Annotated in this window: 47 protein-coding genes, 5 tRNA genes and 1 pseudogene; 42 read left to right on the forward strand and 11 right to left on the reverse strand. The window is 73.0% G+C overall.

Features of this window, described 5'->3' with window-relative positions:
* Positions 1–68: pseudogene (locus tag IE332_RS32325) on the reverse strand (roadblock/LC7 domain-containing protein); the annotation flags it as partial.
* Position 69: 1 nt separating this feature from the next.
* Positions 70–3,912: a sensor histidine kinase gene (locus IE332_RS42065; RefSeq protein WP_268256654.1), complete on the reverse strand. Its 3,843-nt coding sequence runs from the start codon at positions 3,910–3,912 to the stop codon at positions 70–72.
* Positions 3,913–4,552: 640 nt separating this feature from the next.
* On the opposite strand from IE332_RS42065, the gene IE332_RS32335 reads away from it, so the two are divergent.
* The 8 genes from IE332_RS32335 (at position 4,553) to IE332_RS32370 (ending at position 8,071) form a co-directional block, all read left to right on the forward strand.
* Complete coding sequence (locus IE332_RS32335) at positions 4,553–4,771, forward strand: hypothetical protein (protein WP_189923461.1); 219 nt, start codon at positions 4,553–4,555, stop codon at positions 4,769–4,771.
* A 234-nt stretch (positions 4,772–5,005) separates the two neighbouring features.
* Positions 5,006–5,806, forward strand: coding sequence for a fumarylacetoacetate hydrolase family protein (locus IE332_RS32340; RefSeq protein WP_189923463.1), 801 nt, complete (start codon positions 5,006–5,008; stop codon positions 5,804–5,806).
* A complete protein-coding gene (gene gltX, locus IE332_RS32345) occupies positions 5,799–7,298 on the forward strand; it encodes a glutamate--tRNA ligase (protein WP_189923465.1) in 1,500 nt (499 codons plus the stop codon). Before IE332_RS32340 ends, gltX begins: the two co-directional genes overlap by 8 nt.
* A 239-nt stretch (positions 7,299–7,537) precedes the next feature.
* A tRNA-Gln gene (locus tag IE332_RS32350) sits at positions 7,538–7,609 on the forward strand.
* Positions 7,610–7,654: 45 nt separating this feature from the next.
* Positions 7,655–7,727, forward strand: a tRNA-Glu gene (locus IE332_RS32355).
* 48 nt (positions 7,728–7,775) lie between these two features.
* Positions 7,776–7,848, forward strand: a tRNA-Glu gene (locus tag IE332_RS32360).
* 26 nt (positions 7,849–7,874) lie between these two features.
* Positions 7,875–7,947: transfer RNA gene (locus tag IE332_RS32365), tRNA-Glu, on the forward strand.
* A gap of 49 nt (positions 7,948–7,996) precedes the next feature.
* A tRNA-Gln gene (locus tag IE332_RS32370) sits at positions 7,997–8,071 on the forward strand.
* Positions 8,072–8,243: 172 nt separating this feature from the next.
* Here IE332_RS32370 and IE332_RS32375 read toward each other — a convergent pair.
* Positions 8,244–8,957, reverse strand: a complete 714-nt coding sequence (locus IE332_RS32375; RefSeq protein WP_030246527.1) for an IclR family transcriptional regulator — start codon at positions 8,955–8,957, stop codon at positions 8,244–8,246.
* 232 nt (positions 8,958–9,189) lie between these two features.
* Between IE332_RS32375 and leuC the strand changes: the two genes are divergently transcribed.
* From leuC to IE332_RS32395, 4 genes are all read left to right on the forward strand, one after another.
* The gene (gene leuC / locus IE332_RS32380; RefSeq protein WP_189923467.1) at positions 9,190–10,629 is read left to right on the forward strand and encodes a 3-isopropylmalate dehydratase large subunit; all 1,440 of its coding nucleotides are present in this window, start codon (positions 9,190–9,192) and stop codon (positions 10,627–10,629) included.
* A gap of 3 nt (positions 10,630–10,632) precedes the next feature.
* Complete coding sequence (leuD, locus tag IE332_RS32385) at positions 10,633–11,229, forward strand: 3-isopropylmalate dehydratase small subunit (RefSeq protein WP_189923469.1); 597 nt, start codon at positions 10,633–10,635, stop codon at positions 11,227–11,229.
* Between the two features lie 182 nt (positions 11,230–11,411).
* On the forward strand, positions 11,412–11,759 hold the full coding sequence (locus IE332_RS42500; RefSeq protein WP_373313895.1) for an SCO5555 family protein: 348 nt from the start codon (positions 11,412–11,414) through the stop codon (positions 11,757–11,759).
* Positions 11,760–11,892: 133 nt separating this feature from the next.
* Positions 11,893–12,630, forward strand: coding sequence for an HU family DNA-binding protein (locus IE332_RS32395; RefSeq protein ID WP_189923471.1), 738 nt, complete (start codon positions 11,893–11,895; stop codon positions 12,628–12,630).
* A 182-nt stretch (positions 12,631–12,812) separates the two neighbouring features.
* Here IE332_RS32395 and IE332_RS32400 read toward each other — a convergent pair whose 3' ends face one another.
* Positions 12,813–13,034, reverse strand: coding sequence for a hypothetical protein (locus IE332_RS32400; RefSeq protein WP_189923473.1), 222 nt, complete (start codon positions 13,032–13,034; stop codon positions 12,813–12,815).
* A 104-nt stretch (positions 13,035–13,138) separates the two neighbouring features.
* Complete coding sequence (gene cofC / locus IE332_RS32405) at positions 13,139–13,822, reverse strand: 2-phospho-L-lactate guanylyltransferase (RefSeq protein ID WP_189923475.1); 684 nt, start codon at positions 13,820–13,822, stop codon at positions 13,139–13,141.
* A 231-nt stretch (positions 13,823–14,053) separates the two neighbouring features.
* Here cofC and IE332_RS32410 point away from each other — a divergent pair, with 231 nt between their 5' ends.
* The 3 genes from IE332_RS32410 to IE332_RS32420 all read left to right on the forward strand — a co-directional run bounded on the left by IE332_RS32410 (position 14,054) and on the right by IE332_RS32420 (position 17,116).
* The gene (locus IE332_RS32410; RefSeq protein ID WP_189923477.1) at positions 14,054–14,884 is read left to right on the forward strand and encodes a lysophospholipid acyltransferase family protein; all 831 of its coding nucleotides are present in this window, start codon (positions 14,054–14,056) and stop codon (positions 14,882–14,884) included.
* Complete coding sequence (locus tag IE332_RS32415) at positions 14,881–15,885, forward strand: NAD(P)H-dependent glycerol-3-phosphate dehydrogenase (protein WP_268256655.1); 1,005 nt, start codon at positions 14,881–14,883, stop codon at positions 15,883–15,885. The genes IE332_RS32410 and IE332_RS32415 overlap by 4 nt, the downstream gene beginning before the upstream one ends.
* A gap of 85 nt (positions 15,886–15,970) precedes the next feature.
* Positions 15,971–17,116: a D-alanine--D-alanine ligase family protein gene (locus IE332_RS32420; RefSeq protein WP_189923479.1), complete on the forward strand. Its 1,146-nt coding sequence runs from the start codon at positions 15,971–15,973 to the stop codon at positions 17,114–17,116.
* Positions 17,117–17,195: 79 nt separating this feature from the next.
* On the opposite strand, the gene IE332_RS32425 is transcribed toward IE332_RS32420, so the two are convergent.
* Both IE332_RS32425 and IE332_RS32430 read right to left on the reverse strand, forming a co-directional pair.
* On the reverse strand, positions 17,196–17,714 hold the full coding sequence (locus tag IE332_RS32425) for a DUF3515 family protein (protein ID WP_189923481.1): 519 nt from the start codon (positions 17,712–17,714) through the stop codon (positions 17,196–17,198).
* A gap of 20 nt (positions 17,715–17,734) precedes the next feature.
* Positions 17,735–17,968, reverse strand: a complete 234-nt coding sequence (locus IE332_RS32430; protein WP_189923483.1) for an Lrp/AsnC family transcriptional regulator — start codon at positions 17,966–17,968, stop codon at positions 17,735–17,737.
* Positions 17,969–18,183: 215 nt separating this feature from the next.
* Between IE332_RS32430 and IE332_RS32435 the strand changes: the two genes are divergently transcribed.
* From IE332_RS32435 to thiD, 3 genes are all read left to right on the forward strand, one after another.
* Positions 18,184–19,149 carry a thiamine-phosphate kinase gene (locus IE332_RS32435; RefSeq protein WP_189923486.1) on the forward strand — a complete coding sequence of 322 codons (966 nt, stop codon included), beginning with the start codon at positions 18,184–18,186 and terminating at the stop codon, positions 19,147–19,149.
* A 423-nt stretch (positions 19,150–19,572) separates the two neighbouring features.
* The gene (locus IE332_RS32440) at positions 19,573–20,598 is read left to right on the forward strand and encodes an ATP-dependent 6-phosphofructokinase (protein ID WP_189923488.1); all 1,026 of its coding nucleotides are present in this window, start codon (positions 19,573–19,575) and stop codon (positions 20,596–20,598) included.
* A 23-nt stretch (positions 20,599–20,621) separates the two neighbouring features.
* The gene (gene thiD / locus IE332_RS32445) at positions 20,622–21,419 is read left to right on the forward strand and encodes a bifunctional hydroxymethylpyrimidine kinase/phosphomethylpyrimidine kinase (RefSeq protein ID WP_189923490.1); all 798 of its coding nucleotides are present in this window, start codon (positions 20,622–20,624) and stop codon (positions 21,417–21,419) included.
* Positions 21,420–21,588: 169 nt separating this feature from the next.
* On the opposite strand, the gene rpmB is transcribed toward thiD, so the two are convergent.
* Positions 21,589–21,774, reverse strand: a complete 186-nt coding sequence (rpmB, locus tag IE332_RS32450; protein WP_014138233.1) for a 50S ribosomal protein L28 — start codon at positions 21,772–21,774, stop codon at positions 21,589–21,591.
* A gap of 298 nt (positions 21,775–22,072) precedes the next feature.
* Between rpmB and fakA the strand changes: the two genes are divergently transcribed.
* The 10 genes from fakA to mutM all read left to right on the forward strand — a co-directional run bounded on the left by fakA (position 22,073) and on the right by mutM (position 32,162).
* The gene (gene fakA / locus IE332_RS32455) at positions 22,073–23,704 is read left to right on the forward strand and encodes a DAK2 domain-containing protein (RefSeq protein WP_189923492.1); all 1,632 of its coding nucleotides are present in this window, start codon (positions 22,073–22,075) and stop codon (positions 23,702–23,704) included.
* 66 nt (positions 23,705–23,770) lie between these two features.
* Positions 23,771–25,996, forward strand: a complete 2,226-nt coding sequence (gene recG / locus IE332_RS32460; protein ID WP_189923494.1) for an ATP-dependent DNA helicase RecG — start codon at positions 23,771–23,773, stop codon at positions 25,994–25,996.
* A gap of 105 nt (positions 25,997–26,101) precedes the next feature.
* On the forward strand, positions 26,102–26,635 hold the full coding sequence (locus IE332_RS32465) for a hypothetical protein (RefSeq protein WP_189923496.1): 534 nt from the start codon (positions 26,102–26,104) through the stop codon (positions 26,633–26,635).
* Positions 26,636–26,874: 239 nt separating this feature from the next.
* Positions 26,875–27,459, forward strand: coding sequence for a 16S rRNA (guanine(966)-N(2))-methyltransferase RsmD (gene rsmD / locus IE332_RS32470; RefSeq protein WP_189923498.1), 585 nt, complete (start codon positions 26,875–26,877; stop codon positions 27,457–27,459).
* A 51-nt stretch (positions 27,460–27,510) separates the two neighbouring features.
* Complete coding sequence (gene coaD / locus IE332_RS32475; RefSeq protein ID WP_189923500.1) at positions 27,511–28,002, forward strand: pantetheine-phosphate adenylyltransferase; 492 nt, start codon at positions 27,511–27,513, stop codon at positions 28,000–28,002.
* A gap of 219 nt (positions 28,003–28,221) precedes the next feature.
* The gene (locus IE332_RS32480) at positions 28,222–29,394 is read left to right on the forward strand and encodes a F0F1 ATP synthase subunit B (protein ID WP_189923502.1); all 1,173 of its coding nucleotides are present in this window, start codon (positions 28,222–28,224) and stop codon (positions 29,392–29,394) included.
* Between the two features lie 166 nt (positions 29,395–29,560).
* A complete protein-coding gene (locus IE332_RS32485) occupies positions 29,561–30,205 on the forward strand; it encodes a YceD family protein (protein WP_373313896.1) in 645 nt (214 codons plus the stop codon).
* A 2-nt stretch (positions 30,206–30,207) separates the two neighbouring features.
* Positions 30,208–30,381: a 50S ribosomal protein L32 gene (gene rpmF, locus IE332_RS32490; protein WP_030056747.1), complete on the forward strand. Its 174-nt coding sequence runs from the start codon at positions 30,208–30,210 to the stop codon at positions 30,379–30,381.
* Between the two features lie 20 nt (positions 30,382–30,401).
* Complete coding sequence (rnc, locus tag IE332_RS32495; protein ID WP_189923506.1) at positions 30,402–31,193, forward strand: ribonuclease III; 792 nt, start codon at positions 30,402–30,404, stop codon at positions 31,191–31,193.
* Between the two features lie 90 nt (positions 31,194–31,283).
* Positions 31,284–32,162: a bifunctional DNA-formamidopyrimidine glycosylase/DNA-(apurinic or apyrimidinic site) lyase gene (mutM, locus tag IE332_RS32500; RefSeq protein ID WP_189923508.1), complete on the forward strand. Its 879-nt coding sequence runs from the start codon at positions 31,284–31,286 to the stop codon at positions 32,160–32,162.
* Positions 32,163–32,190: 28 nt separating this feature from the next.
* On the opposite strand, the gene IE332_RS32505 is transcribed toward mutM, so the two are convergent.
* Positions 32,191–33,114, reverse strand: coding sequence for a DMT family protein (locus tag IE332_RS32505; RefSeq protein WP_189923510.1), 924 nt, complete (start codon positions 33,112–33,114; stop codon positions 32,191–32,193).
* A 320-nt stretch (positions 33,115–33,434) separates the two neighbouring features.
* On the opposite strand from IE332_RS32505, the gene IE332_RS32510 reads away from it, so the two are divergent.
* The 5 genes from IE332_RS32510 (at position 33,435) to ftsY (ending at position 40,891) form a co-directional block, all read left to right on the forward strand.
* Positions 33,435–34,781 (forward strand): hypothetical protein, encoded by a 1,347-nt coding sequence (locus IE332_RS32510; RefSeq protein ID WP_189923512.1) that lies wholly within the window; start codon positions 33,435–33,437, stop codon positions 34,779–34,781.
* Between the two features lie 100 nt (positions 34,782–34,881).
* Entirely contained in the window at positions 34,882–35,181 is a 300-nt protein-coding gene (locus IE332_RS32515) for an acylphosphatase (protein WP_189923514.1), read from the forward strand.
* A gap of 435 nt (positions 35,182–35,616) precedes the next feature.
* Positions 35,617–35,820 carry a hypothetical protein gene (locus IE332_RS32520; RefSeq protein WP_030243474.1) on the forward strand — a complete coding sequence of 68 codons (204 nt, stop codon included), beginning with the start codon at positions 35,617–35,619 and terminating at the stop codon, positions 35,818–35,820.
* A gap of 161 nt (positions 35,821–35,981) precedes the next feature.
* A complete protein-coding gene (smc, locus tag IE332_RS32525; protein ID WP_189923516.1) occupies positions 35,982–39,617 on the forward strand; it encodes a chromosome segregation protein SMC in 3,636 nt (1,211 codons plus the stop codon).
* Between the two features lie 47 nt (positions 39,618–39,664).
* A complete protein-coding gene (gene ftsY / locus IE332_RS32530) occupies positions 39,665–40,891 on the forward strand; it encodes a signal recognition particle-docking protein FtsY (protein ID WP_189923518.1) in 1,227 nt (408 codons plus the stop codon).
* A gap of 177 nt (positions 40,892–41,068) precedes the next feature.
* On the opposite strand, the gene IE332_RS32535 is transcribed toward ftsY, so the two are convergent.
* Positions 41,069–41,776, reverse strand: coding sequence for a bifunctional DNA primase/polymerase (locus IE332_RS32535; RefSeq protein WP_189923520.1), 708 nt, complete (start codon positions 41,774–41,776; stop codon positions 41,069–41,071).
* Between the two features lie 616 nt (positions 41,777–42,392).
* Between IE332_RS32535 and nsdA the strand changes: the two genes are divergently transcribed.
* The 7 genes from nsdA (at position 42,393) to ftsH (ending at position 52,995) form a co-directional block, all read left to right on the forward strand.
* The gene (gene nsdA, locus IE332_RS32540) at positions 42,393–43,847 is read left to right on the forward strand and encodes a transcriptional repressor NsdA (RefSeq protein WP_189923523.1); all 1,455 of its coding nucleotides are present in this window, start codon (positions 42,393–42,395) and stop codon (positions 43,845–43,847) included.
* A gap of 330 nt (positions 43,848–44,177) precedes the next feature.
* Positions 44,178–45,551 (forward strand): ammonium transporter, encoded by a 1,374-nt coding sequence (locus tag IE332_RS32545; protein ID WP_189923525.1) that lies wholly within the window; start codon positions 44,178–44,180, stop codon positions 45,549–45,551.
* The gene (locus IE332_RS32550) at positions 45,551–45,889 is read left to right on the forward strand and encodes a P-II family nitrogen regulator (protein ID WP_045700226.1); all 339 of its coding nucleotides are present in this window, start codon (positions 45,551–45,553) and stop codon (positions 45,887–45,889) included. Before IE332_RS32545 ends, IE332_RS32550 begins: the two co-directional genes overlap by 1 nt.
* Before the next feature lie 158 nt (positions 45,890–46,047).
* Positions 46,048–48,507, forward strand: a complete 2,460-nt coding sequence (locus IE332_RS32555; RefSeq protein ID WP_189923527.1) for a [protein-PII] uridylyltransferase — start codon at positions 46,048–46,050, stop codon at positions 48,505–48,507.
* A 113-nt stretch (positions 48,508–48,620) separates the two neighbouring features.
* Positions 48,621–50,186 (forward strand): signal recognition particle protein, encoded by a 1,566-nt coding sequence (ffh, locus tag IE332_RS32560; RefSeq protein WP_189923529.1) that lies wholly within the window; start codon positions 48,621–48,623, stop codon positions 50,184–50,186.
* 131 nt (positions 50,187–50,317) lie between these two features.
* The gene (locus IE332_RS32565; protein WP_189923531.1) at positions 50,318–50,842 is read left to right on the forward strand and encodes a GNAT family N-acetyltransferase; all 525 of its coding nucleotides are present in this window, start codon (positions 50,318–50,320) and stop codon (positions 50,840–50,842) included.
* 116 nt (positions 50,843–50,958) lie between these two features.
* Positions 50,959–52,995: an ATP-dependent zinc metalloprotease FtsH gene (gene ftsH / locus IE332_RS32570; protein ID WP_189923533.1), complete on the forward strand. Its 2,037-nt coding sequence runs from the start codon at positions 50,959–50,961 to the stop codon at positions 52,993–52,995.
* A gap of 122 nt (positions 52,996–53,117) precedes the next feature.
* Here ftsH and IE332_RS32575 read toward each other — a convergent pair whose 3' ends face one another.
* Positions 53,118–53,831 carry a class I SAM-dependent methyltransferase gene (locus tag IE332_RS32575; protein ID WP_229929090.1) on the reverse strand — a complete coding sequence of 238 codons (714 nt, stop codon included), beginning with the start codon at positions 53,829–53,831 and terminating at the stop codon, positions 53,118–53,120.
* Positions 53,832–54,242: 411 nt separating this feature from the next.
* On the opposite strand from IE332_RS32575, the gene proS reads away from it, so the two are divergent.
* A complete protein-coding gene (proS, locus tag IE332_RS32580) occupies positions 54,243–55,655 on the forward strand; it encodes a proline--tRNA ligase (protein ID WP_189923537.1) in 1,413 nt (470 codons plus the stop codon).
* Positions 55,656–56,209: 554 nt separating this feature from the next.
* A complete protein-coding gene (locus tag IE332_RS32585) occupies positions 56,210–56,788 on the forward strand; it encodes a hypothetical protein (RefSeq protein WP_189923538.1) in 579 nt (192 codons plus the stop codon).
* Positions 56,789–57,289 lie beyond the last annotated feature (501 nt).

The raw sequence follows: 57,289 nt of genomic DNA on the forward strand, positions 1-57,289 counted from the left end.
GGGGTGTTGTCCACGAAATTGGTGATCAGCCAGTTCAGGTTCTGTGCGGCCTGGCTCATCTGGTTCAACTCAACGCTCCTGGTGATCTGCGCCGTTGCCGTCGCTGCGGCCACCGAAACTATCGAATCCGGGCTGCTGGGCACCATGCTGGGAGCCCGGCTGGTTGGAGGCCTGCTCGGCCCCGGCCCGGCGGCCCTGCTGGATGCCGCGGCGCAGGTTGGTCAGCCGGCCGCGGACCTCCTCGGGGGCCCGGGAGACCTGGGGACCGGTCAGCGGCGAGGCCTCGGCGGTGCCGGAGACCAGGTTCGCCTGCGGCGTCCGCCGGGGCAGGCCCGACATGGTGACGCCGTTGGTCGAGGGCTCGCGGACCTGCTCGGCACGGCGCCAGCGCTCGTCGTTGGCGGACGGGCGCCAGGGCGCGTCACCCTCGCCGGGCATCGGCTGCTGCGGACCCTGCGGGTGCGGCTGCTGCTGGGCCTGCTGGGGCTGGTGCTGCTGGCCCGGCTGCGGCTGCTGGTGCTGCTGCGGGGCCTGCTGACGGCCCGGCTGCTGGGGCCGGCCCTGCTGGAACTCCGGCGCGGAGGTGCCGGGGCGACGCGGCTGGTACGACTGCTGCCGCGCCTGCTGCTCGGCCTCGGCCTGCGCGTACCAGGACTGCTGGTCGGCGGGCTGCTGACCGGCGGCCGGCAGCGCCATCGGCTCCTGGTACGGCAGCGGCTGCGGCTGCTGCTGCGGGGCCTGCTCCTGGCGCACCGGCTCCGGGCGCGCCGGGTTCGGCACGTTCGGCAGCACCGGCTCGACCAGGCCGAGGCCCAGCGGGTCGCGCGGGTCGATCTGGCTGGCCTCGAAGCGCGGACGGGCGAACTGCTGGGTGCTCTCCACCGGCGCCGGCTCGGCCGACGGCAGCGGCTGGGGCTGCTGCTGGGCCTGCGGCGGCAGCTGGGGCTGGCGGTCGCGCTGCGGCGCCTCCGGGCCCGGGCGCTGCGGACGGCGCGGACCCTGGGCACCGGGACGGCCGGGGGCACCCTGGGCGCCCGGGCCCTGACGGCCGGGGGCGCGCTGCGGCAGGCCGTCCTGCGGACGGTTGCCCGGGCGGGCACCCTGCTGCGGGGCGCCGGGACCGCCGGGGCGGCCGTGCTGGGGCTGTTCGCCGGTCCGGGGACCCGGACCGCCGTCGGGCGCGCCGGCGGGGCGCGGCCGCTCCTGGCCGGGCCGGGGCTGACCGGGCTGCGGCCGGCCCTGCTGGCCCTGGCCGGGCTGCTGCGGGGCCTGCGGCTGGCGGTCGCGGCGGGGCAGGCCGTTCGGTCCCGCCTGCGGCGGGCCCTGGTGGCCGGGGGTGCGCTGCGGCAGGCCGCCCTGCGGCGACTGCTGCGACTGCTGCGGCTGCTGCTGGGCCTGCGGCGACTGCTGCGACTGCTGCGGCTGCTGCTGGGCCTGCGGCGACTGCTGGGGCTGCTGGGCCTGCTGCGGCTGGGGGGCGGGCTGTCGGCCCTGGCCAGCCGGCGGGACGACGGGGTTCTCCCGCAGCGACTTGCCGACCTGGCGGGTCGGCAGACCGCCGGGGCGACCGCCGGGCGCACCCGGACCGCCCTGCCCACCCGGGCCGGCCTGTCCGCCGGGACCGCCCTGTCCGCCGGGACCGGCCGGAGCGGCCGGGCCGCCCTGGCCGCCCTGGCCGAGCTGCGGGCGCCCGCCCTGCGGAGCACCGCCGCCCGGGCCCTGGCCGAGCGCGGCCGGACCGTTCTGACGGCCGGGCTGCATCTGGCGCTGCTGGCGCGGCGTCGGGGCGACCCCGCGCTGCTGCTGCTTGGCCTGCGCGGCGCCGCCGCGGCCGGTGGGGCGGCGGTCGCCGGAGTTGGTGACGTCCACCGGGAGCATGACCAGCGCGGTGGTGCCGCCGGAGTCGCTGGGGCGCAGCTGGATGCGGATGCCGTGGCGCAGCGACAGGCGGCCGACCACGAAGAGGCCCATGCGGCGGGAGACGGAGACGTCCACCGTCGGCGGGTTGGCGAGGCGCTCGTTGATCTCGGCGAGGTCGTCGGGGCTCAGGCCGATGCCGGTGTCGTGGATCTCGACCAGCACGCGGCCGTCCGGCAGCGCGTGGCCGGTGACCCGGACGCGGGTCTGCGGGCTGGAGAACGAGGTGGCGTTCTCGAGCAGCTCGGCGAGCAGGTGGACGAGGTCGTTGACGACGCGGCCGGCGACCTCGGCCGACGGTACGGCGGCGAGCTCGATGCGCTCGTACTGCTCCACCTCGGACGCGGCGGCGCGGAGCACGTCGACCAGCGGGACGGGGCGGGTCCAACGGCGGCCCGGGTCCTCACCGGCGAGGACGAGGAGGTTTTCGCCGTTGCGGCGCATGCGGGTCGCGAGGTGGTCCAGCTTGAAGAGGTTGGCCAGCTGGTCCGGGTCCGCCTCGCGGCTCTCCAGCTCGGAGATGAGCGACAGCTGGCGCTGGATGAGGCCCTGGCTGCGGCGGGAGAGGTTGGTGAACATCGCGTTGATGTTGCCGCGGAGGAGGGCCTGCTCGGCGGCGAGGCGGACGGCCTCGCTGTGCACCATGTCGAAGGCGTGCGCCACGTGGCCGATCTCGTCGGCGGAGTCGACGGCGACCGGCTCCACCGTGGTGTCGACGTCGTGCGGGTCGCTCTCGGAGAGGGTCTTGACCAGCTCGGGCAGGCGGCGCTCGGCGACGTCCTCGGCCGCGGCCTGCAGACGGGTCAGCGAGCGCACCATCGAGCGGGCGATCAGACCGGCGCCACCGAGGGCGACGAGCAGCACCAGGGCGATGGCGACACCGATGATCAGGGCGTCCGTGTCGGCCTGGGACTGCAGGTCCTGGGCCTTGCCGTCCAGGTTCTCGATGAGCTTGGACTCGATCCGGCGCTCGGCGGAGATCTTGGCGCTGGACTTCTCGTACCAGTCCTTGTAGCTGACCGGCTCGGTCTGGTGGATGCCGCCCTGGGTGAGGATCGTCTGGGCGTAGCGGTCGGCGTCGGCGACGACGCCGTTGTAGCTCAGCTGGCTGCGCAGGTTGTCCAGGTCGTGCGCGGTGTAGATGTTGTTGAAGCTGGCGATCGCGTTGTCGTACGACAGGCGCAGGCGGATACCGAAGGACTCGTCGCTCAGGCTGAGGTCGGGGGCCTTGGGGTTGGCGAGCGCGGCGCTGATCAGGGCCCGCTGCTGCGAGGTGGCGTTCTTGGCGAGCGAGAACTGCTGCAGCGCGCGGGTGGAGACGACCAGGTCCTTGTTGTTGGACGCGAGCGCGATGTCCTGGGTGATGGACAGCAGGTCGCGGATGATCACGTCGTAGGCGGTGATCGTCGACTGGATGTTCTGGTTGTTCTGGTACGGCAGGCTGCGGGTGTCCGCGATCGAGTTGAGGTCCTTGCGGATCTGCAGCAGCAGCGCCTTTCCGCCGGACAGTTCGAGGTTCTCGAACTTGTCGGAGGAGGCGGTGAAGGTGCGGCTCAGGTCGTCGGTGGCCTTGCGGGCGGCGACGATGTCGTCGTCCAGCTGGGCGCTCGGCTTGTCCGTGATCGGGCCGGCGCTGATGTCGCGCTCGGTCTGCAGCGCGTCCGCGAGGTTGGTCGCCTTCTTGGCCAGGTCGGACAGGTTGGCCATCTGGGCGAGTTGCTGCGAGTTCTCCATCGAGGTCTGGATACGCAGGCCACCGAGGACCAGCGCGACCATGACGGGGAGGGCGAGCAGGGCGATCAGTCGGGTGCGGATGCGCCAGTTGCGCATCGCGAGCCGGTTCAGACCGGTGGCCCGGCGCCGGGTCAGGGAGGTCCGGAGCTTGTCCCGTGCGGACTTGCGCTCCTGACCGTCGTCCTCCGGTCGGCCGACGGCCTCGGGCGGCACCGGCCCGGTCGGGCCGCCGGGCGCCGCCGCCTGTTGGGGGGCTGCCACAGGCTCACGCGACTCCGGGTTACCCGCGGCGCCGCTACCCCTTTTGAAACGTCCCTGCACTGGCGTCGCAACCTCTGGACCGGGCGTCCCGCCGCGTCGCCACGGCCTGGACGGTGTCGAGTTTCCATCCGCCTCCCGGCCGGTCCGGGAGAGCGGGTCACCGGGGTGGACCACTCCCTACCCACGGTCCGTCGCATTCCAGCACAGCCGGGGAATCCCAACAAGGGCCGCAGGAACCCGGCGCCCGGCGCTACCGAACGCTTGCGGCATCTCACTGACTGTGCGGTAACCGGACCGGAATACCGCCTTTTTCGGACACTCGCCGGATACATGCCAAGCAGACCGTAGATCGAAAAGAGTCACAGACCTTCCGGAATGCCCGATATCGGCTGAATGTCGGAATATTCCGGTGCGGCGATATGTCGGATATTTTCGCTTTGCTCAGCATTTTGTGAGCAAAATCACAGTCTAATGTGTAGCTTTGGTCACGGTCTCTATGGAAAGAGATCTCGTAATCTGGCTGTCTCCGGAGCACGGCCGCGTTCAGCCTGCCCAGAACCCCTCCGAATCAATCGGAATCACTCAGGCCGGCGCCGATCCGCCGCGGATCCGCCCGGCCGCGAACACCGAGGTGCTGTCGATGTCCCAGACGAAGAAGGCCACCACGTCCACGCTGTCCAGCCGCCCCACGGCGAACCCGCGCCGGACGACGCTGGCCTCGGTCGAGGACTTCAGCAAGATCCCGGGCGCCCGCAAGCCCGAGGACGTCGTGACCTACGGCACCGAGCTGCCGGCCAGCACCGCCAACCCGCGGCGCGTCCAGCTGATGGTCGCCCCGGTCGTCGTCGTCCAGGACTGACGCCGGAACGCGTTCGTACGAGGGCACCCCGCCGCACCGCGGCCGGGTGCCCTCGCGCGTACCGGCCCCGCGGCCGATCCGTCCCAACCGCGCTGAACAGGGGCAAAGCGGTCAGCCGGGGCCCCACGCGATAGCCTGGAGGCCGATTGACGGGGCCGCGCCCACCCGTGGGCGGCGGCCCACCAGCGCCCGGGCGCGCCCCGGGCGGCCGACGAAGCGAGGGGTAGCCCAGCCGTGCGCATTGCCAGGTTTTCCGTCCGGGAAGGGAGTCCTGCCGCCGGCAGCGTCTCCTTCGGCGTGGTGGAGGGCGACCCTTCCCAGCCCGACTCGCTGGTCGTCCACGCGCTGGCCGGCCACCCGTTCGGCCAGCCCCAGCCCACCGGCGAGAGCTACCGCTTCCAGGACGTCCGGCTGCTCAGCCCGATGCTCCCGAACAAGATCGTGGCGGTCGGCCGGAACTACGCGGCGCACGCCGAGGAGCTGGGCAACCGGGTCCCGGACGTCCCGCTGACCTTCTTCAAGCCGTCCACGGCGGTGATCGGCCCGACCGAGAGCATCGCGTACCCGCCGTTCTCCTCGGACGTCCAGCACGAGGCCGAACTGGCCGTGGTGATCGGCCGGATGTGCCGCGAGGTGCCGCTGGAGCGGGTGCCCGAGGTGATCCTCGGCTACACCTGCGCCAACGACGTCACCGCCCGGGACGTCCAGCAGCGCGAGGGCCAGTGGGCCCGGGCCAAGGGCTTCGACACCTCCTGCCCGCTGGGCCCGTGGATCGAGACCGACCTGGACCCGAGCGACCTGGCCGTCACCTGCACGGTCAACGGCGAGCTCCGCCAGGCCGGCCGCACCTCCCTGATGGTCCGCTCGGTCGCCGAGCTGATCGTCCACATCTCCGAGGCCATGACGCTGCTGCCCGGCGACGTCATCCTCACCGGCACGCCCGCAGGGGTGGGCCCCCTCAACGTCGGCGACGAGGTCGCCGTCTCCATCGAAGGCATCGGCACTCTCACCAACAAGGTGATCAAGCGTGGCTAACACTGACCCGGCCGTCCGGGTTCGCTTCTGTCCCTCCCCGACCGGCAACCCCCACGTGGGCCTGGTCCGCACCGCCCTCTTCAACTGGGCCTTCGCCCGCCACAACGGCGGCACGCTGGTCTTCCGGATCGAGGACACCGACTCCGCCCGCGACTCCGAGGAGTCGTACGGCCAGCTGCTCGACGCCATGCGCTGGCTCGGCTTCGACTGGGACGAGGGCCCGGAGGTCGGCGGCCCGCACGAGCCGTACCGCCAGTCGCAGCGGATGGACATCTACGCCGACGTCGCCCGTCGCCTGCACGAGGCCGGCCACGCCTACCACTGCTACTGCAGCACCGAGGAGCTGGACGCCCGCCGCGAGGCCGCCCGCGCGGCCGGCAAGCCCTCCGGCTACGACGGCCACTGCCGCGAGCTGACCGACGACCAGGTGGCCGTCTACAAGCTGGAGAAGCGCGAGCCGATCCTGCGCTTCCGGATGCCCGACAAGACGATCTCCTTCGACGACGTGGTGCGCGGCACGCTCACCTTCGAGCCGGAGAACGTGCCGGACTACGGCATCGTCCGGGCCAACGGCGCCCCGCTGTACACCCTGGTCAACCCGGTGGACGACGCCCTGATGGGCATCACCCACGTGCTGCGCGGCGAGGACCTGCTGTCCTCCACCCCGCGGCAGATCGCGCTGTACGCCGCGCTCGCCGAGATCGGCGTGGGCAACGGCACCACCCCGCGCTTCGGCCACCTGCCGTACGTGATGGGCGAGGGCAACAAGAAGCTCTCCAAGCGCGACCCGCAGTCCTCGCTCAACCTGTACCGCGAGCGCGGCTTCATCCCCGAGGGCCTGCTCAACTACCTGTCCCTGCTGGGCTGGTCGCTGGCCGAGGACCGCGACATCTTCGACATCGACGAGATGGTCGCCGCCTTCGACATCACCAAGGTGAACGCCAACCCGGCCCGCTTCGACCTGAAGAAGTGCGAGGCGATCAACGCCGAGCACGTCCGGAAGCTGGCCCCGGAGGACTTCGCCGCCCGCCTGGTGCCGTTCCTGCAGACCGCCGGGCTGCTGCCGGCCGAGCCGACCGCCGAGCAGCTGGACGTGCTCGCCAAGGTCGCGCCGCTCACCCAGGAGCGGATGGTCGTGCTGAGCGAGATCGTGAACATGGCCGGCTTCCTGTTCGTCGCGCCGGAGGACTTCGCCCTCGACCCGGACGACGCCGCCAAGGTGCTGACCGCGGACGCCCGCCCGGTGCTGGAGGCCAGCGTCAAGGCGCTGGAGGAGCTCGCGGACTTCACCCCGGAGCCGATCCAGGCCGCGCTGCGCGCGGCGCTGGTGGAGGGGCTGGGCATCAAGCCCAAGTTCGCCTTCACGCCGCTGCGGGTGGCCGTCACGGGCCGCCGGGTCTCGCCGCCGCTCTTCGAGTCCATGGAGCTGCTGGGCCGCCCCGAGACGCTGCGCCGCCTGCGCGCCGCCCTGGACGCCGTGCCGGCCGCCTGAGCGGGCCGCTGAGCAGGCCGCGGGCCCGGCTCCGTGCCGGGCCCGCGGCGTACCCGGAGGTCATCCGCCGGCCTCCCCGCCGCTGCCTGGGGTTATCGATTTTGGAGCCAGGGCCGACGTCGGGTAATGTTCTTTCTGCGCCGCCCGGGAGGGAACGGACGAGGGAGCGAAAGCCCCCCGGCCGGGACCGAACGAGAGGCGCAACGCCTGAGAAGATCCCGACGAGGGTTCAACTCTGGTGGGGTATGGTGTAATTGGCAGCACGAGTGATTCTGGTTCATTTAGTCTAGGTTCGAGTCCTGGTACCCCAGCGCAGTACGCAGTAACAGCAGTACCGCAGGAAAACTGAAGATCAAGCCCCCGTTGTGTAGCGGCCTAGCACGCTGCCCTCTCACGGCAGTAGCGCCGGTTCGAATCCGGTCGGGGGTACTGATCCCGCAAGGGATCGCACGGATCCCGCAAGGGATCACCTGGAAAGCCCCCGTTGTGTAGCGGCCTAGCACGCTGCCCTCTCACGGCAGTAGCGCCGGTTCGAATCCGGTCGGGGGTACTGATCCCGCAAGGGATCGCCAGGATGCCCCCGTTGTGTAGCGGCCTAGCACGCTGCCCTCTCACGGCAGTAGCGCCGGTTCGAATCCGGTCGGGGGTACTTCAGAGCAGGAAGCCGGTGGGCTCGCCCATCGGCCCTTGCTTTGTGTTGGGGTATGGTGTAATTGGCAGCACGAGTGATTCTGGTTCATTTAGTCTAGGTTCGAGTCCTGGTACCCCAGCCAGAAAAGGAAGGCCCCGGCCAACGGGGTCTTTTTTGTTTTCCCGGCCGCATTCCGGCCGGATGTCCGAAGGGCCCCACTCGCGTGCGAGCGGGGCCCTTTCGGTGTTCGGTGGGGGAAGGTCTTCGGTGGGGACGGGTGGGGGCGGGTGGGGGATTCCGCCGGGCAGCGGGGGTCAGCTGCGGCGGAGGGCCTCGGTGAGCCGGTTCGCGGCCTCGATGATGGCCTGGGCGTGCAGCCGGCCCGGGTGGCGGGTCAGGCGCTCGATCGGGCCGGAGACGGAGACGGCGGCCACCACGCGGTTGGAGGGGCCGCGGACGGGCGCGGAGACGGACGCGACGCCCGGCTCGCGCTCGCCGATCGACTGGGCCCAGCCGCGCCGCCGGACGCCGCTCAGCGCGGTGGCGGTGAAGCGGGCGCCCTGGAGGCCGCGGTGGAGCCGCTCGGGCTCCTCCCAGGCCAGCAGGACCTGGGCGGCCGAGCCGGCCTTCATCGGCAGGGTGCTGCCGACCGGGACGGTGTCCCGCAGGCCGGAGAGCCGCTCGGCGGCGGCGACGCAGATCCGCATCTCGCCCTGGCGGCGGTAGAGCTGTGCGCTCTCGCCGGTGACGTCGCGCAGGTGGGTCAGGACCGGGCCCGCGGTGGCGAGCAGCCGGTCCTCGCCCGCCGCGGCGGAGAGTTCGGACAGGCGGGGACCGAGGATGAAGCGTCCCTGCATGTCTCTGGTGACGAGACGGTGGTGTTCGAGTGCGACGGCGAGTCTGTGTGCCGTGGGGCGCGCCAGACCGGTGGCGGCGACCAGCCCCGCCAACGTGGCGGGGCCCGACTCCAGTGCGCTCAGCACCAGAGCGGCCTTGTCGAGAACGCCGACGCCGCTAGTGTTGTCCATGCCCTAAGACTGCAGTCTCAGTCCGCGAGACGCAAGTTCAATCTTCCGAGAAAAGCGCCACTCTGGATGCAGCAGCCCGGGAGACATCCAGGATGGGGCCTCGTCCGAGTGTCCGCATCGTGGACAGCGATCCGGCGTGCAGGTCGTGCGGAAGCGCCCCCCACCGGGTGGCGCACGTTCTGACCTCGACGACACGAGAAGGCCGGCAACGCGGCCGGCTGGAGGGAATCCGATGGGACGGACACTCGCAGAGAAGGTCTGGGACGACCACGTCGTGCGGCGCGCGGAGGGCGAGCCCGACCTCCTCTTCATCGACCTGCACCTGCTCCACGAGGTCACCAGCCCGCAGGCCTTCGACGGGCTGCGACTGGCCGGCCGTACGGTCCGCCGCACCGACCTGACGATCGCCACCGAGGACCACAACACCCCCACCCTCGACATCGACAAGCCGATCGCCGACCCGGTCTCCAGGGTGCAGCTGGAGACGCTGCGCCGGAACGCCGCCGAGTTCGGCGTCCGGATCCACTCGCTGGGCGACGTCGAGCAGGGCGTCGTGCACGTCGTCGGCCCGCAGCTCGGCCTCACCCAGCCCGGTATGACCGTGGTCTGCGGCGACTCCCACACCTCCACCCACGGCGCCTTCGGCGCACTGGCGTTCGGCATCGGCACCAGCCAGGTCGAACACGTGCTGGCCACCCAGACCCTGCCGCTGGCCCCGTTCCGGACCATGGCGATCACCGTCGAGGGCGAACTGCCGGAGGGCGTCACCGCCAAGGACCTGATCCTGGCCGTCATCGCCAGGATCGGCACCGGCGGCGGCCAGGGCTACGTCCTGGAGTACCGCGGTTCGGCGATCCGGGGCCTGTCCATGGAGGCCCGGATGACCATCTGCAACATGTCGATCGAGGCGGGCGCCCGGGCCGGCATGATCGCCCCGGACGAGACCACCTTCGCCTACCTGGAGGGCCGCCCGCACGCCCCGCAGGGCGAGGACTGGGACGCCGCCGTCGCGTACTGGAAGACCCTGGGCACCGACGAGGACGCGGTCTTCGACCACGAGATCTTCATCGACGCGAGCGAGCTGAGCCCGTTCGTCACCTGGGGCACCAACCCCGGTCAGGGCGCCCCGCTGGGCTCGAACGTGCCGGACCCGGCCTCCTTCGCCGACCCGCAGGAGCGCGCGGCCGCCGAGAACGCCCTGGCGTACATGGGCCTGGAGGCCGGCACCCCGCTGCGCGAGGTGAAGGTCGACGCCGTCTTCGTCGGCTCCTGCACCAACGGCCGGATCGAGGACCTGCGGGCCGCCGCCGCCCTGCTGGAGGGCCGCCGGATCGCCGAGGGCGTACGGATGCTGGTGGTCCCCGGTTCCGTACGGGTCGCCCTGCAGGCCGTCGAGGAGGGCCTGGACAAGGTGTTCACCGCGGCCGGTGCCGAGTGGCGCCACGCGGGCTGCTCGATGTGCCTGGGCATGAACCCCGACCAGCTGGCCCCGGGCGAGCGCTGCGCCTCCACCTCGAACCGCAACTTCGAGGGCCGGCAGGGCAAGGGCGGCCGCACCCACCTGGTCTCCCCGCAGGTCGCCGCCGCGACCGCCGTGCTGGGCCGCCTCGCCGCCCCCGCCGACCTGACCGCCGCCGACCCGGCGGACACCGACGTTGCCGTGGAGGCCTGAGCCATGGAGAAGTTCACCACCCACACCGGCCGGGCCGTCCCGCTGCGCCGCAGCAACGTGGACACCGACCAGATCATCCCGGCCCACTGGCTCAAGAAGGTCACCCGATCCGGTTTCGAGGACGGCCTGTTCGAAGCCTGGCGCAAGGACGAGTCGTTCGTCTTCAACCGCCCCGAGCGGCAGGGCGCCACCGTCCTGGTGGCCGGCCCCGAGTTCGGCACCGGCTCCTCCCGCGAGCACGCCGTCTGGGCGCTGCAGAACTACGGCTTCCACGCGGTCATCTCCTCGCGCTTCGCCGACATCTTCCGGGGCAACTCCCTGAAGAACGGTCTGCTGACCGTCGTCCTGCCGCAGGAGACCGTGGAGCGGCTCTGGGCGCTCACTGAGAGTGACCCTTCGGCGGAGATCACCGTTGACCTGGAGGCGCGCGAAGTGCGCGCCGAGGGTGTCACCGCGGCCTTCGAACTGGACGACAACGTCCGGTGGCGGCTGCTCAACGGCCTGGACGACATCAGCATCACGCTGCAGAACGAGGCCGACATCTCGGCCTTCGAGGCGACCCGCCCGGCCTTCAAGCCCCGTACTCTGCCGGTCGCCTGAGTTCCCCTCAGAACAAGCATTCTGACGATCCGCCGGATGGCCCGCGCCCCCCTCGGGGGGGCCGGGCCATCCGTCGTTCCGGAGCACGAGTTAGCGCCGCGGCCCGCCCCGGATTGCCCATTTGGCTTTGCGGAAGAGGGGCCCGCGCAAGTACAACTGCGGGTAGATGGCACAATCAGTACATGCACCGGCACCATGAACCTCCGTACGCGGGCGGCGAACCCGCGGCTGAGGACTCCAGGGGCCGGCCATCCGAACGCCGAATTGACGACCGGCCGGACGTCACCTCCGCGCCAGCTGAGGAGCCGGACGACCAGGAAGTCGCAGCGCTCTACGCGCTCGTGGCCGAGCGGTTGAAGCAAGCTCACGCCCGCGTGCATGCGCTGAACGTGTCTGCCGATGCAAAGACCGCTCTCACCCGTCAACTCCTCATCGTCACCGAGACCGCCAAGCGCGATCTTCCGGAGGCGGCAAGGCGGTTGAGTCGCTTTGTACATGACCTCGACGAGGGGCCCCCGCCGCTCCGCTGAGGTCGCCGACGCGCAAATCCATTGCGACACTAGGGTGATTCGCGCGTTTGGTAATTGAAAGTCCGCAGATACATACCTAACGTGCGAAAAGAACGGATGGAATCATCCGGCGCCCGTTTCCGAAGGGGAAGACGTGAACAAGGCTCAGCTTGTCGAAGCGGTGGCCGAGCAGCTGGGCGGTCGCAAGGCTGCCGCAGAGGCTGTCGACGCAGTGCTCGACACCATGGTCCGTGCCGTCGTGGCCGGTGACCGGGTTTCGGTCACCGGTTTCGGCACCTTCGAGAAGGTGGAGCGCTCCGCGCGCTTCGCCCGCAACCCGCAGACCGGCGAGCGGGTCAAGGTCAAGAAGACCTCGGTCCCCCGCTTCCGCCCCGGCCAGGGCTTCAAGGACCTGGTCAGCGGCAGCAAGAAGCTGCCGAAGGAGGGCCCCTCGGTGAAGAAGGCCCCCAAGGGCTCCCTCACCCCGGGCAAGACCGGTGTGGCTGCCACCCCGGCCGCCAAGCGCGCCGCCACCAAGCGGGCCACCGCCGCCGCTGCCGCCGCCGCTCCGGCCACCAAGAAGGCCGCCGCGAAGAAGACGGCCACCACGGCCGCCGCCAAGAAGACCACGGCCACCACCGCGAAGAAGGCGGCCACGGCCAAGAAGACCGCGGTGAAGGCCACCGCCGCGAAGACCACCGCGGCCAAGAAGGCGACCACCACCGCGGCCGCGACCAAGAAGACGGCCGCCGCCAAGAAGGCGACCACCACGGCCGCCGCCAAGAAGACCACCGCGACCGCCAAGAAGGCGACCGCGACGGCCAAGAAGACGGCTCCGGCGAAGAAGACCGCCACCCGCAAGACCACCGCGCGCAAGACCTCTGCCAAGTAGGTCCCGCGCGGCCGTCCCCGGACGGCCTTCGGTCAAGAGCCGCGGCACCCTCCCGTGCATTCACGGGCACCGGTTGCCGCGGCTCTTCCGCTTTCCGGGCGCTTAGTCAGGATCGCGGGGCGTGCGGCGGGACCGGGCGGTCGACGGTCGGCGGGCCCGGCGGCCGGGCATCCCGCGGGCGGTCAGCCCTCGGCGGGGTCGGGGAAGGTCTGCAGCGTCACGAAGACCACCCGGCGGGCCTCGCCGGCGCCCTCGGTACGGATCCGCACCCGCTGGCCCGGGCGCAGCAGCCGCAGGCCGCCGGCGTCGAAGGCGGCCGCGTCGAACGGCACCGGGGTCCCGTCGTCGAGCAGCACGGAGCCGGCCCGGGTGGCGGGGTCGAAGGTGAACGCGGTGGCCTGCATGGCAGCAGCATAGCGAGCGGACCGGCGCCGGCCCGGGGCCGGTGGGCCGTCGACCGGCCGCCGGAACGGGCTGAGGACGCGTTCAGAACGGGTTCAGGGCGGGCTCAGGACAGGCTCAGCCGGGCGAACAGCGCACTGGTGTGCGGACCGAGGCCGAGCGCCGCGGCCTCCCCGAGGTCGGTACCGGTGTCGACGTCCCGGCGCACCGACTCCACGTCCGCGAGCCGCAGTTCGAGCGCCCCGCCGGCCGCGTGCCGGGCCCGCGAGCCGTCCCCGAAGGCGGGGGAGAGCGGGCGCCCGGGGGCGCAGGCGAGCAGGGTGGTGCCGAGGCCGGGGGAGTCCGGCAGGAAGGCCCGGCCGTCCGGCGGCACCGCGCCCAGCACCCGGGCGAGTTCGGCCGGGCGCAGGGCGGGCAGGTCCGCCGAGAGGGCGGCGAGCGGGGCCGCCGGGGCGAGCGCCAGGGCGGCCGACGCGCCGTGCGCCAGCGCCAGGTTGAGGCCGCCGCCCGGCTCGTCGGCGACCACCAGCGCGCCCAGCGCGGCCAGCCGGGCACCGGCCGTGGCGTCCCTGGTGACCACCAGGACGCGGGCGACGCCCGGGGTGGCCAGCGCCGCGGTGACGGTGTCGAGCGCGAACGACATGGCCAGGTCGGCCCGGTGCGGCCCGGCGTACGGGGCGAGTCTGCTCTTCGCCAGCGCGAGCGGCTTGAGCGGGAGCACCAGCGACCAGCCGGCGGTGGGTGCGGCGGGCGCGACGGGCCCGCTGGGGCGTACGGTGTCCTGGGTCATCGGCGTCATTGTGTCGCCGGTCCCGGAGCCCTCGCCAGGCCGTCCGAGCTGTGCGGACGTGCGTTTGATCACGCCCGCCCGGCGGGTTGGCGCGGCCGCTCGACAGCCGGTGAGCGGGCGGGCGACACTGTTCCGCGCCCGTGGCCCGGGCACCGCTGGCACCGGTGCGCGGCACCGGGAGGCCATGACGGCGGCACTCCACGTGTCGCACTCGGATGAGAAGGAGCTGGGGTGGCCCGCCGCTCGTACGCCAAGTTCGGCAACGCCGACTACGGCATCTGGTACCGCTTCGCGGCCGTGCTGGTGAAGCCGGTGACGACCGCCCTGGTGAAGCCCGACTGGCGGGGCTGGGAGCACATCCCGGAGGAAGGCGGTTTCATCGCCGCCGTGAACCACAATTCGATCATCGATCCGGTGATCTACGCGCACTGGCAGTACAACAGTGGACGCCCGCCGCGCATTCTCGGCAAGTCCTCGCTGTTCTCGATTCCCTTCATCGGATTCATGCTGCGCAAGACCGGTCAGATTCCGGTGTTCCGCGAGTCGACCGACGCCGCGGCTGCGTTCCGGGCCGCGATCGACGCCGTCAACAGCGGCCAGTGCGTGCAGTTCTACCCGGAGGGAACGCTCACCCGGGACCCGGACCTGTGGCCGATGACCGGCAAGAGCGGTGTCGCCCGGGTCGCGCTGATGACCGGCGCGCCGGTCATCCCGGTCGCCCACTGGGGCGCCCACGAGATCATCCCGCCGTACGGCCGGACCGGCTTCGGGAAGGGCAAGTTCAACCTCTTCCCCCGCCACCGGGTGACCGTCGCGGCCGGCCCGGCCGTGGACCTGAGCAAGTACCGGGGCCAGGAGCTCACCGCCCAGGTGCTCGCCGACGCGACCGAGGACATCATGACGGCGATCACCGAGGTGCTGGCCGAGGTCCGCGGCGAGCGGCCGCCGGCCGAGCGCTACGACATGCGCAGGGCCGCCCGGGAGCGCGCCGCGGCGGCGCTGGCCGAGCGCCGGCGCGCCAAGGGCGAGCGGAGCATCGGCACCGAGGAGGCCGGCAAGTGACCCGCTGCGCCGTGATGGGGACCGGATCCTGGGGCACCGCCTTCGCGATGGTGCTCGCCGACGCCGGCTGCGAGGTCGTGCTGTGGGCCCGCCGCCAGGAGCTGGTGGACGCCGTCAACTCCACGCACGAGAACCCGGACTACCTGCCGGGCGTCCGGCTGCCCGACTCGGTGCGGGCCACCACCGACGCCGCCGAGGCGCTGGCCGGCGCCGACTTCGCCGTCCTGGTGGTGCCCTCGCAGACGCTGCGCGACAACCTGGCCGCCTGGACGCCGCTGATCGAGCCGCAGACCGTGCTGGTGAGCCTGATGAAGGGCATCGAGCTCGGCACCGCCAAGCGGATGAGCGAGGTCATCGACGAGGTCACCAAGGTCGGCCCGGAGCGCGTCGCGGTGGTCAGCGGGCCCAACCTGGCCAAGGAGATCGCCAACCGGCAGCCCGCGGCGAGCGTCGTCGCCTGCACCGACGAGGCGGTCGCCAAGCGGCTCCAGGCGGCCTGCCACACGCCGTACTTCCGGCCGTACACCAACACCGACGTGGTGGGCTGCGAGCTCGGCGGCGCGGTCAAGAACGTGATCGGCCTGGCGGTCGGCATGGCGGCCGGCATGGGGCTCGGCGACAACACCAAGGCGACGCTGATCACCCGCGGGCTGGCCGAGACCACCCGGCTCGGCGAGGTGCTGGGCGCCGACCCGCACACCTTCGCGGGGCTCGCCGGGATGGGCGACCTGGTCGCCACCTGCTCCTCGCCGCTGTCCCGCAACAACACCTTCGGCATGAACCTGGGCCGGGGCATGTCGCTCGCCGAGACCATCGCGGCCACCCGGCAGACCGCCGAGGGCGTCAAGTCCTGCGAGTCGGTGCTGGACCTGGCCCGGCGCAACGGGGTCGACATGCCGATCGTCGAGGCCGTGGTGGAGGTCGTGCACAACGGGCGGCCGACCCAGGAGGCGCTGCAGACGCTGATGTCGCGCTCGGCGAAGGCGGAGCGGCGGCGCTGACGGCCCGGGAAGGCGGCCCGGGAGGGTGGCGTGGCGGGGCGGCTGACGTCCCGGAAACACGTCGCACGGTAGTCTCAAACCCGATATGAGCATCGAACAGTCCTCCCCGAACCCGTCCGCCCCGAAGCCCCGCGTCGCGCTGGTGTTCGGCGGACGCAGCTCCGAGCACGCCATCTCGGTCTCCACCGCGGGCAGTGTGCTCAGGGCTATCGACCGCGACAAGTACGACGTGCTGCCGATCGGCATCACGCACGAGGGCCGCTGGGCGCTGACCAGCGACGAGCCGGCCCGGATGGCCATCACCGACGGCAAGCTGCCGGACGTGGCGCACGTCGCCGAGTCCGTCGACGCGCAGGTCGCGCTGCCCGTCGCCCCGGGCAGCCGGGAGGTGCTGCTGAGCGAGCCGGGCAGCGCCCCCAAGGTGCTCGGCGAGGTCGACGTGGTGTTCCCGCTGCTGCACGGCCCGTGGGGCGAGGACGGCACCCTGCAGGGCCTGCTGGAGCTCTCCGGCGTCCCCTACGTCGGCAACGGCGTGCTGGCCAGCGCGGTCGGCATGGACAAGGAGTTCGCCAAGCGGGTCCTGGCCTCGCACGGCCTGGGCGTCGGCCGGTACACCATCGTGCGGCCGCGCGAGTGGGAGAGCGAGGCGGGTCGCGCGGCGGTGCGCGAGCGGGTCGCCGAGCTCGGCCTGCCGGTGTTCGTGAAGCCCTGCCGGGCCGGCTCCAGCATCGGCATCACCAAGGTCAAGGACGCCGCCGACCTCGACGCCGCGATCGAGGAGGCCCGCCGGCACGACCCCAAGCTGATCATCGAGGCGGGCGTGACCGGCCGCGAGATCGAGTGCGGCGTGCTGGAGTTCGAGGACGGCCCGCGGGCCAGCGTGGCCGGTGAGGTCCTGGTCGGCGAAGGCTTCGACTTCTACGACTTCGAGGCCAAGTACATCGACTCCTCCGACGTGCGGATCCCCGCGGAGCTCTCCGACGAGGAGCTGGCCGAGATCCGGCGCCAGGCGGTCGAGGCCTTCGAGGCGCTCGGCTGCGAGGGCCTGGCCCGGGTGGACTTCTTCCTGCTGGAGGACGGCACCTGGATGATCAACGAGATCAACACCATGCCCGGATTCACCCCGATCTCGGCCTTCCCGAAGATGTGGGAGGCCAGCGGGGTCTCGTACCCGGAGCTGATCGACCGGCTGCTGCAGACGGCGCTGCGCCGCTCGACCGGGCTGCGCTAGCGGGTCCGTACGGCGGAGGGCGGGCCGGGAAACCCCCGGCCCGCCCTCGGTACGTCGGCACCGGCCGGCACCGCCCGGCTCAGCCGGGGATGTTGGCCTTGACCAGCGGGGTGAGTGCCGCGGCCGGGTCCAGCGGGCTGCTGTAGACCCCGGGCGGGGAGATCACCTCGACGTAGGCCGCGCGCATGGTCGCGACGAGCCGGTAGCTCCCGTCGTCCCGCTTCTGCGACCACCAGGTGAGGTCGTCGACGGTCGGCGACAGGTCCTTGGCGTGCGGTCCGTCCAACTCCTCGGGCCGGTCGATGCCGCAGCGCATGACCGTCCGGGGCGAGCTGTCCCAGACGGCCACGTACGGCGAGCCGGGCGACGGGTCCTTGCGGGCGTGCCCGAGCAGCACCTGCGGCAGCGCGGCGGCCAGGGCCCGGCAGTAGTCGGCGGCCCTGCCGCTCGGCTGCGGGGCCTCGGTGTCCCCGTCCCCCGAACCCCAGCTGCCGACCAGCACGACGACCGCGCAGGTCAGCGCGACGGGCAGGGCCAGCCAGCGGATCGGCGCCGGCACGGCGGTCAGCGCCTTGGGGACACGGGTTTCTCTGGCCACCCGCCGATGGTAGCCGGGGCCTACAGGTGGACCACCGGACAGGTGAGGGTACGGGTGATGCCCTCGACCTTCTGGACCTGGGCCACGACCATGCGGCCCAGCTCGTCCACCGTCTCGGCCTCGGCCTTGACGATCACGTCGTAGGGGCCGGTGACGTCCTCGGCGGCGAGCACGCCGGGGATCTTGGTGATCAGCTCGGCCACCGCGGTGGCCTTTCCTACTTCGGTCTGGATCAGGATGTATGCCTGTACCACGAGGACCTCCCGGCGGCCGGTTACGGGGATCGCCGCCGTGATCGCCCGGGTCAGGCGTCGGGGTGGAACGGGCTCACCGGCAGCCTGATCACCACGCTACCGCGCGGTGGGCCGGGGAGGGGAGACCTCCGCACCCCCGAAGGGCGTACGCTGCGCGCGGGGGAGCGGGACGGGGACCGCAGCGCTATCCGGATTGAAAGGCGAGAGGACGGCAGATGCAGGGGACCGTGGGCGAGCTCGGCGAGTTCGGACTCATCAGGGAGCTGACCGCCCGGGTACCGCTCACCGACGCGGTCGACCTCGGCCCGGGTGACGACGCCGCGGTGGTGCGGGCTCCGGACGGCCGGGTGGTGGCGACCACGGACGTCCTGATCGAGAACCGGCACTTCCGCCGGGACTGGTCCACCGCCTACGACGTGGGCCGCAAGGCCGCCGCCCAGAACCTCGCCGACGTGGCCGCGATGGGGGCGGTGCCGACCGCGATACTGCTCGGCCTGGTCGCCCCCGCCGACCTCCCGACCACCTGGGCCACCGAGTTGATGGACGGACTGCGCGACGAGTGCCAGGTCGCCGGGGCGACGGTGGTCGGCGGCGACGTGGTGCGCGGGGACACCGTCACGCTGGCCATCACGGCGCTCGGGGACCTGCAGGGGCGCGCGCCGGTGACGCGCTCCGGCGCGCAGGTCGGCGACGTGGTCGCGGTGACCGGCTGGCTGGGCTGGTCGGCCGCCGGCCTGACCGTGCTGCAGCGCGGCTTCCGCTCCCCGCGCGCCTTCGTCGAGGCGCACCGCCGGCCCGAACCGCCGTACCACGCGGGCCCGGCCGGGGCCGAGTTGGGCGCGACCTCGATGATCGACGTGAGCGACGGGCTGGTCGCCGACCTCGGCCACGTGGCCCGGGCCAGCGAGGTGGACATCGACCTCAAGGCCGCCGACTTCGACGTCCCGGCGCAGATGGCCGACATCGGCCAGGCGGTCGGGGTCGACCCGCTGGTCTGGGTGCTCTCCGGCGGCGAGGACCACGCGATCGTGGCGACCTTCCCGCGCGGAGTCCAACTCCCGGCCCGCTGGCGGGTGGTGGGCGAGGTCACCGGCCGCCCGACGGGCAGCCGCAGCGGCCGGGTGACGGTGGACGGCGCCCCCTGGGACCGGGTCGGCGGCTGGGACCACTTCGCCGAATGAGGCGGGCGGTGACTCGCCCGCTCGCCTCCGGGGCGCTCCGGCCCGGTGCCGACGGTCGGCGCTCCCTCGCTCGTGCCTCGCTCCCTCACGCTCTCCCTTTCGGCACCGGCGCGCCCCTTCGGCTCGGGGCGGGGGCTCGCCCGCTCGCCTCCGGGGCGCTCCGGCCCGGTGCCGACGGTCGGCGCTCCAAGGCCCTCGTCCCTCGGGCCTCCTCGCTTCTCCCTTTCGGCACCGGCGCGCCCCTTCGGCTCGGGGCGGCCTCCGGGTGCTTCGCCGATTGCCTTACGGCGCACGGCGCGTGACGCTCCGGGCGTGCGGCGGACGGGCTTCGCGGGTGCGTTTTGCGTAGGCTTGCGGCATCGGAGTCCGCCCGCCCGTCCGGCGCGGGCGGACCGAACCACTGCGAGCGGGAGCACACCTGACATGCGCATCGGTGTACTGACCAGCGGCGGCGACTGCCCCGGCCTCAACGCGGTGATCCGCTCGGTGGTGCACCGGGGCACGGACGTCCACGGCGACGAGATCGTCGGCATCGAGGACGGCTTCCTCGGCCTGATCGAGGGCCGCACCCGGACGGTCTCGCACGACGACGTCACCGGCCTGCTCACCCTCGGCGGCACCATCCTGGGCTCGGCCCGGGTGCGGCGCGACCGGATCGCCTGGGCGGTGGAGAACGCGAAGGTGCTGGCCCGGGACATCGGCATCGACGCGCTGATCGCGATCGGCGGCGAGGGGACGCTGACCGCCGCCAAGCTGTTCAGCGAGGCCGGACTGCCGGTGGTCGGGGTGCCGAAGACCATCGACAACGACATCGACGCCACCGACGTCACCTTCGGCTTCGACACCGCGGTGCACGTCGCGACCGAGGCGATCGACCGGCTGAAGACCACCGCAGAATCCCACCAGCGGGTCATGGTCGTCGAGTTGATGGGCCGTCACACCGGCTGGATCACCCTGACCGCGGGCATGGCCGGCGGCGCGCACGGCATCCTGATCCCGGAGAAGCCCTTCGACATCGAGGCGGTGGCCCGGATAATCGAGGACCGCTTCGCGCGCGGCAAGAAGTTCGCCATCATCGCCGTCGCGGAGGGCGCCACCCCGGTGCCCGGCACCATGCGCTTCGACCACGGCGAGGTCGACCAGTACGGCCACCGGACCTTCGGCGGGATCGGCAACCGGCTCGCCCACGAGCTGGAGGACCTGCTCGGCAAGGAGGCCCGCCCGGTCATCCTCGGCCACACCCAGCGCGGCGGCACCCCGACCGCCCGGGACCGGGTGCTCGCCACCCGCTTCGGCTGGCACGCGGTGGAGGCCGTCCACCGGGGCGCCTTCGGGCACTTCACCGCGCTGCGCCGGACCGGGATCGAGCTGGTGCCGATCGGTGACGCGGTGACCCGGCTGAAGACGGTGCCGGAGGACCGCTGGGCGGAATCCGAGGCCGTGCTGTGAACCGCCGGGGGTAGGTTGACCTCATGGTTTCGACTGCTCCTCCCCGCGTGCTCACCGTCGCCGGCTCCGACTCCGGCGGCGGCGCCGGCATCCAGGCCGACCTCAAGGCGATGCTCGCCCTCGGCGTCCACGGCATGAGCGTGATCACCGCCGTCACCGCGCAGAACTCGCTCGGCGTCCAGGGCTACTGGGAACTGCCCGCCGAAGCCGTCCGGGCGCAGTTCCGCAGCGTGGTGGACGACATCGGGGTGCAGGTCGTGAAGACCGGCATGCTCGCCTCGGTCGAACTGGTCGAGACCGTCTCCGAGCTGCTCGCCGGGGTGGCCGCCCCGGTGGTGGTCGACCCGGTCGGCGTCTCCAAGCACGGGGACGCGCTGCTGGCCGCCGAGGCCGTCGCCACCGTCCGCGAACGGCTGCTGCCGGTCGCCACCCTGGCCACCCCCAACCTGCACGAGGTGACGCAGCTCACCGGCCGCACCGTCGAGCACGAGGGGCAGATGCTGGACGCCGCCAAGGCGCTGCTCGACCTCGGGCCGCGCTGGGTGCTGGTCAAGGGCGGCCACCTGGAGGGCGAGGCCGCCGACCTGCTGTACGGCGGGCCGGGGGAGGAGCACTGGTACCGTGCGCCGCGCTACGACAACCGGCACACCCACGGCACCGGCTGCACCCTGGCCAGCTCGATCGCGGCCGGGCTGGCCAAGGGCGAGTCGCTGCCGGAGGCGGTGGGCTCGGCCAAGGAGTACATCACCGGCGCGATCGCCGGGGGCTTCGCCCTGGGCGCCGGGATCGGGCCGGTCGACCACGCCTGGCGCTGGCGCTGAGAACGCCCGGAGCCGCGGAGTCAGGACAAAAACACTGGTGGGCGGGTACCCGAAGGTGCCCGCCCACCAGTGATGGTCCGGAATCGACGTCGCCGGTCACGAAAACAGCGAAGCCGGTCCATCCGGGGATGAACCGACTCACTGGAGGACCGGCATGCCGGTCTGCGCGTCAGCGCGAGACCTTACCGGCCTTGATGCACGAGGTGCAGACGTTGAGCCGCTTCGGCGTCCGCCCAATCACAGCGCGCACCGTCTGGATGTTGGGGTTCCAACGACGGGGGGTACGGCGGTGAGAGTGGGAGATGCTGTTGCCGAAGCCCGGCCCCTTGCCGCAGACGTCGCAGTTGGCAGCCACAGGAGTCACTCCAAGACTTCAGATCAGATACTTTCGAAAACCCCGCCCACCCACCGGAGCACTCGCGTGAACCAGACCGGACAAGGGGGTGAGCCTGGACGGTTCCAGGCAACCGGAAGAGCATACAACGCTTGCTTCCGTCCCACGAAACTACCATGACCGGCTGAGTGATCGCTGCGGTCGCCGGGCCGGACGGGCCTCCCCGACCCCCGATAACCTGCCGGTACCACCCCTAGCCGCAGCTTTTGAATGCTGCTGCTCCAGAGGCCATCGCGGCGTCCCATCCGGAGGAGACCTGGTGCTGCACACGCTCGACGCCCCGGCCGTGCGCACCTGGTGCCAGCTCGCCCTGCGCGCGCTCGGCCAGGCGCGCGAGGAGATCGACGCGCTCAACGTCTACCCCGTCCCGGACGGCGACACCGGCACCAACCTCTACCTGACCGTCGAATCCGCCGCCGCCGAGGTGGAGAGCCGCTTCGCCGACCCCGCCGCCGACCCGGCCCCCGGACTGGCCGACGCCGTCCGGGCGATGGCCCGCGGCGCGCTGGTCGGAGCCCGCGGCAACTCCGGGGTGATCCTCGCCCAGTGGCTGCGCGGCACCGCCGAGACGCTGTCCGAGGGCGGCGGCGCCGAACAGCTGCGGGCCGCCCTCCAGCGCGCCGCCGACTCCGCCTACCAGGCGGTCGCCGAGCCCGTCGAGGGCACGCTGCTGACCGTCGCCCGGGTCGCCGCCCGGGAGGCGGCCCGGGCCGGGGACGGGCTCGCGCAGGTCGCCGACACCGCCCACCGGGCCGCCCGGGACGCGCTGCGGCACACCCCCGAGCAGCTCGCCGTCCTGGCCGAGAACGGGGTCGTGGACGCCGGCGGGCGCGGCCTGGTGGCCGTCCTCGGCGCGCTCGCCGACGCCGTCGCCGGGCAGCAGCCGATGGGGCCGGTCGCGCTGCGCGGGGACGTCCGGGTCGCGGAGAGCTGCACGGCGCACGTCCGGCCGCCCGGCCCCGGGCACCCCGCCTTCGAGGTCATCTACCTGCTGGACGCCGAGGACGGGGCGCTGCCCGCGCTGCGCGAGCGGCTCGGCGGGCTCGGCGACTCGCTGGTGATCGGCGGCGGCGACGGCCTGTGGAACGTGCACGTCCACGTGGACGACGCGGGCGCCGCCGTGGAGGCCGGGGTCCGGGCCGGGCGCCCGCACCAGATCCGGATCACGCACTTCGCCGAGGCCGCCGCCCGGGCCGGCAGCGCCACCGAGCGCGGCGAGCGCGCGGAACGGGCCCGCGCGGTGCTCTCGGTGGTCTCCGGCGAGGGCCTGGCCGAGCTCTGCGAGCAGGCCGGCGCCGTCGTCCTGCACGCCGACCCGGACCGCCCGCCGGCCAGCGTCGAACTCGCCGCCGCGGTGCGCCGCTCGGCCGCCCGCGAGGTCGTCCTGCTGCTCAACGACCCCGAGCTGCGCGCCGCCGCCGGGGCCGCCGCCGACCAGCTGCGCGAGGAGGGCGTCCGAATCGCCGTCCTGCCCACCCGCTCACCGGTGCAGGGGCTGGCGGCGCTCGCGGTGCACGAGGGCGGCCGCCGCTTCGACGAGGACGTGGTCGCCATGACCTCCGCGGCCGGGGCCACCCGGTACGCCGAACTGGCCGTCGCCGAGGGGGAGTCCTGGACGATGGCCGGGGTCTGCCAGGCCGGGGACGTGCTCGGGCTGATCGACGGTGACGTCGCGGTCATCGGCACCGGGCTGGCCGAGGTCGGCGAGAGCGTGCTGGACCGGATGCTCGGCGCCGGCGGCGAACTCGTCACCCTGATCCTCGGCGGGGGCACCGACGAGGCGCTCGCCGAACGGCTGGTCGCGCACGTGCGGCACCGGAGGCCCGAGGTGGACGCGGTGGTCTTCCACGGCGGGCAGGAACCGGCACCGCTGCTCATCGGCGTGGAGTAGCCGGTCCTACCCTCGCCCGCCTTCCCTCGCCCGGATTGTCGGTCCGGTGGTGTAAACAAGGCGCTGATGGGCGCTCTCGATGAACCACTGACCAAGCTCGTCGGCGACCGCACCGCGAAGGTGCTCGCCGACAGCCTCAAGCTGCGCACGGTCGGGGACCTGCTGCACCACTACCCGCGCCGCTACGTCGAACGCGGCCAGCTCACCAGCCTGGACGAGCTGGAGATCGACGAGCACGTCACCGTGCTGGCCCGGATCGAGAAGGTCACCCTGATCCCGTTCCGCGGCCGCAAGGGCGACCGCCTGGAGGTCGTCGTCACCGACGGCCGCAGCCGGCTCTCGCTGGTCTTCTTCAACCAGGGCTGGCGGCAGAAGGAGCTCAGGGCGGGCGCCCAGGGCCTGTTCGCCGGCAAGGTCGGCGTCTTCAACCGCACCCGCCAGCTGGTCTCCCCGGACTACCAGCTCCTCGACGAGGACGCCGGCTCGGATGCCGCGCAGCAGTTCGCCGGCCGGCTCATCCCGGTGTACGGCGCCAGCGCGCAGATGCCCAGCTGGAAGCTGTCGATCTGCGTCGAGACCGCGCTCACCAAGCACCTCGGCGATGTCGGCGAGCCGCTGCCCGCCGAACTGCGCGAGCGGCACGACCTGATCCCGCTGCCCGAGGCGCTGGAGCTGATCCACCGCCCCCGTAGCCAGGCCGACCGGGAGCGCGCCCAGAGCCGGCTGCGCTGGGACGAGGCCTTCGTCCTCCAGGTCGCCCTGGCCCAGCGCCGGGCCGCCGACTCGGCGCTGCCCGCCAAGCCGCGCCGGGCCCGCGAGGGCGGCCTGCTGGACGCCTTCGACGCCCGGCTGCCGTTCACCCTCACCGAGGGCCAGCGGAAGGTCTCCGCCGAGATCGCCGCCGACCTGGCGACCGAGCACCCGATGCACCGGCTGCTCCAGGGCGAGGTCGGCTCCGGCAAGACCTTGGTCGCGCTGCGGGCCATGCTCGCCGTGGTGGACGCGGGCGGCCAGGCCGTCCTGCTCGCCCCCACCGAGGTGCTCGCCCAGCAGCACCACCGCTCGATCGTCGAGATGATGGGGGACCTCGCCGAGGGCGGCATGCTCGGCGGCTCGGACCTCGGCACCAAGGTGGTGCTGCTGACCGGCTCGATGGGCGTCGCCGCCCGCCGCCAGGCGCTGCTCGACATGGCCTGCGGGGACGCCGGGCTCGCCATCGGCACCCACGCGCTGATCGAGGACAAGGTGCAGTTCCAGGACCTCGGCCTGGTGGTGGTCGACGAGCAGCACCGCTTCGGCGTCGAGCAGCGGGACGCGCTGCGCGCCAAGGGGGAGCAGCCGCCGCACCTGCTGGTGATGACGGCCACGCCGATCCCGCGCACCGTCGCGATGACCGTCTTCGGGGACCTGGAGACCTCCGTCCTGGACCAGCTGCCGGCCGGCCGCTCGCCGATCTCCAGCCACGTCGTCCCGGCGCTGGAGAAGCCCAACTTCCTCACCCGGGCCTGGGAGCGGGTCCGCGAGGAGGTCGGCAAGGGCCACCAGGCGTACGTGGTCTGCCCCCGGATCGGGGACGAGGAGCCCGCGTCCGACCCGAAGAACGCGAAGAAGAAGCGGAAGGCGCCCGAGGAGGACTTCGAGGAGGTCGCCGACCTCGGCGCGGCGAGCGACGAACGGCGGCCCCCGCTCTCGGTGGTGGAGACCGCCGAGAAGCTGGTGAAGGGCCCGCTGGCCGGCCTGCGGGTGGAGATCCTGCACGGCCGGCTCGCTCCGGAGGCCAAGGACGAGGTGATGCGCCGGTTCGCCGCCGGCGAGGTGGACGTGCTGGTCGCCACCACGGTGATCGAGGTCGGCGTCAACGTCCCCAACTCCACCGTGATGGTCATCATGGACGCCGACCGCTTCGGGGTCTCCCAGCTCCACCAGCTGCGCGGCCGGGTCGGCCGCGGCAGTGCGGCGGGCCTGTGCCTGCTGGTCAGCGAGATGCCCGCGGGCAGCGCGGCCCGCGGCCGGCTGGACGCGGTGGCGGGCACCCTGGACGGCTTCGAGCTGTCCCGGATCGACCTCGAACAGCGCCGCGAGGGCGACGTGCTGGGCCAGGCGCAGTCCGGGGTGAAGTCCTCGCTCAAGGTGCTCTCGGTGCTGGAGGACGAGGAGGTCATCGTGACCGCCCGGGCCGAGGCCACCCGGCTGGTCGCCGAGGATCCGGAACTGGCCGCCCACCCGGACCTGCGCACCGCGCTGGAGAGCCTGCTCGACGCGGACCGCGCCGAGTACCTGGAGAAGGGCTGAGCGGGCCCTCCGGCAGGCCGGATTGTCAGACCCCCGCGAGAGAATGTAGTTGTTCAGGACGCACCCTCAAGGTGCGTACCTGGCACGACACTTGGGGGTCCTGCAATGGCATTCCGTCATCTCAACGAGCTCCCGCTGGGCGACAAGGTCTTCCGGATCGAACTCGCCAGCGACGACGACCGCGAGGTCACCCTCACCCTCACCGGCTGGCGCGAGGGGGCGGCGGCCGCGCCGCTCGCCTCGGGCAAGCTCCGCCTGCCGGTCGAGGACGTCGCCTCGCTGCGGATCGCGCTCAACCGCGCGCTGCGGGCGCTGGCGATCGTCGCCGACGTCTCCGAGCCCATCCCCGACCGCGACGTGCTGCGCGAGCTGTACCCCGGCCACGGCGCCCCCTGGGTGCCGCAGCACGAGGAGGAGCTGGTCCGGCGCTTCCACGACGGTGAGACCGTCGCCCGGATCGCCGCCCGCTTCGGCCGTACCCCCGACTCCGTCCGGACCAAGCTGCGCGAGCTCGGGCACGACCCGCGCCGCCCCGAGTTCTGCCCGCCCGACGGCTGCCTGTCCTGGTCCCGCTACGCCTCGCCGGCCCTGCTCGGCGGGTCCGTCCCGGCCCAGGCGACGGGCTCCGAGGCGAGCTGAGCCGTGACGCCCCGCAGGCCCCGCCGGGCACACCCGGCGGGGCCTGCGACGTCTCCTCGCGCCTCCGGGCTGTGACTCGCCCGCTCGCCTCCGGGGCGCTCCGGCCCGGTGCCGACGGTCGGCGCTCCAAGGCCCTCGTCCCTCGGGCCTCCTCGCTTCTCCCTTTCGGCACCGGCGCGCCCCTTCGGCTCGGGGCGGGATAGCGTGGTCGGGCAGCGACGAAAGGACCTTCCACCACCATGACCCGCGTGATCGCCGGGGCGGCCGGCGGCCGCCGGCTGGCCGTACCGCCCGGCCGGGGCACCCGACCGACCTCCGACAAGGCCCGCGAGGCGATGTTCTCCACCCTGGAGGCGCTGCGCGGCACCCTGCAGGGGGCCCGGATGCTGGACCTGTTCGGCGGATCGGGCGCGGTCGGGCTGGAGGCGCTGTCGCGCGGCGCCGAGCACGTCCTGCTGGTCGAGGCGGACGCCCAGGCGGCCCGGGTGATCCGGGAGAACGTCCGCACGATCGGGCTGCCGGGTGCCGAGGTGCGGGCCGTGAAGGCGGAGAAGGTGGTCGTCGGCCCGCCGCCGCAGAGCCCGTACGACCTGGTGTTCCTGGACCCGCCGTACGTGATGACGGACGAGGAACTGCGCGAGATGCTGATCACACTCCTGGCCGGAGGGTGGCTCGCGGAGGACACACTCGTCACCGTGGAGCGCAGCACGCGTGGCGGCGAGTTCGGCTGGCCCGAGGGTTTCGAGGGGCTGCGCTCCCGCCGCTACGGCGAGGGCACGCTCTGGTACGGTCGCGCCGCCGCCGCGGCCGGTCAACAGGAGTAGCGGGCCGCGGGGCCCGCACGAGCCGTCACCCCACGAGGGAGCACACACGCCATGCGCCGAGCCGTCTGCCCGGGTTCGTTCGACCCGATCACCAACGGTCATCTCGACATCATCGAGCGGGCCTCGAAGCTGTACGACGTGGTGCATGTCGCGGTCGCGATCAACCGGAACAAGCAGGGCATGTTCACCATCGACGAGCGGATCGCCCTGATCGAGGAGACCACCGCCAAGTACGGCAACATCGTGGTCGAGTCGCACCTGGGCCTGCTGGTGGACTTCTGCCGGGAGCGCGGCATCCCGGCGATCGTCAAGGGCCTGCGCGCCGTCAGCGACTTCGACTACGAGCTGCAGATGGCCCAGATGAACCACGGGCTGACCGGCGTCGAGACGCTCTTCCTGCCGACCTCGCCGACGTACAGCTTCCTCTCCTCCACGCTGGTCAAGGAGGTCGCCTCGTACGGGGGCGACGTCTCGCACCTGCTGCCGGAGACGGTGCACCGCCGCCTGGTCGAGCGGATCGCGGAGCGCAAGGCGCAGCAGTAGGGGCGTAAGGCCGGGCGGCGGTCGGCCGGTTGCCGGCCGCTTGTCCTTTTCTGCCGGTTCGTCATGCTTTGCCCGAAGAGTGGGTGGCCGGTTCGGTTCAGGCGTTGTGACCCGGCCCCGGGGTGGCCGTACAGTCTGTATTCCTGCCCTGCGGTGAGGTTCACCGCGCCGGGCCTGCCTCCGCCGGACCGTCGGCGGCACACGGAAAGACGAAGCCCCGTGGACGTGCAGAACAAGGTCGACGAGATCGTCGCGGCGGTCGAGAACGCCCGCTCGATGCCGATGTCGGCCTCCTGCGTGGTGAACCGGTCCGAGCTGATCGGCCTGCTCAACGACCTCAAGGCGGCCCTGCCCGCCGAACTCGCCCAGGCCCAGTCGGTGATGGCCGACCACGAGCAGGTGGTGGCCGGTGCGCAGGCCGAGGCCGACCTGATCATCCAGGGGGCGCACGCCGAGCGCGGCTCGTTGATCTCGGACACCGAGGTGGTCCGCCAGGCCCAGTCCCAGGCGGACCGGATCCTCGCCGAGGCGCGCGCCGAGGTCGAGGCCAAGCGGGCCGAGGCCGACGACTACGTGGACAGCAAGCTCGCCAACTTCGAGGTCGTGCTGACCAAGACGCTCGGCGCGGTCGGCCGCGGCCGCACCAAGCTGCGCGGCGACGCCGGCGTCTTCGAGAGCGAGCACGACGCCGAGACCGACGGCGAGGAGTTCCGGCCGCAGCGGATCAGCCCGAGCCCCGAGGTCGACGAGTACGTCGACGTGAAGCTCGCCACGTTGGAGAACGTGCTCAGCGCGACCCTGGAGGCCGTCGGCAAGGGCCGGGACAAGCTGCTCGGCAAGCGGCCGATCGACGAGCTGGGCGCCTACCTGGCCGCCGCCGACGAGGCCCAGCAGGCCAAGGAGCGGGCCGAGGCGGTGGCCGCGGGCTTCGCCACGGACGCGGACGGCTCGGACATCGCCTGGTACCGCGAGGACGTCCCGCAGCAGCAGACCTGGCCCGAGCAGGCCCCGGCCGCGGCGGACTGGCAGTCCCCCGGGACCGACCAGTACGCGGCGACCGCCCAGCAGCAACCGGGCGGGCAGTACGCGGAGGTGTACGGCGGGGGCTTCGACCCGGCCGGCCAGGGCGACCCGTACAACACCCAGTGGGGCCAGCAGCAGGGCGGCTACCAGCAGCAGGGCTACCCGGCCCAGCAGCAGGACGGCTACGGCTACCAGCAGCCGCAACAGCAGCAGGGCTACGCCGCGCAGCCGTACGACGGCTACAACTACCCGCAGCAGCCCGCCTCCCCGCCGGCCGTGCCGCAACAGCAGCAGGGCCTGGACGAGACCAGCTTCTTCGACACCAGCATGATCGACATGACCAGGCTGCGGGAGCTCGGCGGCCGCTGAGCGGACCGTCGCGGAGTCTCCTGACAGGACCGAAGTTGGGCCTGACGGGAGACTCCGGTAGTCTGACCACTCCGGCATCCCCATGTCCGGTCGTCGGCTTGCCCGCGAGGCGCCGACACAGATGGGGGAGACCCCCTCGATCGTTTCCTATGGAAGTCAGGACACCGTGAACCGCCTCGACCACCGCGACCCCCTCGTGTTCGACACGCACGAGCTCGGTCGTCGCCCGGGTGCGATGCGCAAGGTGTCCCGGACCCTGGAGGCCCCCGAGGGCTTCGGGATCATCGACGTGATCGCCGTCCCGGAGAAGAGCCCGATCGAGCTGGAGCTCCGCCTGGAGTCCGTGGTCGAGGGCGTGCTGGTCACCGGCACCGCCGACGCCCAGGTCGAGGGTGAGTGCGTCCGGTGCCTGGAGCCCGTCGAGTTCGACATCGACGTGGACTTCCAGGAGCTCTACTACTACCCGGAGTCCGACGAGCGCCACCGCGCCCGGACCACCGGGACCGAGGACCTCGACGAGGACTCGGAAGACGAGACTTACCGTCTGGAGGGCGATTTCTTCGACCTCCGGCCGGTGCTGCGTGACGCGGTGGTGCTCGCACTGCCGCTGCAGCCGGTGTGCCAGGAAGACTGCCTGGGCCTGTGCTCCGAATGCGGAGCGCGCCTGAGCGACGACCCGGCGCACCACCACGATGCCGCCGACCCCCGGTGGGCGGCTCTGCAGGGACTCTCCGCCGCCCCCGGCGACGAGGGTGACGGAACCAAGACCAGCGGTACCCGTGAGGGTCTCGCCGAGAACCAGGAGAAGTAGCCGTGGCTGTTCCGAAGCGGAAGATGTCGCGCAGCAACACGCGCCACCGTCGGTCCAACTGGAAGGCCGTCGTCCCGGCCCTCGTGGCGTGCGACCGCTGCCACGAGCCGAAGCTGGGCCACATCGCGTGCCCGAGCTGCGGCACGTACAACCGTCGCCAGGTCCTCTCGGTCTGATCGGCGGGGTGCACGGATCGATGTCGGACGGTAACTCCACCCGCAAGGCGTCCGCCGCCCCGAAGGGTTCTTCTTCTGGCGGTGGCAAGGCCGGCGGGCCGGCTTCGACCGAATACGACGTCCTGGAAGGGCGCCTCGGGTACACGCTCGAGCGCGCCCTTCTGGTGCGTGCCCTGACCCACCGCTCGTACGCGTACGAGAACGGGGGTCTGCCCACCAACGAGCGCCTGGAATTCCTCGGCGACTCGGTGCTGGGCCTGGTGGTGACCGACACCCTCTACCGCGTCCACCCGGACGTCCCGGAGGGCACGCTCGCCAAGCTGCGCGCCGCGGTGGTCAACTCCCGCGCGCTCGCGGACGTCGGCCGCGGCCTGGAGCTCGGCACGTTCATCCGGCTCGGCAAGGGCGAGGAGGGCACCGGCGGCCGCGACAAGTCGTCGATCCTCGCCGACACCGTCGAGGCCGTGATCGGCGCCGTCTACCTGGACCAGGGTCTGGACGCGGCGACCGAGTTCGTCCACCGGCTGTTCGACCCGCTGATCGAGGAATCCTCTCAGCTGGGCGCGGGCCTGGACTGGAAGACCAGCCTGCAGGAGCTCACCGCCTCGGTGGGCATCGGGGTTCCCGAGTACGTGGTCATGGAGTCCGGTCCGGACCACGAGAAGACCTTCACCGCGGCGGCCCGGGTGGCCGGCGAGGACTTCGGCAGCGGCGTCGGCCGCTCGAAGAAGGAAGCCGAGCAGAAGGCCGCCGAGAGCGCCTGGCGCGCGATCAAGGAGAAGTACGCCGACCGGCTGCCCGCGGGCGCCTGATCCGGACGTAGCCTTTCCCCTGCCGATCGGTACCGAAGCACCGATCGGTACCGAAGCACCGATCGGTACCGAAGCAGGAGGCTCCTTCCCGTGCCCGAACTCCCCGAGGTCGAGGTCGTCCGCCGTGGTCTGGCCAACTGGGTCGCCGGGCGGACCGTCGCCGACGTCCAGGTGCTGCACCCGCGCGCGGTGCGCCGCCAGCCCGCCGGCGCGGCCGACTTCACCGCCCGGCTGACCGGCACCACCCTCGGCACCGCGCAACGGCGCGGCAAGTACCTGTGGGTGCCGCTGTCCGGGACCGGGGCGGGCTTCTCGCTGATCGGCCACCTCGGGATGAGCGGCCAGCTCCTCGTCCAGGACCCGGCCGTCCCCGACGAGACGCACCTGCGGGTCCGGCTGCGCTTCGCCGACGGCGGGCGCGAACTGCGCTTCGTCGACCAGCGGACCTTCGGCGGCCTGGCGGTCGAGGAGGCCGAGGAGGGCGACCCGGAGGGCACGCCCGTCTCCATCGCGCACATCGCCCGCGACCCGCTCGACCAGCGCTTCGACGACGGGACCTTCGTCGCCGCGCTGCGGGCCAAGCGCACCACCGTCAAGCGCGCGCTGCTCGACCAGACACTGATCAGCGGCGTCGGCAACATCTACGCCGACGAGGCGCTGTGGCGCGCCAAGCTGCACTACGACCGGCCGACCGCGACGCTCACCCGCCCGCAGGCCGCCGCCCTGCTGGCGCACGCCCGGGACGTGATGACCGCGGCGCTCGCCGTCGGCGGCACCAGCTTCGACAGCCTCTACGTCAACGTGAACGGCGAGAGCGGCTACTTCTCCCGGGACCTCGACGCCTACGGCCGCGAGCACGAGCCCTGCCGCCGCTGCGGCACCGCGATCCGGCGGGCGGCCTGGATGAACCGCTCCAGCTACTTCTGCCCCCGCTGCCAGCGCGTGCCGCGCGACCGCAGCGGGGGCTGAGCCCGCCCCAGGGCCCGGTTTCCGAGCCCTACGGCCGGGTGGCGAGTTCGGGCTGCTCGGCGTCCGTGCCGCCGGGCGAGCCGTGGGTGTCCTGGCCGAAGTAGGCGACGCCGACCGCGGCCACCACGGCGAGCAGGAAGCCGACCACGCCGAGCCAGGCCAGGCCGGCCTTGGAGGAGTCGCCGAGCCAGAGCACGCCGACCGCGCCGGGCAGCACCGTCTCGCCGACCACCAGCGCGGCCGTGGCGCCGTTCACCGAGCCGATCTGCAGCGCCACGGTGTGGATGTACATGCCGCCGAGGCCGCCGACCAGGACCGCGTACAGGGCCGGGTCGGAGAGCAGCGCGCCGAGGTCGAACGGCTCGACGCCGTTGAGGATGCGCACGCCGACGCCCAGGGCGCCGAAGCCGAGACCGGAGAGCAGGCCGGCGACGATCGCGCCGTTCGCTCCCATCCGCCGCACCAGCAGGCTGCCGCCGACCAGCAGCACGGTGATGACGATCAGCAGCCACCAGTGGAAGGACGGGTCGGCGTGGTGGCCACCCTCGGGGCCGGCCGAGACGGCCAGCAGCACCAGCGCCGAGCAGAGCACGCCGATCGAGGCCCACTCCAGCTGCTTGAGCCGGATGCCCAGCAGCTTGATGCTGAGCAGCGCGGTGATCACCAGGTTGGCGCTGATGATGGTCTGGGAGAGGAACAGCGGCAGCAGCCGCGCGGCCAGCGCGCCGAGCCCGAAGCCGATCAGGTCGAGCACCGTGCCGAGGATGAACTCCCAGGTGACGGCGGCCTTCGCGGTCGAGGAGAGGCTCGGCCCGCCGTGCTCGGTGGTGGCGGTGGTGGTGCCCTTGGCGGCCTCCTCCCGGGCGGAACGGCGGGATCCGACGGCCTGCAGGACCGAGCCGGTGCCGTAGCAGGCGGATGCCGCCACGGCGGTGACGAGGCCGATGATCACCGAAGTGCTCCGATCGGGAGTTGGGTCAGGAACGGGCTGGGTCAAGAAAAGACAAAGGGACCGGCGGTCCGGGACCACTATGCCCGTTCGCGCGGTACGGTCGGCACGCCCCCGGGCTGCCCCGGATTCGGGCCGGACCTGCCGGGACGTACGTCCGGGCGCCTTCCGCGGTTCCCGTGCCCCACCCGGGTCAGGGTCGGCCGGGGGAAACATCATCCCCGAGAAGGGGAGCGGACCCGGCGGTCGGCGGGGAGTCCCGCCTCTACCAGTATGCGAAGGGTATGGCGTGCTCCGACGCCGCTCGCGGTAGCGTCGGGGACATGAGAACCCTTGCACGACGTTCCCGGGGCGCCGGGCCACTTGCCCTGGTGGCGGCGCTGCTCGGGCTGCTGCTCCTGCTGGCCCCGGCGGCCTCGGCCGCCGGCGGGCTGAGCAACGCCGCCGCCACCCTGAAGAAGGGGCAGGTCTACGTCGATCCGACGATGCTGAACCGCTTCAGCCAGGACCAGGCGGACGCCCTGACCAAGAAGATCGAGAAGGCCGACAAGCCGATCTTCATCGCGGTCGTCCCCGACGCCGCCAACAAGGACACCGTCCTCACGGACCTTCGCACCCTGGTGGGCATCGACGGCGTCTACGGCGTTTGGCGAGGCACCGGCGGCTTCCTGGCCCACGCAGACCGCGGCGCGATGGGCGTCGGCACCGCGGAGAGGATCGCGGGCGCCGTCGGCCGTGCCGACAAGGGTGACATCAACGCCACCCTGAACGACTTCGTCGACCAGGCCGCCCCGCAGACCAAGGGCCAGGGCGTCAACCACAGCACCTCGATCGCCTGGGTGGTCATCCCGGTCGTGCTGGTGGCCCTGGCCGGTGCCGGCGTCTTCTTCCTCTTCCGCCGCGCCAAGAAGCGCAAGGAGGAGCAGGCCCGGGCCGAGCTGGAGCAGGTGAGCCGGGTGGTGGACGAGGACATCACCGCCTTCGGCGAGGAGCTGGACCGGCTCGACTTCAACCCGGGCGCGGCCGACGCCGACGACGCCCAGCGCACCGACTACACCCACGCCCTGGACTCGTACGAGAAGTCCAAGCGCCTGATGGCGGAGGCCAAGCGGCCGGAGGACGTCAAGCCGGTCACCGAGGCGATCGAGGACGGCCGGTTCGCGCTGGCCACCCTGAGTGCCCGGCGGGACAAGCGCCCGCTGCCCGAGCGCCGGCCCCCGTGCTTCATGGACCCGCGCCACGGCCCGTCCGTCAAGGACGTCGACTGGGCCCCGGCCGGTGGCTCCGCCCGCTCCGTCCCGGTCTGCCAGGCCGACGCGGACCGGGTGGCGGCCGGCCTCGACCCGGCCGTCCGCACCGTGGACACCGAGCACGGCCCGCAGCCGTACTGGAACGCCGGCCCGGCGTACGCCCCGTACGCGGGCGGCTACTACAGCAGCTTCGGCGGCGGCCTCCTGCCGGGCCTGCTGGTCGGCACCATGCTCGGCTCGATGATGAGCACCCCGGCCTACGCGGCGCCCATGATGGACGGCGGCCACCACGGCTACCAGGACCAGTACGAGGGCGGCGACTACACCGGGGCCGACTTCAACGCCGGGGACTTCAGCGGCGGGGGCTGGAGCGGTGGCGGTGACTCCGGCGGCGGCGACTTCGGCGGCGGGGACTGGTAGCCCCGGCCGAACGCCCGACCCCGCGCGGCCCCGTCGGTTCCTCCGGCGGGGCCGCTCCCGTGTCCGGGCACCCCGGTGGGGGAGCGGCTAGGGTCGGGGCATGCACGGTCGCGACGCCCACAGTGAGGAACCGGTCCGGGTCACCGCCTGGGTCCGGGGGAAGGTCCAGCAGGTCGGGTTCCGCTGGTGGACCAGGGCACGGGCGCTGGAGATCGGCTTGACCGGCTACGCGAGCAACCTCGGCGACGGCCGGGTGCAGGTGGTCGCCGAGGGCCTGGCGCCCGACTGCGAGGAGCTGCTGGTCCGGCTGCGCGGCCCCGGGACCCCGGGCAGCGTCAGCGGGGTGACCGAGATCTGGACGGCCGTCGGCCCTGGTTACGAGGGTTTCGAGATCCGCTGAGCCGCTTCCGGACCGCCCCCGCCGGGCCCCCGTGGGCCCCCCGCCAGGCCCACCCCGAAAAGATCCGGAACTGTCGGTGTCACGAGGTTGCCATCCGGGCAGACTCGTGGTTGACTCCGCATCGAACGATGATCCACGAGCACGTGGTGGACCCGTCCCGATGGACCCCCAGGCGTGACCACACCGCCGGGCAGGTGACAGGGGCGCGGTAGCGTGCGGTGATCGTGTTGACCCTTTCCGTCTTTGGTGAGACGCTGGAAACCCGCGCACACGACCGCGTTTATCCGGCAGGCGCATGCCCTCGTGAGCCCAGCTCACGGTGGTTGTGCCGTAGTGCCCAGCCAGCACTTCCGGTGACGCGCCGCGCGTGCGTCCCCCTTCCCCCTAGACCTGTACCGTTCCGGTTCGGTCACTCAGCGTGGAGGACCATTCATCATGGCAAAGGCGCTTCTCGGGTACGTCGGCGGCCCCGACCCGCGAATGCTCTCCGAGATGCGACGGCTTCAGCAGCGCGTCCAGGACCTTGAATCCGAGCTCCTTCGGATGCAGGCCGAGAACGACGCTCTCACCGCTGTCGCTGACGAGCACTCGCTGCTCAACAGCATTGATCTGGATCAGCGGGAGCCGGCTCTCACCTGAGTCCCGCCCGGTCCTCGCAGATCGACGCCGCTGTGCACTGAGCCGCCCCGAAAGGGACGCAGCTTGCAAGGGACGCCCTGATGTGGCGTCCCTTCGTCGTGTCCGACTCCGGATACAGTCGCACGCCGGGGGCCCTGGCGAGCGACGAGGAGACCGGCCGCGTGCACCTGAAGAGTCTGACGCTGCGCGGGTTCAAGTCCTTCGCCTCCGCCACCACCCTGCGCTTCGAACCGGGCATCACCTGCGTGGTCGGCCCGAACGGCTCCGGCAAGTCGAACGTGGTCGACGCGCTGTCCTGGGTGATGGGCGAGCAGGGCGCCAAGTCGCTGCGCGGCGGCAAGATGGAGGACGTCATCTTCGCCGGGACCAGCGGGCGCGCCCCGCTCGGCCGCGCCGAGGTCAGCCTCACCATCGACAACACCGACGGCGCCCTGCCGATCGACTACGCCGAGGTGACCATCACCCGGACGATGTTCCGCAACGGCGGCAGCGAGTACGCGCTCAACGGCGAGACCTGCCGCCTGCTGGACATCCAGGAGCTGCTCTCCGACTCCGGCATCGGCCGGGAGATGCACGTCATCGTCGGGCAGGGACAGCTGGACTCCGTCCTGCACGCCGACCCGATGGGCCGGCGCGCCTTCATCGAGGAGGCGGCCGGCGTCCTCAAGCACCGCAAGCGCAAGGAGAAGGCGCTGCGGAAGCTGGACGCGATGCAGGCCAACCTCAACCGGGTCCAGGACCTGGTGGCCGAACTGCGCCGCCAACTCGGCCCGCTCGGCCGACAGGCCAGGATCGCCCGCCGGGCCGCCGGCATCCAGGCCGACCTGCGCGACGCCCGGCTGCGACTGCTCGCCGACGACCTGTCCACCCTGCGCCGGGCCGTCGAGGCCGAGGTCGCGGACGAGCTGGCGCTGCGGCTGCGCCGGACCACCGTCGAGCAGGAGCTGGCCCGCGCCGTCCAGCGCGAGCGTGTCCTGGAGGCCCAGGTCCAGCAGCTCGGCCCCGGCCTGGAGGCCGCCCGGCAGACCTGGTACCGGCTCTCCGCGCTCGCCGAGCGCACCCGCGGCACCATCGGACTGGCCGAGGCCAGGGCCCGGCACGCCGCCGCCGGCGGGCGGGTCGAGGAGCGCACCGGACGCGACCCCGAGCAGCTGGAGCAGGAGGCCGCCCGGGTCCGCGAGGAGGAGGCCGAACTGGCCGGGGCTCTGGAGGAGGCCCGGTACGCGCTGGCCGAGGCGGTCGAGCGCAAGGGCGGGCTGGAACGCGAACTGGCCGCCGAGGAACGCCGGCTGCGCGACGCCGCCCGGGCCATCGCCGACCGCAGGGAAGGGCTCGCCCGGCTGCAGGGACAGGCCGCCGCCGCCCGCTCCGAGGCCGCCGCCGCCCAGGCCGAGACCGGCCGGCTCGCCGAGGCCAGGGACGAGGCGCTGCTGCGCGCCGAGGCCGCGCGCGCCGAACTGGAGGAACTCCAGCAGCAGGTCGACGGCACGGCCGGGGACGACGAGCGGGCCGAGACCGGGTACCGGGAGGCGCGTGAGCGGCTGGCCGCCGTCGAACGGGAACTCACCGCCGCCCGGGAGGCGGCCGGCGCCGCCGAACGCGAACGGGCCGGGCTCACCGCGCGTCACGAGGCGCTCTCGCTCGGGCTGCGCCGCAAGGACGGCACCGGCGCGCTGCTCGCGGCGGGGGAGCGGCTGGACGGGCTGCTCGGCCCGGCGGCCGGGCTGCTGCGGATCGAGACCGGCCACGAGGTGCCGGTGGCGGCGGCGCTCGGGGCCGCGGCCGACGCGGTGGCCGTCGACTCGCCGACCGCCGCCGCCGGGGCGCTGCGACTGCTCCGGGCCGACGACGCCGGGCGGGCCGCCCTGCTGATCGCGGGCGCGGCCGACGGGCCCGGCGTGGCCGATGTGCCCGGTGCGGCGGGGGAGTTGCCGGACGGCGCCCGCTGGGCTGCCGAACTGGTGTACGGCCCCGCCGAGTTGCTCGCCGCCGTACGGCGCTTGCTGGCCGGGGTGGCGGTGGTCCCGGACCTGGACGCGGCGCTGCGGCTGGTCGCGGACCACCCCGGGCTGACCGCCGTCACCGCCGACGGGGACCGGCTGGGCGCCGGCTTCGCGCACGGCGGCGCCGGCGGCGCGCCGAGCCTGCTGGAGACCCAGGCCGCGGTCGACGAGACGGCCCGGGCGATCGGCGAACTCACCGACCGCTGCGCCGAGTCGGCCGAACGGCTGGCCGAACTCACCGAGCGGCGCCGGGAGTCGGCCGCCGAGGTCGAACGGCAAGGCGAGCGGCGACGGCAGGCGGAGCGGGAACGGGCCCAGGTCGCCGGCGCGCTCGGCCGCCTCGGCGGGCAGGCCCGGGCCGCCGTCGGCGAGGCCGAACGGCTGTCGGCCGCCGCCGCGCGGGCCGAGCAGGGCCTGGCCGCCGTGCTGACCGCCGCCGAGGAGGCGGCGCGCCGCCTGGCCCTGGCCGAGGAGTCGGCGGACGCCGGGGAGGACGAGCCGGACCCCGCCGAGCAGCAGCGGCTGGCGGAGGCCGCGAGCGCCGCCCGGCAGGCCGAACTGGAGGCCCGGCTCGCGGTGCGCACCCACGAGGAGCGGGTGCGCGCGCTGGCCGGGCGGGCGGACCAGCTGGACCGGGCCGCCCGCGCCGAGCGCGAGGCGCGCGCCCGCGCCGCCGAGCGCCGCCGGCGGGCCGAGCACGACGCCGGGGTGGCGAACGCCGTCGCGGCCGGCGCCCGGCAGCTGCTCGCCTGTCTGGAGGTGTCGCTGGCCCGCGCGGACGCCGGGCGGGCGGCCGTCGAACAGGCGCGCGGCGAACGCGAGCAGGAGCTGCGGGAGCACCGCGAGCACGGCCGCGGCCTCAAGGAGGAGCTGGACAAGCTGGTCGACGCCGGGCACCGGGACGAGGTGCTGCGGGCGGAGAAGCGGCTGCGGATCGAGCAGCTGGAGTCCCGCGCGCTGGAGGAGTTCGGCATCGACGGCGGCGAGCTGCTGGCCGGGTACGGGCCGGACCGGCCGGTCCCGCCCGCGACGCCGGAGGACGGCCAGGAGCCGGGGGAGCCGTACCCGTACGTCCGGGCCGAGCAGGAGAAGCGGCTGCGGGCCGCCGAGAAGGCGTACCAGCAGCTCGGCAAGGTCAACCCGCTGGCGCTGGAGGAGTTCGCCGCGCTGGAGGAGCGCCACAAGTTCCTCGGCGAGCAGCTGGACGACCTCAAGCGCGGCCGGCGCGACCTGCTGGACATCGTCCGGGACGTGGACCAGCGGGTCGAGCAGCTGTTCACCGCGGCGTACCACGACACCGCCGCGCAGTTCGAGGGCGTCTTCGCCCGGCTCTTCCCGGGCGGGGAGGGCCGGCTGGTGCTGACCGATCCGGACGACATGCTCGCCACCGGGGTCGAGGTGGAGGCCCGGCCGCCCGGCAAGAAGGTCAAGCGGCTGTCCCTGCTGTCCGGCGGCGAGCGCTCGCTGACCGCGGTGGCGCTGCTGGTCGCGATCTTCAAGGCCAGGCCCAGCCCGTTCTACGTGATGGACGAGGTGGAGGCGGCGCTGGACGAGACCAACCTGCGCCGGCTGGTCGGGATCATGGAGGAGCTGCGGGAGAGCTCCCAGCTGATCGTGATCACCCACCAGAAGCTGACCATGGAGTCCGCCGACGCCCTCTACGGCGTGACGATGAAGGGCGACGGCATCTCCCAGGTGATCAGCCAGCGGCTGCGGGACGCGGACCGGGCCCGGGGCAGGGAGCGGGACGGGGCCCGGGAGCGGCCGATGGGGGTGCGTACCGCACCGGTGTAGGGCGGCGGCGGTCCATCCGGGCTCCGGTCACGGATACTGGAGCGGATATGGAATACGTGATCCTTGCCGTAGTCATCGCCGTGGTCGCCGTCGGCGCGATCGCCGGCCTCGTCGTTTCCGGCAGACGACGCCAGCAGCTGCCCCCGAAGTCGCAGGCGCCGGTCATCACGGCGCCGAAGCCCACCCCGGCGGAACCCCAGGTCGGCGACGAGTCCGCGCCGCCGACCGAGGAACCCCGCCGCACCGTCGAGGAGGTGCAACTCCCGGCGGAGCCGGCGGCCCCCGAGGCCGTCGAGGCCGTCGAGGTCGAGCCCGCCGAGGCCGAGGCGGCCCCCGCCGTCGAGGTCCCCGAGCCCACCGCCGGCCGGCTGGTCCGGCTGCGCTCGCGGCTCTCCCGCTCGCAGAACTCGCTCGGCAAGGGCCTGCTCTCGCTGCTCTCGCGCGAGCACCTGGACGAGGACACCTGGGAGGAGATCGAGGAGACCCTGCTCACCGCCGACGTCGGCGTCACCCCCACCCAGGAACTGGTCGAGCGGCTGCGCACCCGGGTGAAGGTGCTCGGCACCCGTACGCCCGAGGAGCTGCGCGCGCTGCTGCGCGAGGAACTGGTCGAGCTGGTCGGCAAGGACTCCGACCGCGTCGTCCGCTCCACCAAGCACGAGGACGGCCCGGCCGTGGTCCTGGTCGTCGGCGTCAACGGCGTCGGCAAGACCACCACCACCGGCAAGCTGGCCCGCGTCCTGGTCGCCGACGGCCGCACGGTGGTCCTCGGCGCCGCCGACACCTTCCGTGCCGCCGCCGCGGACCAGCTGCAGACCTGGGGCGAGCGGGTCGGTGCGCGCACCGTGCGCGGCCCCGAGGGCGGGGACCCGGCCTCGATCGCCTTCGACGCGGTCAAGGAGGGCATCGCCGAGGGCGTCGACACCGTGCTGATCGACACCGCCGGCCGACTGCACACCAAGACCGGTCTGATGGACGAGCTGGGCAAGGTCAAGCGGGTCGTGGAGAAGCACGGCCCGGTGGACGAGGTGCTGCTGGTGCTGGACGCCACCACCGGCCAGAACGGCCTGATCCAGGCCCGGGTGTTCGCCGAGGTGGTCGACATCACCGGCATCGTGCTGACCAAGCTGGACGGCACCGCCAAGGGCGGCATCGTGGTCGCGGTCCAGCGCGAGCTGGGCGTGCCGGTCAAGCTGATCGGCCTGGGCGAGGGCGCCGACGACCTGGCGCCGTTCGAGCCGGGTGCGTTCGTGGACGCGCTGATCGGGGACTGAGGCTCCCCGCCGGCCTGGGCCGGGAAGGGTCCGCTCCGCTGGGGGCGGGCCCTTTCGCGTACCCGGGGCCGGATGGGCGGGCGACCGCGCCAAGGGCCGCCCGAGCCGCGTCACGGGTGGGACGGGGAACCCGACCCGAGCCGAGGGGTCAGAGCGCTTCGGAGGCGAGCGGGCGGATCAGGACGCGATCCAGGCCGGTTCGGCGGTGCGCTCGCGGCCGCGGTGGCAGGCGTACGCGAGGGTGCCGAGCAGCAGGCGGGCCTCGGGCGGGCAGCCGGCGTTGTCGCGGGTGGGGCGGCGCAGCCAGCGGACCGGGCCGAGGCCGCCGAGGACGGTGGGCGGGGCGGCGACGTAGCTGCCCTCGCCGTGGCAGGTGAGGTCGAGCGCGGCGTCGTCCCAGCCCATCCGGTAGAGCAGGTCGGGCAGGCGGCGGGCGGTGCCGGCGGCGACCAGGAACTGCAGCCGGCCGGTGGGTGCGGCGAGCACCGGGCCGACCTGGGTGCCCATCCGCTCCAGCCGGACCAGTGCCTGCAGGCCGGCCTGCTCGGGGACGTCCAGGACGTCGAAGGCGCGGCCGGTGGGGAACAGCACCGAGCCCTCGGCGCGACCGGCGCGGGCCCGGCCCTCGCCGCCCGGTACGGGGTGCAGGCCGGGCGCGGCGCAGCGGGCGGCGCCGCAGGGACAGCGGGTCGGGGCGGTGGCGCCGGCGGCCGGGGCTGCGGCGACGGGTGCTGCGGCGGCCGGGTCTCCGGTGGCGACCGCCCAGCCCCAGCGGCCGGTGTACTCCGCGGCGGCCTGGGACGCGGTGACCTTGGTGCGGCGGCGCGCGCCCAGCGGTGCCAGCCGCAGGTGCCCCAGTCGAAGTTCGCCGAACAGGTTGTCCATGCCTCCCCCAACAGGTTCTCGTTGCCGATGGTTACGGGACGGTGACTGTGTGTCGATTGTCAGGTGTGTGGTGCGTAGTGCGGTGGCGGCGCGCAGCGCGTGGTGTGCGCCTGTTCCGGTGGTGCGCCTCGGGCGCCGCCTTGTGGGGGCGGCGCGGATGCCGGATCGTCGTGTGCGCGAGGCTGTTGCCGCCCGGAGTGGGTGGTGAACTCGCTTGTGCCTGAGGTGAATTGCGGGTTCTGCCGGGCTCCCCGGGGTGAGCCCGGGGACTTGGCGGCCCGCATATGCCGGACCGCCGGGACTACCTAGTGAAGCGTGTGCCCCCTGACTTCGGTTCACTCCTGGGGGTGGCGAAAGGTGGCGTTTCGCCAGGGCCGCTCCCGCGGGCCCCTCGCGGGGCATTACGTTCAGGGCGCGGATGTCGTCGGTGATCCCGCTCCGGGCCGTCGGGGACCGGGAGTTGGGAATCTGACGGCTCGTCCGCGACGATGGCACACCAGTGCGAGGGCGCGGCACGGCACCACCTCAGGCACGGCACGCCTGGCAAGAGCCCGCAACCGTCGGGCGGTCACGATCGGGGGCCCCGCGAGGGGCCGGGCGGGATGGGACGTTCCCCATGGCAGAGAAGCAACCCAATGAGAAGCTGACCACGTGGTTCGCCCGCAGCGGCTGGTCCAAGGGTGAGCTGGCCCGGCAGGTGAACCGCCGGGCCCGGCAGATCGGCGCCCACCACGTGTCCACCGACACCTCCCGGGTGCGCCGCTGGCTCGACGGCGAGCAGCCCCGCGAGCCGATCCCCAAGATCATGTCGGAGCTCTTCTCCGAGCGCTTCGGCTCGGTCGTCTCGATCGAGGACCTCGGCCTGCGCGCCGCCATCCCGGTCTCCACCGTGGGCGGCGGGGTCGACCTGCCGTGGAGCGGCCCGCAGACCGTCCAGCTGATCAGTGACTACTCCCGCAGCGACCTGATGCTGAACCGCCGGGGCTTCCTCGGCACCTCGCTGGCGCTGACCGCCGGCGCCGCGCTGATCGAGCCGATGCAGCGCTGGCTGACCCCCGGCCCGACCGGCGTGCCCACCCCGATCCTGACCGCGGCCAACGGCGGCGAGGCGTTCACCGGTCGGCTCTCCGAACCCGAGCTCGAACTGCTGGAGCAGACCACGGTCATGTTCCGCCAGTGGGACGCGCAGAACGGCGGCGGGCTGCGCCGCAAGGCCGTCGTCGGCCAGCTGCACGAGGTCACCGACCTGCTCCAGGAGACGTACAGCGAGGACACCACCCGGCGGCTGTTCCGGCTCACCGCCGAACTCGCCCACCTGGCCGGCTGGATGTCGTACGACGTCGGGATGCACCCGAGCGCGCAGAAGTACTACGTGCTGGCCCTGCACGCGGCCAAGGAGGCCGGCGACCGCCCGTTCGGCGCGCTGATCCTGACCGACATGAGCCGCCAGATGATCCACCTCAACCGGGGCGAGGACGCCCTGGAGCTGATCCACCTGGCGCAGTACGGCAGCCGCGACACCGCCACCCCGCGCCAGCAGTCCCTGCTGTACGCGATGGAGGCGCGCGCCTACGCCACCATCGGCGAGATCAACCGCTGCGCCCGGGCGATCCGGCTGTCCGAGGACACCTTCACCGACATCCGCGAGGGGGACGAGGAGCCGGACTGGCTGAAGTTCTTCTCGCCGGCCGAGCTGAACGCGGAGAACGCGCACTCCTTCCGCGACCTCGCGTACCACTCCGACAACGCCCAGCTGTACGCCTCGCTGTCGGCGCCGGTGATGGAGCGTGCCGTCGACCTGTTCCGCCAGGACGGCGACCACGTGCGCTCGTACGCCTTCAACCTGATCGGCATGGCCAGCGTGCACCTGCTGCAGCGGGAGGCCGAGCAGGCGGCGGTGATGGCCGAGCAGGCGGTGGACATCGCGACCAAGGTGCGCTCGGAGCGGCTGAACTCCCGGGTGCGCAAGACCACGGAGGCCGCCGCGGCCCGGTTCAAGGGCGTGGACGCGGTGAGCCGGCTCAAGGAGCGGGTGGTTCAGGACATCCCGGAGTACGTCTCGGTGGTCTGACCGCCGCTCCCACCTGACTCCACCGACCGTGGCGGCCGCCGCCGTCACGGTCGGTGGCTCTTTCGCGCCCGGGCTCGGCCGGTTTCGCGTCTGCGGCCGTCCGGGGTGTCCGGAGCCGTCCCGTGCGGCGGCACGGTAGCCCGTCCGGGTGGTCCGGAGGCCCCGGTTCACGTGGCCGTAACCCGTGCGTCGCACGCGTCACGGCCGCGAAACAACCGGCCGCACTGGCCGAAACCAGCCTTCGGCACGCTCCTCCTCATCGCCGACACCCCGGAGTGGCACGGGACAGGACCCCGGGTGCGGATCGGCTTGAACGCAGAGGAGACGCCGATGCCGGACGGCTTCAGCGCGGGCGACACCGCCTTCGTGCTCATCAGTGCGGCCCTGGTCATGGTGATGACCCCGGGCCTGGCCTTCTTCTACGGGGGCATGGTCAGGGCCAAGAGCACACTGAACATGCTGGCGATGAGTTTCCTCTCGCTCGGCATCGTCAGCGTGCTCTGGGTCCTCTACGGGTACTCGCTCAGCTTCGGGCCCGACGCCTTCGGCGGACTGATCGGCAACCTGGACTTCCTCGGGATGCGCGGCATCGGCCTGAACGAGCTGAGCGGGACCATCCCGGTCACCGCCTTCGCGATCTTCCAGCTGATGTTCGCGATCATCACACCGGCGCTGATCAGCGGCGCCATCGCGGACCGGGCCAAGTTCGCCGCCTGGGGCCTGTTCATCGCGCTCTGGGTGACGGTCGTCTACTTCCCGGTCGCGCACTGGGTCTTCTTCTTCGACGGCGGCAACGGCGGCTGGCTGGGCGACCGCAACGGCGTGATCGACTTCGCCGGCGGCACGGCCGTGCACATCAACGCCGGTGTCGCGGGCCTCGCGCTCTGCCTGGTGCTGGGCAAGCGGGTCGGCTTCAAGAAGGACCCGATGCGCCCGCACAGCCTGCCGCTGGTGATGCTCGGCTCCGGGCTGCTGTGGTTCGGCTGGTTCGGCTTCAACGCGGGCTCGGCGCTGGCCGCCAACGGCGTCGCCGCGATGGCGATGGTCAACACCCAGGTCGCCACCGGTGCGGCGCTGGTCGGCTGGCTGATCTACGAGAAGCTGAAGCACGGCGCGTTCACCACGCTGGGCGCCGCCTCCGGCGCGGTGGCCGGACTGGTCGCGATCACCCCGGCCTGCGGCTCGGTCAGCCCGCTCGGCGCGGTGGCGATCGGCCTGGTCGCCGGCGCGGTCTGCGCCGCCGCCGTCTCGCTGAAGTACCGCTGGGGCTTCGACGACTCGCTCGACGTGGTGGGCGTGCACGCGGTGGGCGGGGCGATCGGCTCGCTGCTGGTCGGCGTCTTCGCCACCGGCGGGGTCGGCCAGACCGCCAAGGGCCTGTTCTACGGCGGCGGGCTCGGGCAGCTCGGCAAGCAGGCGATGGGCGTGGCCGTGGTCGCGGCGTACTCCTTCGTCCTCTCCTGGCTGCTGGCCAAGGCGGTGGACAAGCTGGTCGGCTTCCGGGTCGCCGAGGAGGTCGAGGTGGCCGGCATCGACCAGGCCGAACACGCCGAGTCCGCCTACGATTTCAGCGCCGTCGGCGCGGGACTGGCGCGGGCCCTCCCGGGCCTGGCCACGGCCGCCGCACCGGGCGGTCCGTCCGCCGAGAAGCCCACCGAGAAGGCCGCCGGAAAGGCCGCCGAGAAGACCGAGGTCGACGCCTGATGAAGCTCATCACCGCCGTGATCAAGCCGTACCGCCTGGACGAGGTGAAGGCCGCCCTGCAGGCCTTCGGGGTCCACGGCCTGACCGTCACCGAGGCCAGCGGCTACGGCCGCCAGCGCGGCCACACCGAGGTGTACCGCGGCGCCGAGTACACCGTGGACCTGGTGCCGAAGGTCAGGATCGAGGTCCTGGTCGAGGACGAGGACGCCGACGACCTGATCGAGGTCCTGGTGAAGGCCGCCCGGACCGGGAAGATCGGCGACGGCAAGGTCTGGAGCGTCCCGGTCGACACCGCCGTACGGGTCCGCACCGGAGAGCGCGGACCGGACGCCCTGTAGGCCCGGATGCCCCTGTAGCCCCCACCGTCGGCGGGCCCGCCACCCCCTTGGGGACGCGGGCCCGCCGAACGGCGTACCCCCGCCCGGCCGAACCGCGGCGCACGCAATCCCGGCGCACCGCGGGACGGTCCGGCCGCACGACGGACGGGACCCCGCGCATGACCACCGAGACCAGGCCTTCCGACCCCGCCGACCCCACCGCCGCCCGGGCCGCGCTGATCGCCGACCCCGGCCCGGTCGGCCGCCCGCGCCGCGAGGCGCTCGCCCGGGCCACCGACGACTGGCTGGCAGGCCTGCTCCAGGCCGCCGGCGCCCCGCCCAAGGTCGCGCTGGTCGCCGTCGGCGGCTACGGGCGCGGCGAGCTGTCGCCGCGCAGCGACCTGGACGTGCTGCTGCTGCACGACGGTCCGATCGCCCGCGAGCTGCCCGAGCGGATCTGGTACCCGGTCTGGGACGCGGGCGCCAAGCTCGACCACTCGGTGCGCACCGTCGCCGAGGCCCGGGCGGTCGCCGCCGCCGACCTCAAGGCGCAGCTCGGCCTGCTGGACGCCCGCCACCTCGCCGGGGACCCGGCGCTCACCGCCGAGCTGCGCTCCGCGGTGTTCACCGACTGGCGCGCGAGCGCCCCCGCGCGCCTGCCCGAACTGCGCGAGCTGGGCCGCGAGCGGGCCGAACGGCACGGCGAGCTGTCCTTCCTGCTGGAACCCGACCTCAAGGAGGCCCGCGGCGGCCTGCGCGACGTGGTCGCGCTCAACGCCGTCGCCGCCACCTGGCTGGCCGACGCGCCCCGCGACGGCCTGGACGCCGCCGCGCTGCGGCTCGCGGACGTGCGCGACGCCCTGCACCTGGTGACCGGCCGGGCCACCGAGCGGCTCAGCCTGCAGGACCAGGACCAGGTCGCCGAGCGGCTCGGGGTGCTGGACGCCGACAGCCTGCTGCGCCAGGTCTACGAGGCCGCCCGCACCATCGCCTACGCCGGTGACGTCACCTGGCGGGCGGTGGACCGGGTGCTCGCCGACCGGGCCGGCCGGGGCCGCCGGGCGGTCCGGCGGGCGTTCCCGTTCACCGCGCCGTTCACCGGTGCCGGGCGCGGCGCGGGCGCGGTGGCCCGGGGCGCGGTCGAGCGCCGCCCGCTCGCCGACGGCGTGGTCGAGCAGGACGGCGAGGCGGTGCTGGCCCAGGGCGCCCGCCCGGCGGCCGACCCGGTGCTGCCGCTGCGCGCCGCGGCCGCCGCCGCGCAGAACGGGCTGACCGTCTCGTACGCGACGGTGCGCCGACTGGCCGCCGAGTGCCGGCCGCTGCCGGTGCCCTGGCCGGACGAGGCGCGCGAGCAGCTGGTCACCCTGCTGGGCGCGGGGGAGGCGGCCGTCCCGGTCTGGGAGGCGATGGAGGCGGAGGGGCTGGTCACCCGGCTGCTCCCGGACTGGGAGCGGGTGCGCTGCCGTCCGCAGCGCAACGCCGTGCACCGCTGGACGGTGGACCGGCACCTGGTGGAGACGGCGGTGCGGGCCGCCGCGATGACCCGCCGGGTGGCCCGGCCGGACCTCCTGCTGGTCGCCGCGCTGCTGCACGACATCGGCAAGGGCTGGCCCGGGGACCACAGCGAGGCCGGCGAGGTGATCGTCCGCGACCTCGCGCCCCGGATGGGCTTCGGACCGGACGACACCCGGACCCTGGCGGTGCTGGTCCGCCACCACCTGACGCTGGTCGACACCGCGACCCGCCGCGACCCGGACGACCCGGCCACCGTCGAGACGATCATCAAGGCGGTCACCACCCTGCCGGAGCTGGAGCTGCTGCACGCGCTCACCGAGGCGGACGCGCTGGCCACCGGCCCGGCCGCGTGGAGCGGCTGGCGGGCCTCGCTGGTGGACGGCCTGGTGGCCCGGGCGGCCGACCGGCTGGCCGGGGCGGGCACCGCGCCGGTCGAGGCGGCGCCGACCGCCGAGCAGGAGCGGCTGGCGATCGAGGCCGCCCGCACCGGCGAGCCGGCCCTCTCGCTGCGGGCCCAGGCCGGCGGAGCGGACCCGGGCGCCGAGGCGATGGGTGTCGAGCCGATGGGCGTCGAGCTGACCGTGGCCGTCCCCGACCGTCCCGGGCTGCTGGGCACCGCCGCCGGGGTGCTCGCGCTGCACCGGCTGGCCGTCCGCTCGGCCGGGCTGCGCGAGCTGGACCCGATCGGCGCCGGGCCGGTGCTGCTGCTGTCCTGGCGGGTGGCCGCCGAGTTCGGCGAACTGCCGGAGGCGGCCCGGCTGCGGGCGGACCTGCGCCGGGCCCTGGACGGCTCGCTGGACGTGGCGCGGCGCCTCGCCGAGCGGGACGCCGCCGCCCCGCGCCGTAAGGGCATCCCGACCCCGCCGCCGGTGGTCGCGGTGGCGCCCGCGGTGGCCTCGGCGACCGCGACCGTGCTGGAGGTCCGGGCGCACGACGCCCCCGGGCTGCTGCACCGGATCGGCCGGGCGCTGGACGGGGCCGGCGTACGGGTGCGCACCGCGCACGTCTCCACGCTGGGCGCGGACGCCGTCGACTCCTTCTACCTGACCGACGGGGAGGGCCGTCCGCTCACCGCCGGGCGGGCCGGGGAGGTGGCGGCGGCGGTCCGGGCGGCACTGGGCTGAGGAACGGCCGCTGAGGTCTCCGGTACCGGGGGTGGAGACCGTACCCGGGGCGGCCGGATACCCTGGGGACGACGACCGAACCGATACCGATGCCGTAGAGGACCCGCGACGACGTGTTCGACACCCTTTCCGATCGCCTCGCAGCGACGTTCAAGAACCTCCGGGGCAAGGGCCGCCTGAGCGAGGCGGACATCGACGCCACCGCCCGCGAGATCCGCATCGCGCTGCTGGAGGCGGACGTCGCGCTGCCGGTCGTCCGGGCCTTCATCAAGCAGGTCAAGGAGCGGGCGCTCGGTGTCGAGGTCTCCGGCGCGCTGAACCCGGCGCAGCAGATCATCAAGATCGTCAACGAGGAGCTCATCGCGATCCTCGGTGGCGAGACCCGCCGGGTGCGGTTCGCCAAGAACGGCCCGACGGTCATCATGCTCGCCGGTCTGCAGGGTGCCGGTAAGACCACCCTCGCGGGCAAGCTCGGCCACTGGCTGAAGAGCCAGAAGCACACCCCGCTGCTGGTCGCCTGCGACCTCCAGCGCCCCAACGCGGTCAACCAGCTCCAGGTCGTCGCCGAGCGCGCCGGCGTGGCCTTCTACGGCCCGCAGCCGGGCAACGGCGTCGGCGACCCGGTGCGGGTGGCCGAGGACTCGATCGAGTACGCCAAGCAGAAGCAGTACGACGTCGTCATCGTCGACACCGCCGGCCGCCTGGGCATCGACGCCGAGCTGATGCAGCAGGCCGCCGACATCCGCGCCGCGGTGAACCCGGACGAGGTCCTGTTCGTCGTCGACGCGATGATCGGCCAGGACGCGGTCACCACCGCGCAGGCCTTCCTCGAGGGCGTGGACTTCACCGGTGTCGTGCTCTCCAAGCTCGACGGCGACGCCCGCGGTGGTGCCGCCCTGTCGGTCGCGCACGTCACCGGCCGCCAGATCATGTTCGCCTCCAACGGCGAGAAGGTCGACGACTTCGACGCCTTCCACCCGGACCGGATGGCCTCGCGCATCCTCGGCATGGGTGACGTCCTCTCGCTGATCGAGAAGGCCGAGCAGACCTTCTCGCAGGCCGAGGCGGAGAAGATCGCCGCCAAGCTGCGCGGCGGCCCGAAGGCCTTCACGCTGGACGACTTCCTGTCGCAGCTGGAGCAGGTCCAGAAGATGGGCTCGATCTCCAAGCTGCTCGGCATGCTGCCCGGCATGGGCCAGATCCGGGACCAGATCAACAACATCGACGACAAGGACGTCAACCGGGTCGGCGCGATCATCAAGTCGATGACCCCGGCCGAGCGGGCCGAGCCGGAGCTGATCAACGGCTCCCGCCGGGCCCGCATCGCCAAGGGTTCGGGCGTCCAGGTCGGCGAGGTGAAGAACCTGGTCGAGCGGTTCTTCGACGCCCGCAAGATGATGTCCGCGATGGCCTCCGGCAAGGGCATGCCCGGCATGCCGGGGATCCCGGGCATGGGCGGCGGCGCGAAGAAGTCCGGCAAGAAGGCCCCGCAGGCCAAGGGCAAGCGCAAGAGCGGCAACCCGCTGAAGCGGGCGCAGGAGGAGGCCGCGGCCGCCGAGCGCCGCGCGCTCGGCCCGGGCGCGGGCCAGGGCCCGGCGGACGGCGGGGCGTTCGGCCTCGGCGCGGGCAAGGGCCCGGCCGACTTCGAGCTGCCCAAGGAGTTCAAGGACCTGCTGTAGTCCTTGTGTGCCTGTGGGTGTCCGCGCGCGGTCGTTCGCGGCTCCTTCGGGAGAGGTCTTGATCGATTCCGATCGGCCCGTCGTCCGGTGTTTCCGGGCGGCGGGCCGATCGCGTGTCCGATGATGGGGGCATGCGAGTGATGATCAGGGCCCCGAGGGCCGAGGACACGGTTGCGTACGCCGAGGCGGTCCGCCGGTCCGCCGAGCACATCGGGCGGTGGAACCCGGTCGAGCCGGACGGGCTGCCCGAGCTGCTGGAGCGCCAGGGGGCGGGCCTGCGCACCTTCCTGATCGTCGACCGGGAGAGCGCCGGGCTGGTCGGCAAGGTGAACGTCGCCAACATCGTGCTGGGCCGCTTCTGCAACGCGACCCTGGGCTACGACTCCTACCTGCCGTTCGCCGGCACCGGGCGGATGACCGAGGGCATGCGGCTGGTCCTGGACCGCTGCTTCGCCCCGCACTCGGGCGGCGGGCTGGGGCTGCACCGGCTGGAGATCAACGTGCAGCCGGACAACGAGCGCTCGGTCGCGATGGCCAAGCGGCTGGGCTTCCGGCACGAGGGCTTCTCGCCGCGGATGCTGTTCCTGCAGGGCGACTGGCGCGACCACGAGCGGTTCGCGCTGACCGCCGAGGAGTGGCCCGGCGCCTCGGCATAGCCGCTGGTGGGGGAGGTGGCAGGGTCTCTGGTGGGGACGGTCGGCGGGGCCGTACGGGCGCCCGGGCGCGGCGTTGCGGTTGGCCCGCCCGAGCACCTGTCCGTATCGTCCGATGGGTGACCGAACCCGTGCCGCCGCGTCAGACCCCCGACCAGCCCTGGCGTTCCGAGGGAGCCCCGCCTCCGCCACCGCCCCGCCGTCGGATGCCCGGCGGCTGGACCGGCCTCGTCCTCACCGCCCTCGTGGTGTTCCTGATCTCCGACGTCCTGCTGTCGTTCTTCGGCAACGAGGGCGCCACCACGATCTCGTACACCGAGTTCAACAACCAGCTGAACAAGGGCAACATCACCAAGATCTACTCCAAGGGCGACGCGATCGAGGGCACCCTCAAGAGCGCGCAGCCCAAGCCGGACGGCGGCAAGGGCGACTACACCGAGTTCGACACCCAGCGCCCCTCCTTCGCGGGCGACAACCTGTGGAGCACGCTGCAGCAGCAGGGCGTGGAGGTCACCGCCACCTCGCCGGTCCAGCAGCGCAGCTTCCTCACCAACCTGCTGCTGTCGCTCGCCCCGATGCTGCTGCTGGTCTTCATCTGGGTGCTGCTCGCCCGCCGGATGGCCGGGGGCCTCGGCGGCGGGCCGCTGGGGCGCAAGGCGCCGCCCAAGCCGGTCGCCGCCGACCAGGGCAAGCGCACCACCTTCGCCGACGTGGCCGGCATCGACGAGGTCGAGGCCGAACTCACGGAGGTGGTCGACTACTTGAAGAACCCCGACCGCTACCGCCGGCTCGGCGCCAAGATGCCGCGCGGAGTCCTGCTGAGCGGACCACCCGGAACGGGCAAGACCCTGCTGGCCCGGGCCGTGGCCGGCGAGGCGGACGTGCCGTTCTTCTCGGCCTCCGCCTCCGAGTTCATCGAGATGATCGTCGGCGTCGGCGCCAGCCGGGTCCGCGAACTGTTCGCGGAGGCCCGCAAGGTCGCCCCCGCGATCATCTTCATCGACGAGATCGACACCATCGGACGCCAGCGCGGCGCGGGCGGCGGCATGGGCGGGCACGACGAGCGCGAGCAGACGCTCAACCAGATCCTCACCGAGATGGACGGCTTCTCCGGCTCCGAGGGCGTCATCGTGATCGCCGCGACCAACCGGGCGGACGTGCTCGACCCGGCGCTGCTGCGCCCCGGCCGCTTCGACCGGCGGATCACCGTCAGCCCGCCCGACCGGGACGGCCGCGCCGCGATCCTGCGCATCCACACCCGCACCGTCCCGCTGGCCGGCGACACCGACCTCCGGCAGCTGGCCAAGGTCACCCCCGGGATGACCGGCGCCGAACTCGCCAACCTGGTCAACGAGGCCGCCCTGCTGGCCGTCAAGCGCGAGCAGGACGCGGTCAACGAGCGGGACCTCTCGGACGCCCTGGAGAAGGTCCAACTGGGCGCCGTACGACCGCTGGTGATGCCGCAGGAGGAGCGCGAGCGGACGGCGTACCACGAGAGCGGGCACGCGCTGCTGGGCATGCTGCAGCCGGGCGCGGACCCGGTGCGCAAGATCACCATCGTGCCGCGCGGCCGGGCGCTCGGCGTCACCCTCTCCACCCCCGAGAACGACCGCTACTCGTACACCGAGCCGTACCTGCGCGGCCGGATCATCGGCGCGCTCGGCGGCATGGCGGCCGAGCAGGTGGTCTACGGGGTGATCACCACCGGCGCGGAGAGCGACCTGGAGCAGGTCACCAACATCGCCCGCGGGATGGCCGGACGCTGGGGCATGAGCGAGCGGGTCGGCCGGCTCACCGCGGTGCCCTCCGACCCGCAGGGCGCGTACGGGCTCTCCGCCGCGCCGACCACCCTGGACGCGGTGGACGAGGAGGCCCGGCGGATCGTCTCCGAGTGCTACGACGAGGCGGTGAGGCTGCTGACCGAGCAGCGGCACCGGCTGGACGCTCTGGCGGCGGCGCTGCTGGAGGCGGAGACGCTGGACGAGGAGCAGGCCTACCGCGCGGCGGGCGTGCCGCGGGAGGGGGCCGGGGAGGGCTCGGCCGGGGCCGAGGGGGCCGTCGGGGCCGAAGGGGCCGAAGGGGCTGAGGAGGCTGATGGGGCTGGCGGGTCCGAGGGGCCGTCCGGGGCCGGCGGGAAGTCGCTCGATCAGGCGTGAAGCCGGGCATTCGAGCCGGGCATTCGAGCTGGGCATTCGAGCCGGGCATTCGAGCCGGGCGTGAGACCGGTGCCGGGGGCGCTCGCCGAGATGGCGGGCGCCCCCGGTTTCGCGCGTCGTCCTCAGGCCCCCCGGCTCGGCCGTTCGGCGACCAGGTAGCGGAACACGTTCTCCATCCGTACCGAGCCGTCCGCGCGCAGGAACGGCTGCAGCGCCTCCTCCAGCTCCTTGGCCACCAGCGAGGCGCCGGAGAACTCCTCGGCCGCCTCGAACAGGCCGGTGGAGAGCAGGCCGCGCACCGCGCTGTCCAGGTCCGGGTAGGCGAACGGGCAGCCCACCCGGCCGCTGCCGGCCGGGCGCAGGCCGGCCGGGGCGAGCAGGTCCTCCAGCGTCCCGGGCGCGCTCAGCTCGAACGGGTCGCGCGCGGTGGTGCGGCCCGCCATCCGCCGGGCCACGTCCAGCACCGGGGCGCTCTCGCAGCGCTCCGGCGGGCCCCAGGCGGCGAGCACCACGTGCCCGCCAGGAAGCACGTGCCGGGCGGCCTCGGCCACCACCGTGCCGGGCTCGGCGGCACCCGGCAGCTGCTCGAAAACCGTCACCAGCGAATGGGCCGGGTGGGGGACGGCGGCGGCCGTCCTGGCCCCGGCGCACACCCGAAGCCGCCGTCCGCGGGCCAGCTCGCGCAGCTCCTCGCGCGGCTCCTGCCCGGAGACCTGGGCGCCCCGGCCGGCCGCGAGCAGCAGGGCCAGTCCGGCCCGGCAGCCCAGGCCCAGCACGCTGCTCGCCGGGCCGACCTCCAGCCGGTCGTAGACCGCCTCGTAGAGCGGTACCAGCATGCGTTCCTGGATCTCCGCCCAGTCGCGCGCCCGCGCGGGGCCGGTGGCCCCGGGCCGCGGGTGGTGCGCGCGTGCGCCGGTCGGTCGTACGGTCGTGCCGGTCGTCCGAGCTGAAGCCATCGCGGCCTCCCATCCGGTCCTTCGGTGTGCTGCTACGGCTCCCCCAAAGTCCCGCCCCACTCCAGCGAACAGCGGGTCGGGCCCGGCGTCCAGAGGGGTGCAGGGTGGTGCGCGCGTGTCGCGGTGGTGCGCCCCCCGTTCGACGGGCCGGGTCCGCCCCCTGTTCCGCCGCCCGGTCGGGGGCCGGGGCCGTGGCGCGGTCGGCGGCCCGGTCGGCGGTTCGGTCGGCGGCTCTCGGCGGGTGTGATACCGATTCGAAGTCAGGGGGTCGCTCCCCGTACCATTCGCCCCATGGCTAAGGCACCCGTTCTCACCCCTCAGGCGGAAGACTTCCCGCGCTGGTACCAGGACCTCATCAACAAGGCCGAGCTGGCCGACAACGGTCCGGTGCGCGGCACCATGGTCATCCGACCGTACGGCTACGGGCTGTGGGAGCGGATGCAGCAGGAGATGGACGCGCGCATCAAGAAGGCGGGTGCGCAGAACGCCTACTTCCCGATGTTCATCCCGCAGTCCTACCTGACCAAGGAAGCCGAGCACGTCGAGGGCTTCGCGCCCGAGCTCGCGGTGGTCACCCACGGTGGCGGCAAGCAGCTGGAGGAGCCGGTCGTCGTCCGGCCGACCTCCGAGACGATCATCAACGAGTACTTCTCGAAGTGGGTGCAGAGCCACCGCGACCTGCCCCTGCTGATCAACCAGTGGGCCAATGTGGTCCGTTGGGAGCTGCGCCCGCGCGTCTTCCTGCGCACCACCGAGTTCCTCTGGCAGGAGGGCCACACCGCCCACGCCACGTACGAGGACGCCCGCGCGTACGCGTCGATGATCCACACCCAGGTCTACGGCGACTTCATGACCAACGTGCTCGGCATCGACGTCGTGCTCGGCCGCAAGACCGCCAAGGAGCGCTTCGCCGGCGCCATCAACACCCTCACCCTCGAGGGCATGATGGGCGACGGCAAGGCGCTGCAGATGGGCACCAGCCACGAGCTGGGCCAGAACTTCGCCAAGGCGTTCAACACCACGTACCAGCTGCAGGGCGCCGAGCGCGAGTACGTCTGGCAGACCTCCTGGGGCGTCTCGACCCGCATGGTCGGCGGCCTGATCATGTCCCACGGTGACGACAACGGCCTGCGGGTGCCCCCGCGCCTGGCCGCCGTCCAGGCCGTCGTGCTCGCGATCAAGGGCGACGACGCGGTCATCGCCAAGGTCCGCGAGATCGGCGCGCAGCTGGAGGCCGTCGGCATCCGCGTCGTGGTCGACGACCGCACCGACACCCCGTTCGGCCGCCGCGCCGTCGACTGGGAGCTCAAGGGCGTTCCGCTGCGCATCGAGGTCGGCCCGCGCGACCTGGAGAACGGCACCGCGATGCTGGCCCGCCGCATCCCGGGCGGCAAGGAGCCGGTCGCCATCGACTCCCTGGCCGCGCTGCTCCCCGGCATCCTGGAGGAGGACCAGGCGCTGCTGCTGCGCCAGTCCCGCGAGCGCCGCGAGTCCCGCACCGTCGACGTCAAGACCATCGACGAGGCCATCGAGGCCGCCGCCACCGGCTGGGGCCGGATCTCCTGGGCCGACCTCGGCGCGGAGGGCGAGGCCAAGCTGGCCGAGCAGGGCGTCACGGTGCGCTGCATCGTCGCGGCCGACGGCTCGGTGCCGGCGACGGACGACCAGGACGGCAACATCGCGATCGTCGCCCGCGCGTACTGACGTCCGCGGGTAGCGGTCGGATGCGGGTTCCCGGTTCGGATCCGCGTCCGGTTCCGGGCCGTTCCGGGCTGCTTACGGGGCGTTCCGGGCCGTTCCAGGGTCGGTTTCGCGGCTCTTCCGGAGCGCTTCCGCGATCCCGGGATGTCCGCCGGATGTCTGTTACCTGCAGGTAATGACCGTCCGCGGCGACATTTGCCCGGAATGCGGGCGGGTAAGAATCCGGTAACTCTTCCGGGGGACTCCCGGCGGTGGACATCCCTACTGGCCGGTCAACTCCCGGTATTAACGGAATAGCGGTACGGTGTACGGCCCGTGGCCCTGTCAATCAGGCAGGACCGCGGGCCGTACGTCTTGGGGGCGACAGCCCGCCCCTCGGGCGGAATTTCGACAGGCCCGCCGACTCTGCGACGGGCCGAAACCGGCAGGGGGTTGGTCTTGCGTCAGATCCGGAGCGTGCATTTCGCGCGCGGCCATGCATTCCTGGGAGTTCCCTGTGAATTCCCGGAGATCGGGAACATGCGGAACATCGGCTCGCACTCCATCGTTGGTCTAGCGTGAGCACGACACAGCCCCTCGTTCTCGCGGCCGAACTGGCCGCCGCCTGGAGTGACATCCAGGCCTACCACCAGGACCTCCCCGACCTGGCCTCGCCCGAGGCCCTGATCGGCGAGTCCTCCTCGGCCTGTGGGACGCGGCTCGGTTTCGAGCGGCTCCTCCACGAGGCTGCCCATGGTCTGGCCGCGGCCCGGGACATCCGGGACACCTCGCGGGCCGGCCGCTACCACAACCGGCGCTTCCTGATGCTCGCCTCCGAGCTCGGTCTGGCGCACCCGGTCGAACCGCACGCGAGTAGCGGCTTCTCCCAGGTGACCATGCTCAAGGAGACCCAGGAACGCTACGCCGGCACCATCGAGCGCCTGGACCGCGCCCTCGGCGCGCACCAGGAGGCGGTGGCCGGCGACGGCGCGACGCGTGCCTTCCGCGGCCCGGCCGCCCGGCACGGCTCCTCCGGGGGCGGCGTCCGGGTCAAGGCGGTCTGCGGCTGCGGACGCAACGTCCGGGTCGTGCCGTCGGTGCTCGCGCAGGCGTCCATCGTCTGCGGTGCGTGCCAGCAGCCGTTCAAGATCGCGTAAGCGGTCGACGACCGGCGGCCGCTGTGCGGGCAGCGGCCCGGCCGGAGCGAGCGGTACGGCAGGTATCCGCCGAGCACGTACGGGCCGCGCGACGGGACGGTCGCGCGGCGAGACGGCACGGCGGGCAGCGCGGTACGGCCCGGCGGCAACAGCAGGACAGCGGTAAACGGCAGGACAGCGGTAACAGCAGGACAGCGGTAAACGGCAGGACAGCGGTAACAGCAGGACAGCGATAAACGGCAGCGCAGTACGACGGTCAGTCCGTGGGTTGGACCGGGGGCGGGGGCTCCCGGTCGGACCCTGATCGCCACCCGGCCCGGCCCTGACGCCCCCGGTCGGGACCCTGATCACCCCCGGGGTCCGCGTGCGGGCGGCTCGCGCCGGTATGGCAGAATGGACAGCTGAGTACTCGGCAGCCGAGCAGGACCCCTCTCTCCTACGGCTGGCGTGTCCCCTGAACGGTCCGCCCCGCAACCCCACGCGGAGGCGAGCCCGCTCACC

It is taken from the genome of Kitasatospora xanthocidica (genome assembly GCF_014656195.1).
Classification (GTDB): Bacteria; Actinomycetota; Actinomycetes; order Streptomycetales; family Streptomycetaceae; genus Kitasatospora; species Kitasatospora xanthocidica.

Excerpts from the sequence above, each read along its gene's own strand:
- IE332_RS32335 (WP_189923461.1), top strand. The coding sequence starts at position 4,553 with ATGTCCCAGACGAAGAAGGCCACCACGTCCACGCTGTCCAGCCGCCCC.
- IE332_RS32375 (WP_030246527.1), bottom strand. The coding sequence starts at position 8,957 with ATGGACAACACTAGCGGCGTCGGCGTTCTCGACAAGGCCGCTCTGGTG.
- leuC (WP_189923467.1), top strand. The coding sequence starts at position 9,190 with ATGGGACGGACACTCGCAGAGAAGGTCTGGGACGACCACGTCGTGCGG.
- leuD (WP_189923469.1), top strand. The coding sequence starts at position 10,633 with ATGGAGAAGTTCACCACCCACACCGGCCGGGCCGTCCCGCTGCGCCGC.
- IE332_RS42500 (WP_373313895.1), top strand. The coding sequence starts at position 11,412 with ATGCACCGGCACCATGAACCTCCGTACGCGGGCGGCGAACCCGCGGCT.
- IE332_RS32400 (WP_189923473.1), bottom strand. The coding sequence starts at position 13,034 with ATGCAGGCCACCGCGTTCACCTTCGACCCCGCCACCCGGGCCGGCTCC.
- cofC (WP_189923475.1), bottom strand. The coding sequence starts at position 13,822 with ATGACCCAGGACACCGTACGCCCCAGCGGGCCCGTCGCGCCCGCCGCA.
- IE332_RS32420 (WP_189923479.1), top strand. The coding sequence starts at position 15,971 with ATGAGCATCGAACAGTCCTCCCCGAACCCGTCCGCCCCGAAGCCCCGC.
- IE332_RS32435 (WP_189923486.1), top strand. The coding sequence starts at position 18,184 with ATGCAGGGGACCGTGGGCGAGCTCGGCGAGTTCGGACTCATCAGGGAG.
- IE332_RS32440 (WP_189923488.1), top strand. The coding sequence starts at position 19,573 with ATGCGCATCGGTGTACTGACCAGCGGCGGCGACTGCCCCGGCCTCAAC.
- thiD (WP_189923490.1), top strand. The coding sequence starts at position 20,622 with ATGGTTTCGACTGCTCCTCCCCGCGTGCTCACCGTCGCCGGCTCCGAC.
- recG (WP_189923494.1), top strand. The coding sequence starts at position 23,771 with ATGGGCGCTCTCGATGAACCACTGACCAAGCTCGTCGGCGACCGCACC.
- IE332_RS32465 (WP_189923496.1), top strand. The coding sequence starts at position 26,102 with ATGGCATTCCGTCATCTCAACGAGCTCCCGCTGGGCGACAAGGTCTTC.
- rsmD (WP_189923498.1), top strand. The coding sequence starts at position 26,875 with ATGACCCGCGTGATCGCCGGGGCGGCCGGCGGCCGCCGGCTGGCCGTA.
- coaD (WP_189923500.1), top strand. The coding sequence starts at position 27,511 with ATGCGCCGAGCCGTCTGCCCGGGTTCGTTCGACCCGATCACCAACGGT.
- rnc (WP_189923506.1), top strand. The coding sequence starts at position 30,402 with ATGTCGGACGGTAACTCCACCCGCAAGGCGTCCGCCGCCCCGAAGGGT.
- IE332_RS32510 (WP_189923512.1), top strand. The coding sequence starts at position 33,435 with ATGAGAACCCTTGCACGACGTTCCCGGGGCGCCGGGCCACTTGCCCTG.
- IE332_RS32515 (WP_189923514.1), top strand. The coding sequence starts at position 34,882 with ATGCACGGTCGCGACGCCCACAGTGAGGAACCGGTCCGGGTCACCGCC.
- IE332_RS32520 (WP_030243474.1), top strand. The coding sequence starts at position 35,617 with ATGGCAAAGGCGCTTCTCGGGTACGTCGGCGGCCCCGACCCGCGAATG.
- ftsY (WP_189923518.1), top strand. The coding sequence starts at position 39,665 with ATGGAATACGTGATCCTTGCCGTAGTCATCGCCGTGGTCGCCGTCGGC.
- IE332_RS32535 (WP_189923520.1), bottom strand. The coding sequence starts at position 41,776 with ATGGACAACCTGTTCGGCGAACTTCGACTGGGGCACCTGCGGCTGGCA.
- nsdA (WP_189923523.1), top strand. The coding sequence starts at position 42,393 with ATGGCAGAGAAGCAACCCAATGAGAAGCTGACCACGTGGTTCGCCCGC.
- IE332_RS32545 (WP_189923525.1), top strand. The coding sequence starts at position 44,178 with ATGCCGGACGGCTTCAGCGCGGGCGACACCGCCTTCGTGCTCATCAGT.
- IE332_RS32550 (WP_045700226.1), top strand. The coding sequence starts at position 45,551 with ATGAAGCTCATCACCGCCGTGATCAAGCCGTACCGCCTGGACGAGGTG.
- IE332_RS32555 (WP_189923527.1), top strand. The coding sequence starts at position 46,048 with ATGACCACCGAGACCAGGCCTTCCGACCCCGCCGACCCCACCGCCGCC.
- IE332_RS32565 (WP_189923531.1), top strand. The coding sequence starts at position 50,318 with ATGCGAGTGATGATCAGGGCCCCGAGGGCCGAGGACACGGTTGCGTAC.
- IE332_RS32575 (WP_229929090.1), bottom strand. The coding sequence starts at position 53,831 with ATGCTGGTACCGCTCTACGAGGCGGTCTACGACCGGCTGGAGGTCGGC.
- proS (WP_189923537.1), top strand. The coding sequence starts at position 54,243 with ATGGCTAAGGCACCCGTTCTCACCCCTCAGGCGGAAGACTTCCCGCGC.